This window comes from Methylobacterium sp. AC690, assembly GCF_979256535.1.
The window spans coordinates 54,892-109,831 of sequence record NZ_CEEDOX010000001.1 but is presented as its reverse complement, the minus strand read 5'-3'; the positions used below and the strand labels follow the sequence as shown (position 1 = coordinate 109,831).

The 54,940-nt window shown below is 71.4% G+C and carries 52 protein-coding genes (2 of these 52 running past the window's edge); 29 read left to right on the top strand and 23 right to left on the bottom strand.

Annotated elements, in window-relative coordinates; genetic code table 11:
- Positions 1-361 carry the 3' portion of a response regulator gene (locus AC0IY1_RS00550; protein WP_471767015.1) on the top strand. Its footprint begins 74 nt before the window's first position, so 361 of the gene's 435 nt are visible here — the last part of the coding sequence; its start codon lies off the left edge, out of view; it ends in the stop codon at positions 359-361.
- A 209-nt stretch (positions 362-570) separates the two neighbouring features.
- On the opposite strand, the gene AC0IY1_RS00545 is transcribed toward AC0IY1_RS00550, so the two are convergent.
- The gene (locus AC0IY1_RS00545; protein ID WP_471767013.1) at positions 571-1,137 is read right to left on the bottom strand and encodes a PRC-barrel domain-containing protein; all 567 of its coding nucleotides are present in this window, start codon (positions 1,135-1,137) and stop codon (positions 571-573) included.
- 191 nt (positions 1,138-1,328) lie between these two features.
- On the opposite strand from AC0IY1_RS00545, the gene AC0IY1_RS00540 reads away from it, so the two are divergent.
- On the top strand, positions 1,329-1,922 hold the full coding sequence (locus AC0IY1_RS00540; protein WP_471767011.1) for a glutathione peroxidase: 594 nt from the start codon (positions 1,329-1,331) through the stop codon (positions 1,920-1,922).
- Between the two features lie 5 nt (positions 1,923-1,927).
- Here the strand turns inward: AC0IY1_RS00540 and AC0IY1_RS00535 are convergent, their stop codons facing one another.
- Positions 1,928-2,152: a hypothetical protein gene (locus tag AC0IY1_RS00535; protein ID WP_471767009.1), complete on the bottom strand. Its 225-nt coding sequence runs from the start codon at positions 2,150-2,152 to the stop codon at positions 1,928-1,930.
- 131 nt (positions 2,153-2,283) lie between these two features.
- Between AC0IY1_RS00535 and AC0IY1_RS00530 the strand changes: the two genes are divergently transcribed.
- Positions 2,284-2,514 (top strand): hypothetical protein, encoded by a 231-nt coding sequence (locus AC0IY1_RS00530; RefSeq protein WP_244477180.1) that lies wholly within the window; start codon positions 2,284-2,286, stop codon positions 2,512-2,514.
- 86 nt (positions 2,515-2,600) lie between these two features.
- Positions 2,601-2,840: a hypothetical protein gene (locus tag AC0IY1_RS00525; protein ID WP_055947672.1), complete on the top strand. Its 240-nt coding sequence runs from the start codon at positions 2,601-2,603 to the stop codon at positions 2,838-2,840.
- Between the two features lie 24 nt (positions 2,841-2,864).
- Here AC0IY1_RS00525 and AC0IY1_RS00520 read toward each other — a convergent pair whose 3' ends face one another.
- Positions 2,865-4,202 (bottom strand): GGDEF domain-containing protein, encoded by a 1,338-nt coding sequence (locus AC0IY1_RS00520; protein ID WP_471767007.1) that lies wholly within the window; start codon positions 4,200-4,202, stop codon positions 2,865-2,867.
- A 321-nt stretch (positions 4,203-4,523) separates the two neighbouring features.
- On the opposite strand from AC0IY1_RS00520, the gene AC0IY1_RS00515 reads away from it, so the two are divergent.
- Positions 4,524-5,123, top strand: coding sequence for a nitroreductase family protein (locus AC0IY1_RS00515; protein WP_471767005.1), 600 nt, complete (start codon positions 4,524-4,526; stop codon positions 5,121-5,123).
- A gap of 10 nt (positions 5,124-5,133) precedes the next feature.
- Positions 5,134-6,750 (top strand): AMP-binding protein, encoded by a 1,617-nt coding sequence (locus AC0IY1_RS00510; protein ID WP_471767003.1) that lies wholly within the window; start codon positions 5,134-5,136, stop codon positions 6,748-6,750.
- Between the two features lie 3 nt (positions 6,751-6,753).
- Here the strand turns inward: AC0IY1_RS00510 and AC0IY1_RS00505 are convergent, their stop codons facing one another.
- Entirely contained in the window at positions 6,754-7,161 is a 408-nt protein-coding gene (locus AC0IY1_RS00505; RefSeq protein ID WP_471767001.1) for a hypothetical protein, read from the bottom strand.
- A gap of 243 nt (positions 7,162-7,404) precedes the next feature.
- Between AC0IY1_RS00505 and ahcY the strand changes: the two genes are divergently transcribed.
- The 8 genes from ahcY (at position 7,405) to addA (ending at position 21,617) form a co-directional block, all read left to right on the top strand.
- On the top strand, positions 7,405-8,835 hold the full coding sequence (ahcY, locus tag AC0IY1_RS00500) for an adenosylhomocysteinase (RefSeq protein WP_055948829.1): 1,431 nt from the start codon (positions 7,405-7,407) through the stop codon (positions 8,833-8,835).
- Positions 8,836-9,147: 312 nt separating this feature from the next.
- Positions 9,148-11,646 (top strand): sensor histidine kinase, encoded by a 2,499-nt coding sequence (locus AC0IY1_RS00495; protein ID WP_055948832.1) that lies wholly within the window; start codon positions 9,148-9,150, stop codon positions 11,644-11,646.
- A gap of 192 nt (positions 11,647-11,838) precedes the next feature.
- Positions 11,839-13,365, top strand: coding sequence for a tRNA (adenosine(37)-N6)-threonylcarbamoyltransferase complex ATPase subunit type 1 TsaE (gene tsaE, locus AC0IY1_RS00490; RefSeq protein WP_471767385.1), 1,527 nt, complete (start codon positions 11,839-11,841; stop codon positions 13,363-13,365).
- Between the two features lie 77 nt (positions 13,366-13,442).
- Complete coding sequence (locus AC0IY1_RS00485; RefSeq protein ID WP_471766999.1) at positions 13,443-14,180, top strand: nucleotidyltransferase family protein; 738 nt, start codon at positions 13,443-13,445, stop codon at positions 14,178-14,180.
- A 67-nt stretch (positions 14,181-14,247) separates the two neighbouring features.
- Positions 14,248-17,382 (top strand): double-strand break repair protein AddB, encoded by a 3,135-nt coding sequence (addB, locus tag AC0IY1_RS00480; protein ID WP_471766998.1) that lies wholly within the window; start codon positions 14,248-14,250, stop codon positions 17,380-17,382.
- A 66-nt stretch (positions 17,383-17,448) separates the two neighbouring features.
- Positions 17,449-17,862, top strand: a complete 414-nt coding sequence (locus AC0IY1_RS00475; protein WP_471766996.1) for a PIN domain-containing protein — start codon at positions 17,449-17,451, stop codon at positions 17,860-17,862.
- A gap of 18 nt (positions 17,863-17,880) precedes the next feature.
- The gene (locus AC0IY1_RS00470) at positions 17,881-18,129 is read left to right on the top strand and encodes a hypothetical protein (protein WP_055947698.1); all 249 of its coding nucleotides are present in this window, start codon (positions 17,881-17,883) and stop codon (positions 18,127-18,129) included.
- Positions 18,126-21,617 (top strand): double-strand break repair helicase AddA, encoded by a 3,492-nt coding sequence (addA, locus tag AC0IY1_RS00465; protein WP_471766994.1) that lies wholly within the window; start codon positions 18,126-18,128, stop codon positions 21,615-21,617. Before AC0IY1_RS00470 ends, addA begins: the two co-directional genes overlap by 4 nt.
- A gap of 121 nt (positions 21,618-21,738) precedes the next feature.
- Here the strand turns inward: addA and cobT are convergent, their stop codons facing one another.
- From cobT to AC0IY1_RS00450, 3 genes are all read right to left on the bottom strand, one after another.
- Positions 21,739-23,640, bottom strand: coding sequence for a cobaltochelatase subunit CobT (gene cobT, locus AC0IY1_RS00460; protein ID WP_055947703.1), 1,902 nt, complete (start codon positions 23,638-23,640; stop codon positions 21,739-21,741).
- A 37-nt stretch (positions 23,641-23,677) separates the two neighbouring features.
- Positions 23,678-24,661: a cobaltochelatase subunit CobS gene (gene cobS, locus AC0IY1_RS00455; protein ID WP_055947706.1), complete on the bottom strand. Its 984-nt coding sequence runs from the start codon at positions 24,659-24,661 to the stop codon at positions 23,678-23,680.
- A gap of 254 nt (positions 24,662-24,915) precedes the next feature.
- On the bottom strand, positions 24,916-25,542 hold the full coding sequence (locus AC0IY1_RS00450) for a J domain-containing protein (RefSeq protein WP_055947709.1): 627 nt from the start codon (positions 25,540-25,542) through the stop codon (positions 24,916-24,918).
- Positions 25,543-25,676: 134 nt separating this feature from the next.
- Between AC0IY1_RS00450 and AC0IY1_RS00445 the strand changes: the two genes are divergently transcribed.
- Together AC0IY1_RS00445 and arfB are read left to right on the top strand one after the other, a co-directional pair.
- Entirely contained in the window at positions 25,677-25,961 is a 285-nt protein-coding gene (locus tag AC0IY1_RS00445) for a BolA family protein (RefSeq protein ID WP_471766991.1), read from the top strand.
- 48 nt (positions 25,962-26,009) lie between these two features.
- Positions 26,010-26,432 (top strand): alternative ribosome rescue aminoacyl-tRNA hydrolase ArfB, encoded by a 423-nt coding sequence (arfB, locus tag AC0IY1_RS00440; RefSeq protein ID WP_055947711.1) that lies wholly within the window; start codon positions 26,010-26,012, stop codon positions 26,430-26,432.
- Positions 26,433-26,440: 8 nt separating this feature from the next.
- Here arfB and AC0IY1_RS00435 read toward each other — a convergent pair whose 3' ends face one another.
- Together AC0IY1_RS00435 and AC0IY1_RS00430 are read right to left on the bottom strand one after the other, a co-directional pair.
- Positions 26,441-27,178, bottom strand: coding sequence for a YoaK family protein (locus AC0IY1_RS00435; RefSeq protein WP_055947714.1), 738 nt, complete (start codon positions 27,176-27,178; stop codon positions 26,441-26,443).
- 193 nt (positions 27,179-27,371) lie between these two features.
- Positions 27,372-28,307: a class I SAM-dependent DNA methyltransferase gene (locus AC0IY1_RS00430; RefSeq protein WP_471766989.1), complete on the bottom strand. Its 936-nt coding sequence runs from the start codon at positions 28,305-28,307 to the stop codon at positions 27,372-27,374.
- Positions 28,308-28,348: 41 nt separating this feature from the next.
- On the opposite strand from AC0IY1_RS00430, the gene AC0IY1_RS00425 reads away from it, so the two are divergent.
- Genes AC0IY1_RS00425 through AC0IY1_RS00415 form a run of 3 tightly spaced genes read left to right on the top strand, consistent with a single transcriptional unit; the run spans position 28,349 to position 31,580 of the window.
- The gene (locus AC0IY1_RS00425) at positions 28,349-29,392 is read left to right on the top strand and encodes a ligase-associated DNA damage response exonuclease (protein WP_103708418.1); all 1,044 of its coding nucleotides are present in this window, start codon (positions 28,349-28,351) and stop codon (positions 29,390-29,392) included.
- The gene (locus AC0IY1_RS00420) at positions 29,389-31,113 is read left to right on the top strand and encodes a cisplatin damage response ATP-dependent DNA ligase (protein ID WP_471766987.1); all 1,725 of its coding nucleotides are present in this window, start codon (positions 29,389-29,391) and stop codon (positions 31,111-31,113) included. The genes AC0IY1_RS00425 and AC0IY1_RS00420 overlap by 4 nt, the downstream gene beginning before the upstream one ends.
- Positions 31,110-31,580, top strand: a complete 471-nt coding sequence (locus AC0IY1_RS00415) for a secondary thiamine-phosphate synthase enzyme YjbQ (protein WP_103708420.1) — start codon at positions 31,110-31,112, stop codon at positions 31,578-31,580. Before AC0IY1_RS00420 ends, AC0IY1_RS00415 begins: the two co-directional genes overlap by 4 nt.
- A gap of 12 nt (positions 31,581-31,592) precedes the next feature.
- Here the strand turns inward: AC0IY1_RS00415 and AC0IY1_RS00410 are convergent, their stop codons facing one another.
- Positions 31,593-32,039 (bottom strand): DMT family transporter, encoded by a 447-nt coding sequence (locus AC0IY1_RS00410; RefSeq protein ID WP_103708421.1) that lies wholly within the window; start codon positions 32,037-32,039, stop codon positions 31,593-31,595.
- 95 nt (positions 32,040-32,134) lie between these two features.
- Here AC0IY1_RS00410 and AC0IY1_RS00405 point away from each other — a divergent pair, with 95 nt between their 5' ends.
- The 3 genes from AC0IY1_RS00405 (at position 32,135) to AC0IY1_RS00395 (ending at position 34,937) form a co-directional block, all read left to right on the top strand.
- Positions 32,135-33,055, top strand: coding sequence for a LysR family transcriptional regulator (locus tag AC0IY1_RS00405; RefSeq protein WP_471766985.1), 921 nt, complete (start codon positions 32,135-32,137; stop codon positions 33,053-33,055).
- Positions 33,056-33,131: 76 nt separating this feature from the next.
- The gene (locus AC0IY1_RS00400) at positions 33,132-34,304 is read left to right on the top strand and encodes a zinc-dependent alcohol dehydrogenase (protein ID WP_471766984.1); all 1,173 of its coding nucleotides are present in this window, start codon (positions 33,132-33,134) and stop codon (positions 34,302-34,304) included.
- Positions 34,305-34,337: 33 nt separating this feature from the next.
- Positions 34,338-34,937, top strand: a complete 600-nt coding sequence (locus tag AC0IY1_RS00395; protein ID WP_471766982.1) for a cyclase dehydrase — start codon at positions 34,338-34,340, stop codon at positions 34,935-34,937.
- A 185-nt stretch (positions 34,938-35,122) separates the two neighbouring features.
- Here the strand turns inward: AC0IY1_RS00395 and AC0IY1_RS00390 are convergent, their stop codons facing one another.
- A complete protein-coding gene (locus AC0IY1_RS00390) occupies positions 35,123-36,106 on the bottom strand; it encodes a catalase family peroxidase (protein ID WP_471766980.1) in 984 nt (327 codons plus the stop codon).
- A 92-nt stretch (positions 36,107-36,198) separates the two neighbouring features.
- The gene (locus tag AC0IY1_RS00385; protein ID WP_471766978.1) at positions 36,199-37,041 is read right to left on the bottom strand and encodes an outer membrane protein; all 843 of its coding nucleotides are present in this window, start codon (positions 37,039-37,041) and stop codon (positions 36,199-36,201) included.
- A 642-nt stretch (positions 37,042-37,683) separates the two neighbouring features.
- On the opposite strand from AC0IY1_RS00385, the gene AC0IY1_RS00380 reads away from it, so the two are divergent.
- Both AC0IY1_RS00380 and AC0IY1_RS00375 read left to right on the top strand, forming a co-directional pair.
- On the top strand, positions 37,684-38,436 hold the full coding sequence (locus AC0IY1_RS00380) for a bacteriorhodopsin (RefSeq protein WP_471766977.1): 753 nt from the start codon (positions 37,684-37,686) through the stop codon (positions 38,434-38,436).
- Positions 38,437-38,441: 5 nt separating this feature from the next.
- Positions 38,442-39,422 carry a Brp/Blh family beta-carotene 15,15'-dioxygenase gene (locus AC0IY1_RS00375; protein ID WP_471766976.1) on the top strand — a complete coding sequence of 327 codons (981 nt, stop codon included), beginning with the start codon at positions 38,442-38,444 and terminating at the stop codon, positions 39,420-39,422.
- On the opposite strand, the gene queC is transcribed toward AC0IY1_RS00375, so the two are convergent.
- The 3 genes from queC to queE are packed head-to-tail and all read right to left on the bottom strand — an operon-like array spanning position 39,377 to position 41,165.
- The gene (gene queC / locus AC0IY1_RS00370) at positions 39,377-40,096 is read right to left on the bottom strand and encodes a 7-cyano-7-deazaguanine synthase QueC (RefSeq protein WP_471766974.1); all 720 of its coding nucleotides are present in this window, start codon (positions 40,094-40,096) and stop codon (positions 39,377-39,379) included. The two genes, AC0IY1_RS00375 and queC, sit on opposite strands and share 46 nt — an antisense overlap.
- 29 nt (positions 40,097-40,125) lie before the next feature.
- Complete coding sequence (gene queD / locus AC0IY1_RS00365) at positions 40,126-40,488, bottom strand: 6-carboxytetrahydropterin synthase QueD (RefSeq protein ID WP_471766972.1); 363 nt, start codon at positions 40,486-40,488, stop codon at positions 40,126-40,128.
- A 44-nt stretch (positions 40,489-40,532) separates the two neighbouring features.
- Positions 40,533-41,165 (bottom strand): 7-carboxy-7-deazaguanine synthase, encoded by a 633-nt coding sequence (gene queE / locus AC0IY1_RS00360; protein ID WP_471766970.1) that lies wholly within the window; start codon positions 41,163-41,165, stop codon positions 40,533-40,535.
- A gap of 388 nt (positions 41,166-41,553) precedes the next feature.
- Between queE and AC0IY1_RS00355 the strand changes: the two genes are divergently transcribed.
- The 3 genes from AC0IY1_RS00355 (at position 41,554) to AC0IY1_RS00345 (ending at position 45,681) form a co-directional block, all read left to right on the top strand.
- Positions 41,554-43,128: a D-alanyl-D-alanine carboxypeptidase family protein gene (locus tag AC0IY1_RS00355; RefSeq protein ID WP_471766969.1), complete on the top strand. Its 1,575-nt coding sequence runs from the start codon at positions 41,554-41,556 to the stop codon at positions 43,126-43,128.
- A gap of 324 nt (positions 43,129-43,452) precedes the next feature.
- Positions 43,453-44,598, top strand: coding sequence for a CobW family GTP-binding protein (locus AC0IY1_RS00350; protein ID WP_471766967.1), 1,146 nt, complete (start codon positions 43,453-43,455; stop codon positions 44,596-44,598).
- Positions 44,599-44,706: 108 nt separating this feature from the next.
- Positions 44,707-45,681 carry a GNAT family N-acetyltransferase gene (locus AC0IY1_RS00345; RefSeq protein ID WP_471766966.1) on the top strand — a complete coding sequence of 325 codons (975 nt, stop codon included), beginning with the start codon at positions 44,707-44,709 and terminating at the stop codon, positions 45,679-45,681.
- A 38-nt stretch (positions 45,682-45,719) separates the two neighbouring features.
- Here AC0IY1_RS00345 and AC0IY1_RS00340 read toward each other — a convergent pair whose 3' ends face one another.
- The 5 genes from AC0IY1_RS00340 to AC0IY1_RS00320 all read right to left on the bottom strand — a co-directional run bounded on the left by AC0IY1_RS00340 (position 45,720) and on the right by AC0IY1_RS00320 (position 49,793).
- Complete coding sequence (locus AC0IY1_RS00340) at positions 45,720-46,040, bottom strand: HPr family phosphocarrier protein (RefSeq protein WP_055947757.1); 321 nt, start codon at positions 46,038-46,040, stop codon at positions 45,720-45,722.
- Positions 46,041-46,157: 117 nt separating this feature from the next.
- Positions 46,158-46,559 (bottom strand): PTS sugar transporter subunit IIA, encoded by a 402-nt coding sequence (locus tag AC0IY1_RS00335; protein WP_055947765.1) that lies wholly within the window; start codon positions 46,557-46,559, stop codon positions 46,158-46,160.
- Between the two features lie 125 nt (positions 46,560-46,684).
- Entirely contained in the window at positions 46,685-47,206 is a 522-nt protein-coding gene (locus AC0IY1_RS00330) for an HPr kinase/phosphorylase (RefSeq protein ID WP_471766963.1), read from the bottom strand.
- Positions 47,207-47,261: 55 nt separating this feature from the next.
- Positions 47,262-48,986 (bottom strand): stimulus-sensing domain-containing protein, encoded by a 1,725-nt coding sequence (locus tag AC0IY1_RS00325; RefSeq protein WP_471767383.1) that lies wholly within the window; start codon positions 48,984-48,986, stop codon positions 47,262-47,264.
- Positions 48,987-49,082: 96 nt separating this feature from the next.
- Positions 49,083-49,793, bottom strand: coding sequence for a response regulator transcription factor (locus tag AC0IY1_RS00320; protein WP_055947774.1), 711 nt, complete (start codon positions 49,791-49,793; stop codon positions 49,083-49,085).
- A 341-nt stretch (positions 49,794-50,134) separates the two neighbouring features.
- Between AC0IY1_RS00320 and AC0IY1_RS00315 the strand changes: the two genes are divergently transcribed.
- Positions 50,135-50,974 (top strand): HugZ family pyridoxamine 5'-phosphate oxidase, encoded by an 840-nt coding sequence (locus AC0IY1_RS00315; protein WP_471766962.1) that lies wholly within the window; start codon positions 50,135-50,137, stop codon positions 50,972-50,974.
- Positions 50,975-51,076: 102 nt separating this feature from the next.
- Here the strand turns inward: AC0IY1_RS00315 and AC0IY1_RS00310 are convergent, their stop codons facing one another.
- The 3 genes from AC0IY1_RS00310 to AC0IY1_RS00300 all read right to left on the bottom strand — a co-directional run bounded on the left by AC0IY1_RS00310 (position 51,077) and on the right by AC0IY1_RS00300 (position 53,603).
- A complete protein-coding gene (locus AC0IY1_RS00310; RefSeq protein WP_103708435.1) occupies positions 51,077-51,316 on the bottom strand; it encodes a hypothetical protein in 240 nt (79 codons plus the stop codon).
- A gap of 137 nt (positions 51,317-51,453) precedes the next feature.
- Complete coding sequence (locus tag AC0IY1_RS00305; protein ID WP_471766961.1) at positions 51,454-52,836, bottom strand: ATP-binding protein; 1,383 nt, start codon at positions 52,834-52,836, stop codon at positions 51,454-51,456.
- Positions 52,833-53,603, bottom strand: a complete 771-nt coding sequence (locus AC0IY1_RS00300; protein ID WP_471766960.1) for a response regulator transcription factor — start codon at positions 53,601-53,603, stop codon at positions 52,833-52,835. Before AC0IY1_RS00300 ends, AC0IY1_RS00305 begins: the two co-directional genes overlap by 4 nt.
- A 324-nt stretch (positions 53,604-53,927) precedes the next feature.
- Here AC0IY1_RS00300 and lepA point away from each other — a divergent pair, with 324 nt between their 5' ends.
- Positions 53,928-54,940: the 5' portion of a translation elongation factor 4 gene (gene lepA / locus AC0IY1_RS00295; protein ID WP_055948858.1), read on the top strand. Its footprint extends 793 nt past the window's final position; only the first 1,013 of its 1,806 coding nucleotides appear in the window; it begins with the start codon at positions 53,928-53,930; the stop codon falls past the right edge of the window.

Below are 54,940 nucleotides of genomic sequence, written 5' to 3'. Positions count from 1 at the left end.
CGACGAGGTGACATCGCAGATCCGACGAGCCGGCTTCGCGGCCACCACGGTGGATTGCGGCATCGACGCGATGACGGTGCTGGCCCTCGGTCTTCCCGTCGATGTTCTCGTCACCGACGTGAGTTTGCAGGGCAAGCTCTGCTGCCAGAAGCTCGCCTTGGAAGCCCGTGCGCTGCGTCCGGACCTCCGCATCGTCTTCGCCAGCGACCTGGAATCGCTGCCGAGCGAAGACGACCCGACGCAGTGGCTCGAAGAGTTGTTCGACGCCCAGTTTCCCGACGACCGCGACGGCCTGATCGCGGTCCGGCGCATCGACAATGTCGCCAGCACGGTGCGGGACGCTCTCCGCAGCCCTGCCTGATCTCATCCGCTCTCGCCGCGCGGATCGCCTTTCAGAAATCTGCCTCTCGGGATCGAGCCGTGGCGCCGTTGGCTCCGCTTGGCGAGCCGGATACCCGAACGACGTGACGGTTTTCTGACGGTCTGGTGCGTCTCAGACCTGGACTGCCCGGAAACGAAGAAAGCCCTCGCGTGGATGCGAAGGCTCCCGTTTCATCGATCCCGACCGGATCACTGCGCCTTGGGGGCGTCCATCGGCTTCGGCTCGGTATTCGTCTTCGTATCCGTGCGCGTCGCGTTGGCATCCGTGTTCGGCTTGGTATCGGCGTTCGTCTTGGTATCGGCGTTCGGCTTGGCCTTGCCGAGATAGACGTATTCCGGCGCGGCGCGGAGCTGGTCCTTGTTGGTGTCGATCGTCGCCTTCAGGGTGGCGTCGTCGACGCGGACCAGCTTCATGGCGCTCGGGTCGATGGCGACGTACTTCGTGCCGAGACCGAGGAAGCCGCCGACGCCGACCACCCAGGACTTCACCGTATTCTTCTCGTCGAGCACCACGTCGGCGATCTCGCCGATGGTCTCGTTGGCGGCATTCTGGATGGTCAGGCCGACGAGCTTCGACGTGACCATGTCGCTCTTGTTCTGCACCACGAAGGTGGGGCGCAGGTCGTTGGCGAGGGTCGCGGGGGCGGCCTGGACCGGCGCCGACGCGGCGGCGGGCGCGTTGGCATCCGGCGACTGAGCGAGGGCGAGGGTGGCGCTGGCAGCGAGGAGAGTCGTGCCGAGCAACAGGCTGCGCATGGGCGAAGTCTTTCGAAAGGTCGAGCCGAAGGTCGAACGAGGGGGCCGTGATGGCTCACGCTCAAGTTCAAGCTTCCGCCAAAGGTTCCCGCGATACGGCATGGTGAATGGACGAACGCGGCGCGGGCCTTAGTTTCCCCAGCAGAGGGGCAGCGGAACCGGTCCGCGCGCCCGCCACGGGGTGCCGCACCATGTCGAATCTCCTGCTGCCCGACGTCCGGCTCGCGCCGCTGCCACGCCGTCACGCCCTTGCGCTGCTCGGCGGGGCCCTCGTCTGCGGTGTCCGCCCAGCCCTGGCCGATGCCACGAAGGCGAGCGCCTTCGCGTTCGAGAAGCCGGAGGGCGGCACCCTGCCGCTCGCGGCGTATGCGGGCCGGCCCATCCTGGTGGTCAATACGGCCACGGCCTGCGGCTATGCCGGGCAATTCACGGGACTGCAGGGCCTGTGGACCCGCTTCGGTGACCGCGGCCTCACCGTCATCGCGGTGCCGTCGCCCGATTTCGGCAACCAGGAACCGCTGGACGGCGTCGCCATCGCGGAGGCTGCGCGCAAGAACCATGGTGTGACCTTCCCGGTCACCGCCAAGACCCATGTGCGGGGTCCGACCGCCCACCCGTTCTATCGCTGGGCCGCCGCCGAGAAGCCCGGCAGCACGCCGGGCTGGAACTTCCACAAGTACCTGGTCGACCGCGACGGCAGCCTGATCGGCGCCTTTCCGTCCTCGGTCGAGCCCAACGATCCGCGCATCGTCACCGCGATCGCCAATGCCCTGCCGGCTGCCTGAGGCTTTCAGTGCGGAACGTCTCGCGGCGGGCGAAGGGACCCCGACGGCGGTGGTGCGCGGCGGATGCGCCGGGCCCGCTCCGGGGTCCCGCGCACCGGCGGCGAGGCGTAATTCGAGGCGAAGGGATTGGCCGGCGTGCGATCGGCGCTGCCGAACAGGCTGAACTCCGCTCGGGCGCCCTGGCTCCCGCCCAGCACTGTCAGGAGGAGAGCGAGGAGAAGGCGGCGCATGCGTGTTCCCGGGGGCGGCGGACTCTCTTGCGCCGATCCTTGCCCCGATACCGCAAACCCCCACATCCCGCGAGAGGCCGCATCGGAATCATCGAGGGCTCGGACGGTCGCGGGATGAATCGAGGAACGGGATGATGAAGCCGCACCGGTTCGAGCAGGCGGGCACCGTCTTCGAAATCGCCTTCGAGCGGGCGCCGGAGGGCTGGGTCGCCCATATCCGCCGTGCCGACAGCGAAACCACCCACGCGATCGGGTTTCCCGATGGGCCGGGCTACGATCCGACCGACGTGCGCGGGTCGCTGATCGCGGGCTGCGAGGCGGCGCTTCCCAACCTGTCCTGGGCGAACCCGACCCGGCACTGAGCGGAACCTCCCGAACCGCCCCGTGTTCGCCCTCCCGTATGCTGCGCTCGCACCGGCGTGGGCGCGCGGAACGGGAAGGAAAGCCGATGTCCGAGATCACCTATCGCATCGTCGAGCACGATGGCGGCTTCGCCTACAAGGTCGGCGACGTGTTCTCCGAGACCTATCCGAGCCACGACGAGGCCCTGCAGGCGGCCCAGGCCGCCGCGGCCGAGCAGCAGGTTCCGGGCTCGACGGAGGGCATCCGCTACCAGGACAGCAAGGGCGCCTGGCACGACGAGACCGCCCAGGGCAACGATCGTCCGACCGCGCGCGTGGTCGATTGAGAGTCGCTTCCGGCCCGGCGGCGCTCAGGCCGAGCGTCGCCGCGCCGGTGTCTCTCCGGCCGGCCAGGCGGCCAGGGCCGGCTCGGCCTCGCGGCCCGGCCCGATCTCCACGCGCCGCGCGGCCCCCTCGCATCCGGTGCGGTTGCGCCCGGCGGACTTCGCCCGGTAGAGCGCCGCATCGGCGGCCTCGACCAGCGCCGCCGCCGTCACCGCCCCGCCGGGGCTCGCCGCGACGCCGACGCTGACGGTGACGTGGTCCAGGCCGTCGCCGCGCCCGGCATGCGGCAGGGCCAGGGCGTTCAACGATTGGCGGACCCGCTCGGCCAGGACGATGGCCGCCGCGCTGTCGAGGCCCGGCAGCAGCAAGGCGAACTCCTCGCCGCCGTAGCGCGACACGAGATCGGCGCTGCCGCAGACGCGGGCGGTCAACAGGCGCGAGATCGCGCACAGGCACGCATCGCCGGCCCCGTGGCCGTAATGGTCGTTGAAGCGTTTGAAGTGGTCGACATCCACGAGCATCAGCGCGAACGGATCGCCGTTGCGCGAGGCCTGCCACAGGGCATCGAGACGCTGCGAGAAGGCCCTCCGATTGGCCAGGCCCGTCAGCGGATCGGTGGTCGAGAGGCGGGTCAGGCGTGCATTGGCGACCACGAGCTGCTGCGCCCGCAAGGATTCCCGCAACGTATAGAGGTAGTTGCGGCGGTTGGCGCTCTCGATCTTATGCGCGGCCCCGAGGCTGAAGGCGGTCCCGATCAGCATATCCAGCCGGGCCAGGCCCGCGAGGTCCGGGGCGATCTCCGGGTGGGCGGCGAGGGCGAGACCACCGGCGAGCGCCGTCGTCCCGGACACGATGCAGGCCCAGTTGAACCGGAGCGCCAGGGAGATGTTGGCGAAGATCACCGTCAGCCAGATCGCCGTGGTCGCGTGGGCGACGTTGGGTCCGTGGCCGAGCCACAGCGTGACCACCGGAATCGCCGCCGCCGCGAGGACGCCGAGGCCGCACAGGGCCTCCCGGGTGCGGGCGCTCACCCGGCTGAGGGCCACGAAGATCCCGATCGCGAGCGGCGTCATCACGGCGAACCGCAGGGCCAGGTTCAGCGTCGCGACGTCGGGCGTGGTGACGAAGGCGGCCCAGGCATAGAGGTGGAAGACCGCGAGGCCGATGAGGGTGGTGCGCCGCAGGTGGCGAACCCGCCGGCGTCCGGTCTCCGCCTCGAAACGGCTTTCGAGTTCGTTCGGGAAGACGAGGCGCCAGCGCGTCGCCTGCAGGGTCCGTTCGATGAGCGCCAGCAGACGGTCGCTGGTGCGAAACGACAGGGAACCCGGATCGTCGGACGATCCGGCAGCAGACGAAGCGATCACGCGCGGGGACATCCATGGGCAGGTGGGCGAGGGCCAGGCGAGCGACGTCGACCCCTGCGCCGAGAGTGACCGCAACTCGTGTCGGCATGCTTTCCCCGATCGTTACAATCCGAGCGATCGACGGCGCGGGACCCCTGCATCGCCGCGGGACTCCCCCCGGCATTCGTGGGGTGCGACGGTGCCGGACGGAATGGACGATTGCCTCCCGGGGCCCACCTCGTGCATGCCTCGTCCGGATCCGGGCGTGCCGCCACGGACCGCGTGCGGGCCTGCCCGTCGCCATGACTTGACCCGGATCTCTTCGCCGCCTGGAGCCCGCCCGTGACCGTCTCGAATCCGCGCCAGCCCGATCACGACATCGATCCGCTCTTCATCGAGCGCTGGTCTCCGCGCGCCTTCACGGGCGAGGCCGTGCCGGAATCCGAGCTTCTGCGCATGATCGAGGCCGCGCGCTGGGCTCCGTCGTCCTACAACTCCCAGCCCTGGCGCTTCGTCTACGCCCTGCGCGGCACGCCCGCATGGGAGACCTTCCTCGACCTGCTGGTGCCGGGAAACCGCAAGTGGGCGGAGGGGGCCGGCGCCCTCGTCATCCTGGTCTCGAGCAAGCTGATGAAGACCGGTGACGGGCTGAAGCCCTCGGCGAGCCATTCCCTCGACACCGGGGCCGCCTCGGCGAACTTCCAGCTCCAGGCGATCCGCCAGGGCTGGCACGTGCACGGCATGGGCGGGTTCGACAAGGAGCGCTCCGTCAGCGTGCTCAACGTGCCGCCGGACCATCAGGTCGAGGCGGCCTACGCCGTCGGACGCGCGGCGAACCCGGTCGATCTCTCCGAGGAGCAGCGGGCCAAGGAGGTGCCGAACGGCCGGCGTCCGATCACCGATTTCGCCTTTGCCGGTGCCTTCAAGGCCCGCGAAGCCTGAGTCGTCCGCCGTGCTGAGGCCCGCCCCCGACTATGCCGGGCTCGTCGCCGGTTTCGCCTGGGACATCCCGGAGCGGTTCAATCTCGGCGTCGATGTCTGCGACCGCTGGGCCCAGCGCGAGCCCGGCCGGGTCGCGATCCAGGAGGTCGTCGGGGCGCAGGTCTCGGAGGTCACCTTCGGGGACCTGCGGGATCGCTCCGACCGCTTCGCGGCCGGATTGCGGGCGAGGGGCGTGGTGCCCGGCGACCGCGTCGGCGTCCTGCTTCCGCAATCGGCCGCCGTGGTGATCGCCCATGCGGCCGCCTACAAGCTGGGAGCGATCGCCCTGCCGCTCGCCGGCCTGTTCGGGCCGGACGCCCTCCGCTACCGCCTCGCCGACGCCGGCGCCCGCGTCCTCGTCACCGACGCGGCCGGCCTCTCCAAGGTCGAAGCCCTCCGCGCCGATCTGCCGGCCCTCGAGCTCGTGGTCTGCGTGGACGGCGCGCGGGGCGCGGCCCTCGACTACGAGACCCTGCTCGCCGAGGCGCCGGGCGGGTTCGTCCCGGTCGACACCCGGGCCGATGATCCGGCCCTGATGATCTACACCTCCGGCACAACCGGGCCGGCCAAGGGCGCGCTGCATGCCCACCGGGTGCTCCTGGGGCACCTGCCGGGCTTCTGCATGATGCACGATTTTCCGCCGAAGGCCGGCGACCGGATGTGGACGCCCTCCGACTGGGCCTGGGCCGGCGGCCTGCTCAATGCGGCCCTGCCGAGCCTGCATTTCGGCGTGCCGGTGGTGGCCTGCCCGAGCTTCCGGTTCGAGCCGGACGCCGCGTTCCGGCTGATCGCCGAGCGGGCGGTCACCCTCGCGTTCCTGCCGCCCACGGCCCTGCGCATGCTGCGCGGCGTCGCCGATCCGCGCGGGCGCTTCGACCTGTCTCGCCTGCGCAACATCGCCTCCGCCGGCGAGTCCCTCGGTCCGGAAACCTTCGACTGGGCGCGGCGCGAGCTCGGGCTCACCATCGGCGAGGCCTATGGCCAGACCGAGTGCAACCTCGTCCTCGCCGCCTGCCGGTCGGCCGGGGTGGCGCGGGCGGGCTCCACCGGCCGCCCGGTTCCCGGGCACCGGATCGCGATCCTGCGGCCGGACGGCCGCGAGGCCGCCACCGACGAGCCCGGCGAGATCGCCGTTGCGCGGCCCGACCCGGTGATGTTCCTGCGCTACTGGAACCAGCCCGAGGCGACGGCGAGGAAGTTCTCCGGCGACTGGATGCTGACCGGCGACACCGCCCGGCGCGACGCCGACGGCTACGTCCATTTCGTTGGGCGCGAGGACGATCTCATCACCTCGGCCGCCTACCGCATCGGTCCCACCGAGATCGAGGATTGCCTCGGCGCGCACCCGGCCGTGGCCCTCGCCGCCGCGGTCGGCAAGCCGGACCCCCTGCGCACCGAGATTGTGAAGGCCTACGTCGTCCTGCGCCCGGGCTACGAAGCCTCGGAGGCGCTGGCCGCCGAGATCCAGGCCTACGTGCGCACGCGCCTCTCGGCCCACGAGTACCCGCGCGAGATCGCGTTCCGGGACAGCCTGCCCATGACCACCACGGGCAAGATCATCCGTCGGCAGCTGCGGGACGAGGTGTGAGCCTTACCGGACCGTGACGCGGTAGCGCGCACGGCCGACGTTTCCCGCCGGATCGACGATCTCGATCGAGAAGTCGTCCGGTCCGGTATAGCCGGGCGTCGCGGTGTAGAAGACGAAGGTCGCGGGTCGCTTGCGGACATTGCAGCGCGCGCGGGCGTTGAACATTGGGAAGTTCGGAAAAGCCTGTCCCTGCCCGACCTGGACGTGGCCGTCATGCGGCGGGTCGATGATGCTGATCGTCATCCGACCGAGGGACCGACAGGTCGGGTCGAGCGACGAGAACGAACCCAGCGTGAGCCGGCTGCCCGACAGGGCAACTTTCTCGAAGGTGGCCATGCGCATCGGGGCGGCCTCGGCCGGCTCGATCGGGGCGAGACCGAGGGCGATGGCGAGGACAAGGTATCGGTGCATGGCTTGCCGCTCCGCTCTTCGTGCGAACGCGCCGGAGCATGCCCGAGTCGTCCGTCGAGGAAAGCCACAACCGCCCGTCCGCGATACACGTTATGGGCGATTTGTCAGTCGGCTTGAGCGAGCCGCTCGGGGAGCCCCAGTTGGAATCGTTCGCATAAAGACATCTTTATATCTTGATTGCCTCCCGTTCGGCGCCCTGCTATAGGCCACGCCGACACGTCACGCGAGATGGAGCGAACCGCCATGGCCCAGACTTCCCCGGCCCAGACTGCCTCGGCCCAGGATTACATCGTCAAGGACATCGGCCTGGCCGATTACGGTCGCAAGGAGATCTCGATCGCCGAGACCGAGATGCCGGGCCTGATGGCGACGCGCGAGGAGTTCGGTCCGTCGCAGCCCCTGAAGGGCGCGAAGATCGCCGGCTCGCTGCACATGACGATTCAGACGGCCGTGCTGATCGAGACCCTGAAGGCGCTGGGCGCCGATATCCGCTGGGTCTCCTGCAACATCTACTCGACCCAGGACCATGCCGCCGCCGCCATCGCCGCCGCCGGCATCCCGGTCTTCGCCATCAAGGGCGAGACCCTGGGGGAGTACTGGGACTACACCGCGAAGCTGTTCGACTGGCATGACGGCGGCATGCCGAACATGATCCTCGACGACGGCGGCGACGCCACCATGTTCGTGCACCTGGGCCTGCGCGCCGAGAACGGCGACACCGCCTTCCTCGACAAGCCGGAATCCGAGGAGGAGGAGATCTTCTTCGCGCTCCTCAAGAAGAAGCTCGCCGAGAAGCCGAAGGGCTGGTTCGCGGGTCTGGCCGATTCGATCAAGGGCGTCTCCGAGGAGACCACCACCGGCGTGCACCGCCTCTACAACCTCGCCAAGGAGGGCAAGCTGCTCTTCCCGGCGATCAACGTGAACGACGCCGTCACCAAGTCGAAGTTCGACAACCTCTACGGCTGCCGCGAGTCGCTGGTCGACGGTATCCGCCGCGGCACCGACGTGATGATGGCCGGCAAGGTCGCCATGGTCGCGGGCTTCGGCGACGTGGGCAAGGGCTCGGCCTCGTCGCTCCGCCATGCCGGCTGCCGCGTTCTCGTCTCCGAGGTCGATCCCATCTGCGCGCTCCAGGCCGCGATGGAGGGCTACGAGGTCGTGACGATGGAGGACGCCGCTCCGCGCGCCGACATCTTCGTCACCGCGACGGGCAACAAGGACATCATCACCATCGAGCACATGCGGGCGATGAAGGACCGCGCCATCGTGTGCAACATCGGTCACTTCGACAACGAGATTCAGGTCGCGGGCCTGAAGAACCTCACCTGGTCGAACATCAAGCCGCAGGTGGACGAGATCACCTTCCCCGACGGCCACCGCATCATCCTCCTGTCGGAGGGACGCCTGGTGAACCTCGGCAACGCCACCGGCCACCCGTCCTTCGTGATGTCGGCCTCGTTCACCAACCAGACCCTGGCCCAGATCGAGCTCTGGACCAACCCGGGCAAGTACGAGAAGCAGGTCTACACCCTGCCCAAGGCCCTCGACGAGAAGGTCGCGCTCCTCCACCTCGAGAAGATCGGCGTCAAGCTCTCCAAGCTCCGTCCCGATCAGGCCGCCTATATCGGCGTCTCCGAGAACGGCCCGTTCAAGCCCGACCACTACCGCTACTGAACACCGCTCCGGCGCCCCTCGCGGGGCGCCGCGACCCGTCGAATCCCGTCCGCGAAGCCCGGCCCCGTGCCGGGCTTCCGCACGTTCGGGGGCGCCGCCCGCGCGCCTGCGCAGTGTGGCTTTTCTGCGCTCCTGCGCGGCCATCGCCTCTGAAGCCTCTAAAGTTAAGCTTAACCCTCTTCCGGGACGATTCCGCCTCGCGCTAGTGTGGGCTGATTCCTCAGATGGAGTGGCTCGCAGCCGGCCTCCGGCCTGTTGCGGGATGGGCGCCTTTCGGCGTCTCATCGAAGATTCGTGGAGGCGGGACGGATCATGAGGGTCGAACGAACGGCGCGCGCCCTGCTGTGCGCCGGCTCTCTGGTCGTTGCCGTGGCCGGTCTCCCGGCGCGGGCGGCCGGGACGGGGATGGATGCCGGCGCTGCCGTCTCGGGGTTCGGGCAGCACACGCACAACGCCGCCGGGCTCGCCATCCTGATCGGCTTGACGGTGTTCTCCACCATTGTCGCCCTGCTGCACATGCGCGAGCGCAGCCGCTGGACCCGGCGCGAGCGCGACCTCGTCACCGAACTGTCGGCCCTGCGCGAGTCCCACGACCGCGCCGAGATGCTCCTGAACGCCGAGCGCCAGGTCCTCATCACTTGGTCGGGCCGCGGCGCCCCGACCATCGAGGGCGATCTGGGACTCATCGATGCCCGGCGCGCGCCCGGCGACACCGATCTCGGCCTGCCCGGCTTCGAGACTTGGCTGCACGCGGTCGATGCCGATGCCCTCAACACCGCCGTCGAGGCGCTCCGCGCCCGCGGCGCCGGCTTCCGCCTGAGCCTGCGCACCCAGTCGGGCCGCTTCATCGATGCGCACGGGCAGGCCCTGTCCGGCCGCGCGATCCTGCGCCTGCGCGAGACGACGGACGAGAAGCGCGAGCTCATCGACCTGCGCCTCACGCTGTACGAGGCCAAGCGCGGCCTCTCGGCCCTCGGCAGTCTCCTCGACGCGATCCCGCAGCCGGTCTGGCGCCGCAACCGCGACGGGGCGCTCGCCTGGGTCAACCTCGCCTACGTCGCGGCGGTGGAGGCCGGCACCCGGGAGCATGCGCTCGAGGGCGGCGTCGAACTCCTCGATCGCCAGGCCCGCGACCTCATTGCCCGCGACGATTCCGGCCGCCTGGCCACCGGGGGGCGCGTGCCGCATCGCCTCTCGGCGGTCGTGGCGGGTGGGCGGCGCACCCTCGACGTCACCGAGAGCGCGATCGAGACCGGCCGGGTCGGCATCGCCGTCGACGTCTCGGAGCTCGAGAGCGTCCGTGCCGACCTGCAGCGGCAGATGGATGCCAACGTCCGCACCCTCGACCAGCTGCCCACCGCCGTGGCGATGTTCGACGCCCGCCAGCGCCTGATCTTCCACAATGCCGCCTATCGCCAGCTCTGGGACCTCGATCCGGTCTTCCTCGACGGCCGCCCCCTCGACGGCGAGATCCTCGACCGGCTGCGCGCCGCCCGGAAGCTGCCCGAGCAGGCCGACTTCAAATCCTGGAAAGCCGACGTGCTCGCCGCCTACCGCGCCGTGGAGGCCAACGAGGCCTGGTGGTATCTGCCCGACGGACGCTCGCTGCGCGTCGTCGCCGATCCCAACCCCCAGGGCGGCCTGACCTACCTGTTCGACGACGTCTCGGAGAACATGAAGCTCGAATCCCGCTACAACGCGCTGATGCGGGTGCAGGCCGAGACCCTCGACACCCTGAAGGAGCCCGTGGCGGTGTTCGGCGCCGACGGCCGGCTCACCTTCGCCAACCGCGCCTTCGCGACCCTGTGGCGCCTCGACCCCGAAACCCTGCGCGAGCGCCCCCGGGTCGATGCCGTCATCGCCGCCTGCCAGACCCTCTCGCCCGACGAGGACCCGTGGATCGACATCCGCGGCGCCATCACGGGCCTGGAAAGCCGCGCCGGCCTGACCTGCCGCCTGGAGATCGTCGACGGCACCGTCCTCGACTGCGCCGCCCAACCGTTGCCCGAGGGCGCGACGCTGCTGACCCTGATCGACGTCACCGCCAGCGTGAACGTGGAGCGCGCCCTCACCGACAAGAACGACGCCCTGGAGCGCACCTCGCAGCTGCGCGACACCTTCGTGAACCACGTCTCCTACGAATTGCGCTCGCCGCTCACCAACATCATCGGCTTCACCCAGCTCCTCGGCGACGAGACGGTGGGCGCCCTGAACGAGCGTCAGCGCGAGTATTCGGGCCACATCATGCGCTCGTCGGGGGCGCTGCTCGTGATGATCAACGACATCCTCGACCTCGCCTCCATCGACGCGGGCTCCCTCGAGCTCACCCGCGAGGTGGTCGACGTCCGCGCCACGGTCGATGCCGCCGTGCGCGGCCTCGAAGATCGCCTCGCCGATTCCGCCATCGCCCTCGATCTCGACGTGCCCGACGACGTCGGGAGCTTCGTGGCCGACGGCAAGCGCGTCCGGCAGATCCTGTTCAACCTGCTGTCGAACGCCGTCGGCTTCTCGGCGCCGGGCCAGCAGGTCCGCGTCGAGGTCCGCCGCAACGCCTCCGAACTGACCCTGGCGGTGGCCGACCAGGGGCAGGGCATGCCGCCCGACGTCGCCTCGCGGGTCTTCGACCGCTTCGAGAGCCACACCCTCGGCACCCGCCATCGCGGCGTCGGCCTCGGCCTGTCGATCGTGCGCTCCTTCGTGGAACTGCATGGCGGGCGCGTCAGCCTGGAATCGGCCCCCGGCGCCGGCACCCGCGTCACCTGCACCTTCCCGATCACCGAGCCGACCGCGCGGCGGGATGCCGCCGAGTAGGGGCTCCGGGCGGGGGCGTCCCGATGGAGCCTTCGGTCGGTCCGCGATTTGGTTAAGGATGCTCCGGTATGACAGCGGGGCTCCGCGCGATCCGGATCCGGCCGCGGCGGCGCACGGCCATGGAGGAATTGGGCGTTGAACGAGGATGGTGCCGACACGCCCCAGCGTGAGGTGAAATCGGCCTGGGAGATCATGCTCCCGGAAGAGAGCGCCACCGAGGATCTCGGCCGTTTCCTCGCGGGGCTTCTCGTGCCGGGGGACATCGTCGCCCTGTCCGGCGGCCTCGGCGGCGGCAAGACCACCCTCGCGCGCGCGCTCATCCGCGAACTCGTCGGCGATCCCGACCTCGACGTCCCAAGCCCGACCTTCACGCTGATCCAGCCCTACGAGGCCGCCGACGGGCGCGCCATCGTGCATGCCGATCTCTACCGCCTGCGCAGCCCCGACGAACTCGTGGAGCTCGGCTTCGACGAGATGGCCGAGACCGCCATCACCCTGGTGGAGTGGCCCGAGCGCCTCGGACCCCGCGACGCGCCGATGCTGATCGTCGACCTGTCCCTTCGGGCCGAATTCGGGGATGGGGCGCGCTTTGCCCGCATCGACGGCAGCGGCGGCATGGTCGCCCGGCTGAAGCGGGCGCGGGCGCTGCGCATCCTCCTCGTCCGCAGCGGCTGGGACGAGGCCACCCGCATCAACATGCAGGGCGACGCCTCCTCGCGCGCCTACGAGCGGCTGGTGAAGCCGGACGGCAAGAGCGCCGTGCTGATGATCTCGCCGCCCCGCGCCGACGGCCCGCCGGTCCGCAACGGCCGCCCCTACAGCGCCATCGTCAAGCTCGCCGAAAGCGTGCACGCCTTCGTCGGGATGGATCGCGGCCTGCGCGCCCTCGGGTTCTCGGCGCCGCGCATCTATGGCGAGGACCTCGCCGAGGGCCTGCTGATCCTGGAGGACCTCGGCTCCGAGCCGGTGGTCGACGCCAACGGGCCGCGCCCGGAGCGTTACGCCGAGGCGGTGCGCCTCCTGGCCAAGCTCCACGCCACCGAGCTGCCGGGCGTGCTGCCCGTAGCCGACGGCATCGACCACGTGCTGCCGCCCTATGATCTCGAAGCCCTGGTGTTCGAGACCGAATTGCTCCCCGACTGGTACTGCCCGGCGATCCGGGGCGCCGAGCTGCCCCACGCGGCCCGGTCCGAGTTCGTGGCCCTGTGGGCGGAGGTGCTCGACAGCATCAAGCCCGACCGCCCGACCTGGACCCTGCGGGACTACCACTCGCCGAACCTGATCTGGCTGCCCGAGCGCGAGGGACTGGAGCGCATCGGCGTCATCGACTTCCAGGATGCGGTTCTCGGCCATCCCGCCTACGACGTCGCCTCGCTGCTCCAGGACGCGCGGGTGGACGCCACGGCGGAGTTCGAGCTGCGCCTCCTCGGCCTCTACGTGCGCGAGCGCCGGGCCCGCGAGCCCGACTTCGACATGCAGGCCTTCGCCCGGGCCTACGCGGTGCTGGCGGCCCAGCGCGCCACGAAGATCCTCGGCATCTTCGCCCGCCTGGATCGGCGCGACGGCAAGCCGGCCTACCTCGCGCACCTGCCGCGCATCGAGGGCTACCTCGCGCGCAACCTCAACCACCCGGCCCTGACCCACCTGCGCCTCTGGCACGAGGCGCACCTGCCGCACCTCGTGCCGAAGGCCGCGGGCGAGGCGGCCGAGGGCGCCTGACGATCTGCGATGCTCTTGTGCGGCTGCCGGAGGGCGGCCGCGCCCGCCCGAGACCTCCCCGACGAGACGAAGCCGCCATGTCCGACACTGCCCCCATCACCCGCGCCTTCGTCCTCGCGGCGGGTCTCGGCAAGCGCATGCGCCCGATCACCGCGACGGTGCCCAAGCCCCTCGTGGAGGTGGCCGGCCGGGCGCTCCTCGACCACGCCCTCGACCGGGCGGCCGAGGGCGGCATCACCGAGGCGGTGGTCAACGTCCACTACCTGGCCGACCTGATCGAGGGGCATGTGCGCAAGCGCCGGACCGCCCCGACGATCGTGCTCTCCGACGAGCGTGACGCCCTGCTGGAGACCGGCGGCGGCGTGAAGAAGGCCCTGCCGCTGCTCGGCGACGCCCCGTTCGTGGTCTTCAACGCCGATTCGTTCTGGCTGGAGGGCCCCGAGTCGAATCTCGGCCGCCTGATCGCCGCCTGGGACCCGGCGGCGATGGACATCCTCCTCCTCGTCGCACCGACCGCGACCAGCCTCGGCTACGAGGGCAACGGCGATTTCGCGATGGATTCGTCCGGGGCCCTGGAGCGCCGGGGCGAGCGCGAGGTGGCGCCCTTCATCTATGCCGGCGTCGCCATCCTGAAGCCCGGCCTGTTCGCCGGGACCCCCGAGGGGGCCTTCTCCCTCAACCTCCTGTTCGACCGCGCCATCGCGGCCGGCCGCCTGCACGGCCTGCGCCTCGACGGGCAATGGCTCCACGTCGGCACGCCGGAGGCGATCACGGCGGCCGAGGCCCGGGTGAAGTCCACGGCTCCGACGCCCTGAGGGCCGATCGGCGATTCCGCGGGGCGTCGCATTCCCGGGCCGGGGATTTGGTGGCATGGAGGGTGCGATGCCGACCTCAAACGTCCCGACCGCCCACGTCTTCTCGATCCCGCCCGGCGCGCCCTTCCTGCCGACGCTCGCCGACGCCCTGATTTCGGGGCGCCTCGTGGGCGCCATCGGCGACGATCCCTTCGCGCTCGCCGCCGTCACCCTCTACCTACCGACCCAGCGGGCGGTGCGGGCGCTGGCCGCGATCCTCGCCGCGCGCCTCGGTCACGCCGCCCTGCTGCCCCGGATGGTCCCCCTCGGCGAGGCCGACGAGGCGGAACTGGACCTCGCCGCCAGCCCGCTCCTCGAGAACGGCCCCGATCTCCTCGCACCGGCGATGCCACCGCTGGAGCGCCGGCTCATCCTCGCCCGGCTCGTCCAGGGCTGGGCCGAGGCGGTGGACCGCACGCTCCTGCCGATCGACGACGACGTGCCCTTCCTGGTGCCGTCCTCTCCCGCCGACGCGATCGGGCTCGCCGCCGACCTCGAACGGCTGATGGACGCGCTCACCGTCGAGGGCCTGCCCTGGGCCGAGATCGGCGGCGCCGTGGAGGCCGAGTACTCGCGCTATTTCGGCCTGACCCTGGACTTCGTGAAGATCGCCGCCGAGGCCTGGCCCGGGATCCTCGCCGAGCGCGGCATGAGCGACCCGGTTTCGCGCTCGCGCCGCCTCGTCCTGGCCGAAGCGGACCGGCTGATGCGCGAGCGGCCCGCCACCCCGGTGATCGTGGCGGGCTCCACCGGCTCGGTGCCGGCGACGGCCCGGCTGATCGCCGCGGTGGCGGCGCTGCCCCGCGGCGCCGTGGTGCTGCCCGGCCTCGACTCCGAACTCGATGCCGCCGGCTGGGACGCCATCGAGACCGGCGAGGGCGTTTCGCGGGAGATCGCCCATGGCCACCCGCAGGCGGTCCTGCATCGCCTCCTCGGTCCCGCCGGTCTCGACCGCGACCGGACGCAGGTCGCGTCCCTCGGAGACCCCTCCGCCGAGTCCCGAGCCCGCTTCGGGTTGCTGTCCCAGGCCCTGCGCCCCGCCGAGACCACCGAGGCCTGGGCGGCCCTCGACCCGGCCGAGCGCGCCCGGCTGGCGGAGGAGGGCATGCAGGGCCTCGCCGTGGTCGAGGCCGGCGACGAGCGGGAAGAGGCCCTGATCATCGCCATCGCCTTGCGCGAGACCCTCGAAATGCCCGGCGCGACGGCGGCCCTGGTGACGCCGGACCGCGCCCTGGCTCTGCGCGTCGCGGCCGAACTGGCCCGCTGGGGCATCGTCGCGGAGGATTCCGGCGGCGAGGCCCTGTCGCGCAGTCGGGCCGGGCGCTTGGCGCGCCTCGCCGCCGAGGTCGCGGCCGATCTCGAGCCGGCCCGGCTGATCACGCTCCTGTCCCATCCCTATGTCCGCCTCCGCATGCCGCGCAGCGACGTGGTCCGGGCCGCCGCCGCCCTGGAGATCGGGACCCTGCGCGGCCCCGCCCCGGCACCGGGCTTTGCCGGTCTGCAACAGGCCCTGGCCGATCAGCGCACCGCCACCGGGCGACGGCCCCGGGCCAAGCGCCGCCTGACCGAGCGCGACTGGGACCTCGCCGCCGATCTTCTGAACCGTCTAGAGTTGGCCTTCGACGGCTTCGTCGACGCCGATCACCGCGGCGTCGGAAACCTCGTCGCCTACGCCGCCTGCCACCGCGCCACCTTCGACAGGCTGATCGACGCGGCCGAGGGCGAGGCCGTCGACGATGCGTCCCTGGGCGTCCTCGACACCCTGTTCGACGACCTGGAGCTGGCCGAGCCCGGCCTGCTTCCGGGCCGTTTCGGCGACTATCCCGCCTTCTTCACCGCCTTGGCCCGCGAGCGCATGGTGGCCTGCAGTGACGGGCGCCCGCATCCGCGCCTGCGGATCCTCGGTCTGCTGGAGGCGCGGCTGATGAGTGTCGACCGGGTCGTGCTCGGCGGCCTCGACGAGGGCGTCTGGCCGATGCAGACGACCACCGACGCCTTCCTCAACCGACCCATGCGCGAGCGCATCGGCCTCAACCCGCCCGAGCGCCGGATCGGCCAGAGCGCCCACGACTTCGTCCAGGCGCTGGGCCACCACGACGCCCTCATCACCCGGGCGGCCAAGCGCGAAGGCGCGCCGACGGTGCCCTCGCGCTTCCTGCAGCGCCTGCGCGCCTTCACGGGCGACGCCTGCTGGAGCCAGGCCCTCGCCGCCGGGCGTCGCTTCTCGGCCTACGCCGCCGCCCTCGACCAGGGCACGGGTCCGGCGCAAGCCCGCTTGAAGCAGCCCCGGCCCAAGCCCGATCCGGCCCTGTTCCCCAGGTCTCTGAGCGTCACCGAGGTGGAGACCCTGGTGCGCGACCCCTACGTGATCTTCGCCCGGCACGTCCTCGGCCTCGATCCCCTGGATCCGGTGGCGGCCGAGCCCGGCGCCGCCGACCGGGGCACGCTGATCCACGAGATCCTGGGCCAGTTCGCCGAGGACCATCCCGAGGCGCTGCCCGAGACGGCGGTGGAGCGGCTGTTCAGCCTGGCCCTGAACGCCTTCCAGCCGATCTCGGACACCTATCCCGAACTCTACGCGGAGTGGTGGCCGCGCTATGAGCGGCTGGCCGCGCACTTCCTCGCCTGGGAGGTGGAGCGCCGGGCGCAGCTGACGCGGGTGCACCCGGAAATCTCCGGCAAGTGGGTGATCCCGATGGGCACCGAGACCTTCACCCTGCGGGCGCGGGCCGACCGGATCGAGCGGCGCCGCGACGGCGGGGCCTGCATCGTCGACTTCAAGACCGGGCTGCCGCCGAGCAACAAGGAGGTCTTCGCCGGCTTCTCGCCCCAGCTCACCCTGGAGGCGGCGATGCTCATGGCCGGGGCCTTCGACGGCTTCCCCGCCACCACGCTGACGCCGGACCTCCTCTACGTCCACGCCTCGGGCGGCCGCAAACCCTTCGAGCCTCTCGCGGTGAAGCCGCCGCGCGGCGACGAGCGCGAGGTCGCCGCCATCGTGGACGAGCACGTGGCGCGCTTCCGCGGCCTCGTGGCCCGCTTCCTCACCGGCGAGGCCGCCTACACCTCGCGGCCCTATCCGAAATACGCCAAGTCCTACGGCGACTACGACCACCTCGCCCGGGTGCTGGAATGGTCGCTCGGCGGCGAGGGTGAGGGATGAGGCGCGACGCCGCGACCGATCAGATTGGGCCCTTGACCGATATCACCCCCGATATCATTTTGGGGCATGATCGTCGTCGATGCCAACGTCGTGCCCGGCGCGCTGCGATCACGCAACGGAGCATCCCATGCCGTGCTGCGTGGTCTGCTCACCCGCCGGTTTTCGTTCGCGCTCTCGCCAGCGATGGTTCTCGAGTACGAGGATGTCCTCAAACGACCGGGACTGCTGGGTCCCACACCCTGGATCGACGAGGCCGAGATCGACACGATCTTGGACGCTCTGTGCGCGACGGCCGTCCTGACCCTACCCTGGTTCCGATTCAGGCCGTTCCTCGATGATCCGAAGGATGATCTCTACGTCGAATGTGCCCTGGCCGCCGGAGCCGCGTTGATCCTGACCCACGATCGCCACTTCCGGAAGCCGGTCCTGTCGGCTTTCAGCCTGCAGGCGATGACCCCGCAAGCCTACCTGACCCGCTGACAGACACGAGGATGGGCCATGCCGAACTTCGCACTCCGTCTGCCCGACCACGTCATGTCCCAGGCCAAGACGGCCGCTGACGAGGACAACGTTTCCATCAACCAGCTGCTGGTCGCCTTCATCGCGGAGGGGTTGGGCCACCGCCGCGGCCTGAAGGCGCTTCACGCTCGCGCCGAGCGCGCCGACGTGGACGCGGCCCTGGCCTTGCTCGACGGGGCGCCCGACGTCCCGCCCGAGCCGAAGGACCGGATGAGGCTGGACCGATGAGCGGCGTGGCTGTCCGCGAAGCGTTCGTCGTCGACGACCTCACAAAGGCGGCGCAGCGCAAGGCCGCCGATCCCCGCGCCTCGGCCTGGGTCTCGGCCAATGCCGGCGCGGGCAAGACCAAGGTCCTCACCGACCGGGTGGTGCGGCTGCTTCTCGACGGCGCGCCGCCCGCCCGCATCCTCTGCCTGACCTTCACCAAGGCGGCGGCGGCCAACATGTCGATCCGGGTGTTCCGGGTGCTCGGCCGCTGGGTGACGCTGGACGATGCCGCCCTCTCGGCCGAACTGACGGAGCTCACGGGGGAACGCCCAGCGCGCAAGACGCTGCAGGTGGCCCGGCGCCTGTTCGCCCGTGCGGTCGAGACGCCGGGCGGCCTCAAGATCGAGACGCTGCATGCTCTCTGCGAACGCCTGCTGCACATGTTCCCCTTCGAGGCGAACGTGCCGGCCCGCTTCGTGGTGCTGGACGAGACGCAGGCGGCGGAGGCCTTCCGGATCGAGACCGGGAACGTGCTGGCCGACGCCATCGGCGGCCGGCATCCGCATCTCGGCGAGGCCCTCGCCGTCGTCGGCCCCGAGGCGACGGGGGATGCCCTGCGCAAGGCGATCCGCAGCGCCATGCGGGCGCGGGACGTGCTGGACAGCCGCTTCGGTCTCGAAGGGCCCTTCGCAGCGCTGGCCGACGCCCTCGGGGTCCGGGCGGGCGAGAGCGCGGCGGCGATCGAGGCGCGCATGCTCGACGGGGTCCTGGGCGATCTCACCGCACTCGCCGGTCGCCTGCGGACCGGCAAGGCCACCGATGACGGCATCGCCGACAAACTGCTCGTGGTGGAAGCGGCGGCTTCACCGGCCGAGGCCCTGGAGACGTACCTCGGCATCTTCTTCACCAAGGAGGGCACGCCGAAAGCCGACCGGAGCCTCGGCACCAAAGCGGTGCCGGAGGACGCCAAGCAGGCGCTGTGCGACGAGCGCGACCGCCTTGAACCGCTGCAGGACACGCTCCGCGGCGTGCGCGCCCTGGAGCGAACCCACGCCCTCTTCACCCTCGCGGGCGAGATCCACCGCCGGGTCGAAGCCCAGAAGGCCCGCCTCGGCGCCCTCGACTTCGACGACCTGATCCACAAGACCCTCGACCTCCTCGGCCGGGTCGACTCCACCTGGGTGCTGTACAAGCTCGACCGGGGCGTCGACCACGTGCTCATCGACGAGGCGCAGGACACCAACCCGCACCAATGGGAGATCCTGCGCCGCATCACCGCGGAGTTCGCCTCCGGCGAGGGGGCTCGCGAGGTCGCACGGACCCGCTTCGCCGTCGGTGACCCGAAGCAGTCGATCTACAGCTTCCAGGGCGCCGAACCGCGCGAATTCGAGACCACCCGACGTGACTGGCAACGGGCGGCCGCGGGCGCCGACCTCGCTTTCGAGGACGTGCGGCTCGAACTCTCGTTCCGCTCGGCCGGCGGTGTCCTGCGCGCGGTGGACGCCACCTTCAAGATCGCAGCCCATTACGAGGGCCTGTCCTTCGACGACACGGCCGTCGGCACCACCCACAGTACCGCGCGCAAAGCCGCGCCCGGCACCGTCGAACTCTGGCCCATCGAGGAGCCGGCGGACGAGCCCGAGCCCGACGCCTGGGCCGCTCCCGTCGACGCGCCCGAGACCAACGCGCCGGCCATCGTCACCGCCCGCCGGGTCGCCCGGGCCGCCCTGACCTGGATCACCAGCGGCGACGAGACGGGCCGGGTCTGGCGGCCGGGCGAGATCCTCATCCTGGTGCGCAAGCGCTCGGCGGCCTTCGAGGAGGTCATCCGCGCCATGAAGGCCCTCGGCGTGCCCGTCGCCGGCCAGGACCGCCTCGACATCGCCGCCCACATCGCCGTCAACGACCTCGTGGCGGTGGGCCGCGCCGGACTCCTGCCGGCCGACGACCTGACCCTGGCCGGCGCCCTGAAGACGCCCCTCGTCGGCTTCGACGACGACGACCTCGTGCGCATCGCGGCCCGTCGCGACCTGCACGAGACCCTGGAGGATGCGCTGGCCCGGCACGCCGCCGCCGGCGACCCGGCCGCGATCCGGGGCCATGCGGCCCTGACATCCTGGATCGCACTGGCGGCCTGCGAGGGACCGTTCGGGTTCTACGCCGCGCTGCTCGGCGCGCGGGGCGGCCGGCGCGCCCTGGTCTCCCGCCTCGGCGGCGAGGCCGGCGACGCCATCGACGTCTTCCTGATGACGGCGGCGCAGGCCGAGCAGGCGCCCGACGCGCCCTCCCTCGGCGGATTTCTGGCCCGCTACGACACCGTTCCGGGGCGCGGGGAGGGCGGCCACACGGTCAAGCGCGATCTCGATTCCGGCCGCGACGAGGTCCGGGTGATGACGGTGCACGGGGCGAAGGGGCTGGAGGCGCCGGTGGTCGTCGTCATCGACGGCTGCGAGGCCCTGGGCCGCAACGATCCGCCGCTCCTGCCGCTCCTGTCGGGGGTCCAGCGCTTCGGCCTGGGCGCGGCGCCGCTGCCGCCGATCTGGGCCGGGGCCAAGGCGGGCGACTGCGAGGCCGTGACGGAGGCCCGCGCCACCCTGCAATCCCGTGCCCGCGAAGAGCACAACCGTCTGCTCTACGTGGCGATGACCCGGGCCGCCGACCGCCTCGTCATCGCGCCCCATCGGGGGCACGAGGCTCCGAGCGAGGCGGCCTGGTGCGAGATGATCCGCACGGGCATGGAGGAGTCCTTCGGCTCCGGGGAGGTCCTGGAGGCTGCCTACGGCGCCGCGACGCTGTGGCGCGAGGGCGGCGCGGCGCAGCCGGCGGCCCCGGCTCCCTCGATGCCGGAAGGGCCGCCGGAGCTGCCGGCCTGGCTGGAGGCGCCCGTCCCGGCCGAGGTCGAGGCTGCCCCTCCGGTGACGCCGTCCGGCGCGCTGGGAGCCGCCGACACCCGCCGCGAGCCGGGCCAGCGCCAGGCCGACAGCGAGGCGCGCCGGCGCGGGACCCTGATCCACTCCCTGGTGGAGCACCTGCCGCGGATCGACCCGGCTCAGCGGGAGGCCGCCGCGACCGCATTCGTGCGCGCGCGTGCCCCCGGATTCGACCGGGCCAAGCAGGACGGCATCGTCGCCGCGACCCTGCACCTCTTCGCGGAAGCGGACCTGGCCCCGCTCTTCGCACCGGAGGCGCGGGCCGAGGTGACGCTGTCGGGACGGGTCGTGGTCGGTGGCGTCTCGCGTCCGGTCTTCGGTCGTGTCGACCGCCTGGCCATCACCGAGGACACGGTCTGGGTCGCGGATTTCAAGACGGGCCGGCCCCCGCGGGCGGGCGCGCCGCTGCCCCGCGCGGAAGCCGGGCAGATCGCCCTCTACGCCGCGCTCCTGGCGGAGATCTACCCGCGCCACCGCGTGGTCCCGATGCTGGTCTGGACCTCGGGCCCCGTCATCCGGCGGCTCGATGCCGACGCGGTGGCGGCCGCCCTCGACGCGCTGGCGCAGAGGGCGGCGTGAGCACTCGGGCCCGTCAGGTTCATCTTGAGCCGGACAGACCCTCGATGCCTGACTCGACGCTCGTCTCTCCGGGATAACCGGGTCTCGCTGATCCCTGACAGATGCGAGTCCCGGGTAAACGCTAGCGCCGCCCGCCGGCGGCCCGCTTCTGCGGCGCCGGCGTGCCCGAATCCTCCTCGAAGAGTTCGGCGAGCTTCTCGGTCATCGCACCGCCGAGCTCCTCCGCATCGATGATCGTCACGGCGCGGCGGTAGTAACGCGTCACGTCGTGGCCGATGCCGATGGCCAGCAGTTCCACTGGCGACCGGGTCTCGATGTCCTCGATCATCCAGCGCAGGTGGCGCTCGAGGTAGTTGCCGGGATTGACCGACAGCGTCGAATCGTCGACCGGCGCACCGTCCGAGATCACCATCAGGATCTTGCGCTGCTCGGGCCGGCCCAGCAGGCGCTTGTGCGCCCAGTCCAGCGCCTCACCGTCGATGTTCTCCTTGAGCAGGCCCTCGCGCATCATCAGCCCGAGGTTCTTGCGCGCCCGGCGCCAGGGCGCGTCGGCGCTCTTGTAGACGATGTGGCGCAGGTCGTTGAGGCGGCCCGGGGTGTTGGGCTTGCCGCCGGCGAGCCACGCCTCACGCGACTGTCCGCCCTTCCAGGCGCGCGTGGTGAAGCCCAGGATCTCGACCTTGACGCCGCAGCGCTCGAGGGTACGCGCCAGGATGTCGGCGCAGGTTGCCGCCACCGTGATCGGCCGGCCGCGCATCGAGCCGGAATTGTCCAGCAGGAGCGTGACCACCGTATCGCGAAAGTTCGTGTCCTTCTCGCGCTTGAACGAGAGCGGCTGGAACGGATCCGTGACCACGCGCACGAGGCGCGCGGGGTCGAGCTGGCCCTCTTCGAGGTCGAAGTCCCAGGCACGGTTCTGCTGGGCCAGGAGCCGACGCTGCAGCCGGTTGGCGAGGCGCCCGACCACGCCCTGGAGATGGGCGAGCTGCTTGTCGAGGTAGCTGCGCAGGCGCGCCAGCTCCTCGGCGTCGCAGAGGTCCTCGGCGTGGATGATCTCGTCGAAGCGCGGGTTGAAGACCTTGTATTCCGGGCCGCGCGGCTCGTTCGTCCGCTGCGACGGCGGACGCCAAGCCTCCGACGCCTCCTCGGATTCGGCGTTCTCGGCCTCGTCGGGCAACTCACCGGAGGGCGCATCGGCGGCCTCGGTGGCGCCTTCCTGCAACTCGTCGGTGGCCTCCTGCGAGGTCTCCATCTCGGAGCGGTCGCCCTGGGACTGCTCCTCGGCCTCGCCCTCGCTCGGGGTCTGCTCGTCGTCCTGGGCGTCGTTCTCGTCCTCGTTCTCGTCGTCCTCGGGGTCGAAGGGCGTCTCGTCCGCCATGTCGAGGGAGGTGAGGAGGTCGCGGACCGAGCGGGCGAAGGCGCGCTGGTTCTCGATCGCGCCGATCAGCCCGTCGAGATTCGTGCCGGCCTTCTCCTCGATATGCGGGCGCCAGAGGTCGACGATCTTCCGGGCCGCGTCGGGGGGCGCCGCACCGGTGAGGCGCTCGCGCACCATCAGGGCGACGGCATCCTCCATCGGGGCATCGGCCCGGTCGGTGATGTCCTCGTACTTGCCGCCGCGATGGTAGCGGTCCTCGAGCATCGCCGAGAGGTTCGCGGCGACGCCGGCCATGCGCCGCGAGCCGATGGCCTCGACGCGGGCCTGCTCGACCGCGTCGAAGACCGCCCGGGCGCCGGCATTCTCCGGCGCCAGCCGGCGATGCACGGCGACGTCGTGGCAGCCGAGCCGCAGGGCCATCGAGTCGGCGTTGCCCCGCAGGATCGCGACGTCTTCCGGCGTCAGCTTGCGCGGCGGCTCGGGCAGGCGCGCCTTCTCGCCCGTCAGCGCCGGGCGGTCGCTGGCGTAGACCACCTCGATCTCGGAGCGCTTGGCGATGGCGCGCAGGCAGCCCGCCACCGAGCGCTTGAGCGGTTCGGCGACGGGCTCGCGCCGGTCGCCGGGCTTGCGGTTGGAGATCGACATGCGGGTCGACGGTTTCCTCGAAACGGACGAAAGGGGCTCAGCTCAGGGCGACGTTCGAGGCGCTCTCGGGCAGGTCCTTGCCGAAGGCGCGCTGGTAGAACTCCGCCACCAGGGTGCGCTCCAGCTCGTCGCACTTGTTGAGGAAGGTCACCCGGAAGGCGAAGCCGATGTCCTGGAAGATGTCGGCGTTCTCGGCCCAGGTAATCACCGTGCGCGGGCTCATGACGGTGGAGAGATCGCCGTTCATGAAGGCGTTGCGGGTCAGGTCGGCCACGCGCACCATGCGGTTGACGATGTCGCGGCCGCCGTCGCGCTGGTAATGCGCCGCCTTCGACAGGACGATGTCGACCTCGCGGTCGTGGGCGAGGTAGTTCAGGGTGGTGACGATCGACCAGCGGTCCATCTGGCCCTGGTTGATCTGCTGGGTGCCGTGATAGAGGCCGGACGTGTCGCCGAGGCCCACCGTGTTGGCGGTGGCGAACAGGCGGAAGGCGGGGTGCGGGCGGATCACGCGCTTCTGGTCGAGCAGCGTCAGGCGGCCCGACAGCTCGAGCACGCGCTGGATCACGAACATCACGTCGGGGCGGCCGGCATCGTACTCGTCGAAGACCAGGGCGACGTTGTTCTGCAGCGCCCAGGGCAGGATGCCGTCCTGGAAGGCCGTGACCTGCTTGCCGTCCTGCAGCACGATCGCGTCCTTGCCGACGAGGTCGATGCGCGAGACGTGGCTGTCGAGGTTGATCCGGATGCAGGGCCAGTTGAGGCGCGCCGCGACCTGCTCGATATGGGTCGACTTGCCGGTGCCGTGATAGCCCGTGACCATCACGCGCCGGTTGCGGGCGAAGCCCGCCAGGATCGCCAGGGTGGTCTCCCGATCGAAGATGTAGTCCGGATCGAGGTCCGGCACGTGCTCCTCGCTCTGCGAGAAGGCCGGGACCCGGAGGTCGAGGTCGATGCCGAAGGCCTCTCGGACGGAGACATCCCGGTCGGGGAGCGAGGCGGGCGAGACGTCAGAAAGCATAAGGACCTCGTCGGGGCGCGGGTGCCGTGGGGGTGTCACGGAACACGCGGGCTGTGTCGGACTTCGGGGCCTGGCGGTTCGGGAAGGATGAACCGCGCGCGACCGCCATCTAAAGGTCGACGCCGGGCGGCGCCAAGGGGTGTCAGGGCTGCATATAGGGCCTCGCCCGGCGATTGCCGCCCACCCAGAGCAGGGGAGCCCCGGAAAACGTGCATCGATCGTGCCGGAACCGCGCCGATCCGGCGATCGGCGCGTCAGCAGAGGCCGGCGGCGCGTAGGGCATCGTGGGCCCGGATGATGTCGCGCAGGCGCTCCTCGAACGAGCGGTCGCCGCCATTGGCGTCGGGATGGAAGCGCTTCACCAGGGTCTTGTACTGCGCCTTGATGGCGGCCGAATCCGCGTTCTCGTCGAGGCCGAGCACATCGAGGGCCTTGAGGGTCGCCGCCGAGTGCCGGGGCCGACGCGGCTCGGGCGCCGCCTTGCGCCGGGCGGTCTCGCCGACACCCTCGGCACGTAGGATGTCCAGGGGATCGACATAGGCCCAGTCGCGCTTGGGCGCCGCCTTGCCGCGCTCGCCGGCGGTGGCCGGGTTCACGCCCATCGCCCAGGTCGGGCGATGCCCGATGATCGCGTCCTTCTGGAAGGCCTGCACGGCGGCATCGTTCATGCCGTCGAAGTAATTGTACGTGGCGTTGTAGGCGCGCACGTGGTCCATGCAGAACCGCCAGTACTGCCCCTCCGCCTTGCGCCCCTTCGGCGCGCGGTAGAGCCCGGGGTTCTTGCACCCGGGAGTCTCGCAGGTCTGGGTCGCGGCCGTCTTCGGCTCGTCGCAGGACGGCTTGATGCGGATGCTGTCGAACAGGGGCGAGTTGAGATCCATGATAGGGCGATTATGAGGGGGTGGGTCGGAGACACAAGAGCGGCGGGCCTGATGCCGCATGCGGTGTTCGGGGGTTGACGCGCGAGACCGGACGCCAGCGCCCGACCCCCAGCAACAACGAGGAGACGTCCGCGATGACCGAGACCGTGACCCTGAAGGATTGGATCACCGACACGCTCCAGGCGCAACTGACGCCGCAGGACCTGGCGGTGATCGACGAATCGCACCTGCATGCGGGCCATGCGGGGGCGCGGCCCGAAGGGGAGACGCATTTCCGACTGGACGTGGTTGCCGCTGCCTTCGAAGGCAAGAGCCGCGTCGAACGGCATCGCCTCGTCAACGCCGCCCTCGCGCCGGCCTTCCAGCGCGGCCTCCACGCCCTGGCGGTGCGGGCCCGCACGCCTGCCGAAGCCTCCTAGAAGCGTCCGAGTAGCGTCCTGGACGCGCAGCCTGCGAGAGACCCCGCCGTGGCCCTGCAATGCACGCCCCACATCGCCATCGACGAGGCGGAGCTGGAGGAAACCTTCGTGCGGGCCTCGGGCCCCGGCGGACAGAACGTCAACAAGCTCTCGACGGCCGTGCAGCTGCGCTTCGACGCCCGGCGCTCGGCCTCCCTGCCGGATGCGGTGGCCGTGCGCCTGATGCGGCTGGCCGGCCGCCGCCTCACCGTCGACGGGGTGATCGTGATCAGCGCCCAGCGCTTCCGGACCCAGGACCGCAACCGGGCCGATGCCCGCGAGCGCTTGGCCGAGCTCGTCGCCGAGGCCGCGGTGCCGCCCACCCCCCGGCGCGCCACCCGCCCGACCCTGGCCTCGAAGAAGCGCCGCCTCGACGACAAGTCGAAGCGGAGCGCCACCAAGCGGCTGCGCGGGAGCGGGGGAGCCGATTAGCTCGCCGGTCAGATCTGGGCCGCGGCGGCGCCGTCCGGCGGATGCCGCTCCACCTCGCCGCTGACGTAGCGGCTGCCCGGCTTCAGGATCGTCAGCCCCAGAGCGATGATGGCCAGGAGCGCCGAGAGCGCGGCCGGGAACAGGAACGCATCCTCACCGTAGCGCATCTGCAGGAAGCCGCCGATCACCGCGCCGGTGCTCAGGGCCGCCCAGAGGGGGGCCTGGATCCAGAACGAGGGCGCCACCGTGCCGAGCATGAGGTTGGCGAGCCCGGTCCCGAACCGCACCACGGCGCCGGTGACGTAGGTGAGCGCGAGGCTGCGCCCGCCCTCGTCCTGCAGCGTCGCGTTCTGCAGGCCCAGCGCGATGACGATCGGATAGGCGTGGAGCGGGAAGGCGAAGGAGCCGTGCGGGATGATCAGCCCGATGGTCAGGAACACGGATTGAAGCAGGAGCAGCACCGAGAGGCGCCAGCGCCCGACCCAGGCCGCGATCAGGGTGCCGGCGAAGGCACCGAAGCAGAACAGCACGATGACCGAGGCGACGCGCGACGTGCTCTCCCAGTCGAAGCGGCTGACCGAGACGCCGAAGCGTGTCGTGTTGCCGCTCATGAAAGACATGAACAGCTGCGAGAACTCGAGGAATCCGATCGAATCGGCGCAACCGGCCACGGCCGAGAGCGCCAAGGCGAAGGGGATGCGCGTCGCGGCGCTCGCCGGAAATGACTTGTTCTGCGTCTCTGCCATAGGTTTGCTATCCTCCGTCCCGTGTGGCGGCTGAACTACGGTGGCGTAAGGCCGATACGCTCGGTGCGGGGCCGGACCTCGACGTCAGGTCACGGGCGAAGTGCTCCGATGCGTCCGGGGCAACAGTCACGCTCCCGTTTGGTTCAACCGCGTCGTGCGCCAGCGCTCAAGGCCTGCAACGCAAACGTGAACGTTACCGCCGCCGGGCCACGATCACCCGGCCGGGGACGTCGGCACCGTTTTCCCGCCGCACGACGGCCGGTTGGGCGAACTCGCGGCCGAGGCCCGCCGCCGCCAGGGTCTCCTGCACCAGCGCATCGCCGTGGGCGTAGCGGGCATCCGCGCCCAGGATGAGGCCGTCGCCCGCATGGGACTGCACCGTGAAGGCGAAGCGCCCGCCCGGGCGCAGGACGCGGGCGCTGCCGGAGACCATGCCGGAAAAGTCGCCCACGTAGATCATGACGTCGGCGGCTGTGACGCAATCGGCCGAGGCGGCGGGCTCGGCCGCGAGCGCCGCCACCAGTTCGCCCTCCACCAGGCGATGGTAGCAACCACGCCGCCCGGCCTCGGCCAGCATGCCGGGTGAGAGGTCGATCCCGGTCAGGTGCGCCGGCCGGCCGGCGAGGGCGGCCCCGACGAGGCCCGTGCCGCAGCCGAGGTCGATCACCCGCCCGAGGGGCGTCGCCGGACCCGCCGCGGCATCGAGCGCCTCAGCGACGAGCGCGTGCCCGCGATAGCACAGGCCCTCCACGAGGTGGCGATCGAAGCGGGGCGCGTAGGCGTCGAACAGCGCCCGGACGTAGCCCGGCGAGATCGCGGTGATCGCATCGCCGGCGCCGATGCGCACCAGGGCGAGGCGCGCGCCCTGGGCATCCTCGGGATCGATGTCGAGGGCATTGGCGTAGGCGCGCAGGGCCGCGTGGTGATCGCTCGCCTGCCCGCCCTTCGCGTAGCGGGCTTCGCGGGCCAGCCCGAGCAGGAACCAGGCCGGAGCGAAGCGGGGGGCGATCTCCAGGGTCTGCTCCGCCATCTCGGCGGCACCGTCCGGGTTGCCCTCGTCGAGGCAGCCCTGGGCGTAGGCGTAGCGCCGGTCGGCGCGAAGGTCGCCGGAGGTGATCGTACGGGACATGTGGCTGCGCATGGGCTTCGGGCGCCCTATATGCCGCGCCGATGAGTTTCAGCGCCAGCGATCTTCTCACCCTGACCCGCGAGGGCCTGTACTGCCCCCTCGGCGGCTTCCATGTCGATCCGACCTGGCCGGTGCCGCGCGCCCTGATCACCCACGGGCATGCCGACCACGCCCGGGCCGGCCACGGGCGGGTGCTCGCCACGGGCGAGACCCTGCGCATCATGGCGGTGCGCTACGGGGCGGAGTTCTGCGAGAGCCGCCAGGAGGCGCCCCTCGGGCAGGAGATCCGCATCGGCGACGTGACCGTGCGCTTCGCGCCGGCCGGGCACGTGCTCGGCTCGGCCCAGATCGCGATCGAGGCGCAGGGCGTCCGGGTCGTCGTGTCGGGCGACTACAAGCGCGCCTACGACCCGACCTGCCTGCCCTTCGAGGTCATGCCCTGCGACGTCTTCATCACCGAGGCGACCTTCGGCCTGCCGGTGTTCCGGATGCCGGACACCCGCGACGAGGTGAAGAAGCTGCTCGATTCCGTGGCCCTGTTCCCCGAGCGCGCCCACATCGTCGGGGCCTACGCGCTGGGCAAGGCGCAGCGCGTGATGGCGCTGCTGCGGGAGGCCGGCTACGACCGGCCGATCTACCTGCACGGCGCGATGGAGAAGCTCACCGAGCTCTACAAGCAGGAGGGCATCCCGCTGGGCGAGACCCCGAAGGTCGTGGCGACCGAGCGCGCCAAGCTCCACGGGGCCATCGTGCTCTGCCCGCCCTCCTCGATCCAGGACGTCTGGTCGCGCAAGTTCCCCGACCCCGTGACCTCCTTCGCCTCGGGCTGGATGCGGGTGCGCGCCCGGGCCCGCCAGAAGGGCGTCGAGCTGCCTCTCTGCATCTCCGACCATTCGGACTGGCCCGATCTCTGCCGCACCATCCTGGAGACCGGGGCCGGGGAGGTCTGGGTCACCCACGGGCAGGAGGACGCCCTGGTCCACTGGTGCGGGACGCAGGGCATCAAGGCCAAGCCCCTGCACCTGCTGGGCTACGGGGACGACGGGGAGGCCGAGCCGGCCGCCGCACCGGAGGAGGCCGCGTGAACGACTTCGCCCACCTCCTCGACCGCCTCGCCTACGAGCCGCGCCGCAACGCCAAGCTGCGCCTGCTGCAGGATTATTTCGCCCACGCCCCCGACCCGGAGCGCGGCTACGCCCTCGCGGCGATGACCGGGGGGCTAACCTTTCGCGAGGCCAAGCCCGCGATGATCCGCGGCCTGGTCGAGGCGCGCATCGACCCGGTGCTGTTCGGGCTCTCGCACAATTATGTGGGCGATCTCGCCGAGACGACGGCCCTCATCTGGCCGGCGCCCACGTCGCGGAGCAACGAGGCGGTCGTCGGCCCCGGCCACAACAACCCGCCCCCGCACGTGCCGACCCTGGCGGAGGTGGTCGAGACGCTGGGCACCGTGAAGAAGGCGGACCTGCCCGCCCGCATCGCCGAGTGGCTCGACGCCCTGGACGAGACCGGGCGCTGGGCGCTGCTCAAGCTCATCACCGGCGCGCTCCGGGTCGGCGTCTCGGCCCGTCTCGCCAAGACCGCGATCGGGGCGCTCGGCGGCCACGAGGCCGACGCCGTCGAGGAGGTCTGGCACGGGCTGGAGCCGCCCTACGCCACCCTGTTCGCCTGGGTCGAGGGAAGGGGCGAGCGGCCCACCACCCTGAATCCGGCGCCGTTCCGGCCGCCGATGCTCTCCCATCCCATCGACGAGGACGGCGATTTCGAGAAGCTCGATCCGGCCGCCTTCTCCGGCGAGTGGAAGTGGGACGGCATCCGGGTCCAGCTCGTGGGCGGACGCGACGAGGCCGGCGCGCAGGTCGCCCGGATCTACTCGCGCACCGGCGAGGACATCTCCGGCGCCTTCCCGGATCTGGCCGAGGCCATCACCTTCTCGGGCGCCATCGACGGCGAATTGCTGATCCTGCGCGAGGCCCGGGTGCAGAGCTTCAACGTGCTGCAGCAGCGCCTCAACCGGAAGGCCGTGACCCCGAAGCTTCTGGAGGAGTTTCCCGCCCATGTCCGCGCCTACGACCTGATGCACGCCGAGGGCGAGGACCTGCGCCCGCTGCCCTTCAGCGAGCGCCGGGCCCGCCTGGAAGCCTTCGTGGCGGCCCTCGACCACGCCCGGATCGACCTCTCGCCCCTGGTGCCGTTCGCGACCTGGGCGGATCTGGCCGCGGCCCGCGCCGACCCGGCCGCCGTGGGGGCGGGCGAGGATGCCGACGCCATCGAGGGCGTCATGCTCAAGGCCCGCGACAGCGCCTACCTGCCGGGGCGCCCCAAGGGGCCGTGGTGGAAGTGGAAGCGCGAGCCGTTCCGGGTCGACACGGTGATGATGTACGCCCAGCGCGGGCACGGGAAGCGCTCGTCGTTCTACTCCGACTACACCTTCGGGGTCTGGCGCGCGCGCGAGGACGGCGCGCCCGAGCTGGTGCCCGTCGGCAAGGCCTATCACGGCTTCACCGATGCCGAGCTGCAGAAGCTCGACCGCTACGTCCGCAACAACACCACCAAGCGCTTCGGCCCGGTGCGCGAGGTCGCCTACGGGCTCGACCACGGCCTCGTCCTGGAGATCGCCTTCGAGGGGGTGCAGCGCTCGACCCGGCACAAGTCCGGGGTCGCCATGCGCTTCCCCCGGGTGGCACGCATCCGCTGGGACAAGCCGGCGGCGGAGGCCGACCGGATCGAGGCCCTGGAGACCATCCTGGCCCGCGGCGAGCGAGAGATCGCGCCGGGCGAGACCCTGACGGAGGCGCAAGGATGAGGCGTGCGGGGACGATCGGAACCTTGGAGGGCTTCGCCAGCGGCGGTGTCGAGCGGCAGGCGGGCGCGACCCTCACGGTCTCGACGCCGGGCCAGGGCTTCACCGACATCACCCGGTCGGTGGCCGAGTTCCTGGGGCGCAGCGGCATCGGCACCGGGCTCGTCACCGTGTTCTGCCGGCACACCTCGGCCTCCCTGACCATCCAGGAAAATGCCGATCCCGACGTGCAGACCGACCTCCTCACCGCCCTCGACGGGCTGGCGCCGCGCCACGCCGGCTACGTCCACGGCGCCGAGGGGCCGGACGACATGCCGGCCCATATCCGCACGATGGTGACGGATTCCGCCCTCGGCGTGCCGGTGCGGGGCGGGCGCCTCGCCCTCGGGACCTGGCAGGGGATCTACCTCGTCGAGCACCGCGACCGGCCGCACCGCCGGGAGATCGTCCTGCACGTGGTCGGGGCCTGAGGGCCGGCCGGATCAGCGCCGGATCAGCACCACGCCGCCGATCAGGAGCGCGACGCCGAGCACGCGGGTCGTGTCGAGTTCGCGCTGGGCGAGGCCGAGCCAGCCGAAATGATCGAAGGCCACCGAAGCCAGCATCTGGCCGGTGACGAGGAGGGCCAGGAAGGTCGCCGCGCCGAGCTCCGGCACCAGGATCGTGGCCAGCGCGATGAAGACCGCGCCGAAGAAGCCGCCGCTCCAGGCCCACCACGGGATGCGCGCCGTCAGGCTGGACGCCGGCAGCGGGTCGCGCAGGGCCAGGGCCAGCACCACCATGGACAGGAGGCCGACGAAGTAGCTCGCGAAGCCGGCCCAGGCGGAGGAGTTCAGGGCGATCCGGAGATTCGCGATCAGCGCCTGCTGCACCACGATGCTGGCGCCCGCCATGACGGAGAGGGCCACGGGAAGCAGGAGGTTGAACATCGGCCTGGCACCTGTTCGGGACACGGGCGCCTTGACAACCATTCCGCGGCCATGCCGTCAAATGACGGATCGGCGCGTTTCCATGCAGGCGAGGCATGATCAACCCGGGCCACCTCGATCTCTTCCGCGCGGTGATGCGCCACGGGGGCATGACCCGGGCCGCGGCGGCGCTGGGGATCGGCCAGCCCCACGTGAGCCGGGCGATGGCGCAGCTCGAGGCCGAGACCGGCCTGTCGCTGTTCGTGCGCGGCCACGGCACCGCCCGCCCCACGCCGGAGGGGGAGGCCTTCGCCCGCGAGGTGGAGCGCAGTCAGGCCGGCCTCGAGCAGCTGACCCGCGCCGCCCGGCAGATCCGCGAACTCGGCACCGGGCCCCTGCGCGTCGCCTGCCAGCCCTCCCTGGCTTCCCGCCTGCTGCCGCGGGCGATCCGGCGCCTCATGGCGGAGCATCCCGGGGGCCGCGTCGCCGTCCACGTGCCGAGCCCCGACACAATCTGGGCCTGGACCGCCTCGGGCCGGTGCGACCTCGGCCTCGCCCGGCCACGCGCCGGCCATGCGGGGGTGACGGCCGAGCGCTTCCTCACGGTCGATGCGGTCTGCGCCCTGCCGCGCCGGCATCCCCTGGCGCGCCGGCGCTCCATCGCGGTCGCGGACCTGGCCGGTGAGACCCTGATCGCCGGCGGGCCCGGCCTGTTCCAGGAGGCGGTCGAGGCCCGCTTCGCCGAGGCCGGGTGCGTGCCGCGCTTTCCCCTAATGGCCCAGTACACGGCGGCGCGCTGCGGGCTGGTGGCGGAGGGCCTGGGCCTCGCCATCGTCGATCCGGTCCCGGCGGGCGAACTCACCGGCCTTCCGATCGTGCTGCGCCCGTTCCGGCCGGCCCTGTCGATCGAGACCACGCTGATCCGGCCGGCGGGCCACCCGCCGGGACGCCTCGCGGAGCGCCTGATCGACTTCCTGCGACGGGAACGCGACGCGCTGGTCTCGGAGCCGAGCCGCCTGCCCGATGAAGGCCTGTAACCCGGGACCGAACCCACGTCCCGTCGCCGGGTTCTCAGCGTATCGGCGACACGAAACCGTACGTGGGAGAGATGCGATGAAGGCCCTCGTCTGGCACGGAACTCAGGACATCCGCTGCGAGTCCGTTCCCGATCCGCGGATCGAGGACGACCGGGACGCGATCATCAAGGTCACGGCGTGCGCGATCTGCGGCTCCGACCTCCACCTCTACGACCACTTCATGCCCGGCATGGAGAAGGGCGACGTCATGGGCCACGAGTTCATGGGCGAGGTCGTCGAGACCGGGAAGGGCGTCAACGGCAGCCTGCGCAAGGGTGAGCGGGTGGTGATCCCGTTCACGATCATCTGCGGCGCCTGCGACCAGTGCAAGCGCGGCTTCTTCTCGGTCTGCGAGCGCTCCAACCGCAACAAGCACCTGGCCGAAAAGGCCTTCGGGCACACCACCGCGGGCCTGTTCGGCTACACCCACCTCACCGGCGGCTACCAGGGCGGACAGGCCGAGTACGTGCGCGTGCCCTTCGCCGACAAGACCCACATCAAGGTGCCGGAGGGGCTCACCGACGAGCAGGTGCTGTTCCTCGGCGACATCTTCCCCACCGGCTGGCAGGCGGCGGTGCAGGCCGACATCCAGCCCACCGACACCGTGGCGATCTGGGGCGCCGGCCCGGTCGGCCAGATGACGATCCGCTCGGCCATCCTGCTCGGCGCCAAGCAGGTGATCTGCATCGACAGCGTGCCCGAGCGCCTGGACATGGCCCGGGCCGGCGGCGCCATCACCATCGACCACACGCAGGAGAGCACCGTCGAGCGGCTGAACGAACTCACGGCCGGCAAGGGTCCGGAGAAGTGCATCGACGCCGTCGGCATGGAGGCCCATTCACCGCGCGCGCTCGAACAGGTCTACGACCGCGTCAAGCAGGCGGTGATGCTGGAGAGCGACCGGGCCACGGTGCTGCGGGAGATGATCTACGTCTGCCGCCCGGCCGGCATCCTCTCGATCCCGGGCGTCTATGGCGGCCTGGTGGACAAGATCCCCATGGGCGCCCTGATGAACAAGGGGCTGACGGTCCGCACCGGGCAGACCCACGTCAACCGCTGGACCGACGACCTCGTGAAGCGCATCGCCGACGGGCAGATCGACCCCTCCTTCGTCATCACCCACCGGGGCGGCCTCGAGGACGGGCCCGAACTCTACAAGACGTTCCGCGACAAGAAGGACAACTGCATCAAGGTCGTGCTCCGGCCCTGAGTGGCGCCCGTTTTCCCGATCGAGGAGGTCCGCATGCCCGCATCCGCGTCCCGTCCGAATCCGCCCGTTCGTCCCGGCCGGACAAGGCCCGAACGCCCACCCTCCCGGCTGTCCTCGGACCACCGGCGCCGGCCCGATCCGGCCACGCGCCAGGTGGCGCAGGGCCTCGGCTGGTTCTCCCTCGCCCTCGGGGTCACCGAGCTGACCTGCGGCGACGCGATCGCGCGCTGGCTCGGCATGCCCCGCGCCGGCGCGCTGGTGCGCGCCTACGGCGTGCGTGAGATCGTCCAGGGCGTCGGCATCCTCGGCTCCCGCGATCCGACCCCCTGGATCTGGGCCCGGGTGGCCGGTGACGGCCTCGACGTCGCCACCGTCCTGCCCGGGCTCACCGGCGATCCGCGCCATCGCGCCAATACCGCCATCGCCCTCGGCGCCCTGGCGGGCGTCGGTGTGGTCGACGTGCTCTGTGCCCAGGCCCTCTCCGACGCCCCCCTGGCGCCCTCGGAGCGCGTGCGCGCGGATTACCGGAGCCGAAGCGGTTTCCCGAAGGGCATCGCGGCGACGCGCGGCGCCGCCCGCGACGTCCGGCCGCCGGACTTCACGACCCCGGAGGCGCTCAGGGCTTGGGCCTAGGGCCTAGGGCCTAGGGCCTAGGGCCTGGGCGTGGGCCTAGGGTGTGGGCCCGGCGCGGTCGCCGGGCAACCCGACGGATACCTTTCTGCGGGGAGCCTTTCTCGGGCGCCCGTCGCGACCGGCGTGACGCCCCAGGGAAACGCCCAGGAAAACGCTCAGGAAAACGTCTTCGGGTTCGCTCGGGCTCAGTTGGCGCGCCGCGACAGCGAGATCGCGTAGGCCGGCGAGCGGATGGCGAACATCGGGTCGTCGGCCGGCCCGGCGATGCCGTCGGGGAGGTCTGTGACCGGGTCGAAGGTGGCCGCGTCGCAGGTGGCTGCCGGTTCGAGGGCGTCGATCGCCACGGTGCCGAGCCGGGTCGCCTTGCGGTTCTCCTCGGGCCAGAGAACGGTGGGATCGTGGGTCGGATCGCCGGGCTCGCCGCGGATCGCCACGAGGTCGAACGTGGCCGGCCCCTGGGCCAGCCGCTCCGTCAACTCGTCGGCGTAGAAGGCGTCGGGCTTGGCCTTGGCCTCGTCGTCCGTCAGGCCGAGCTGGCCCGCTGTCGCCACGGTCTTGAGCTTGGCCACCGTGGCCGTCCCCTTGGCATCGGTGAGCGTGTAGGCGTGGACGCCCCAGTAATCGACGCCCGCGTAGCTCGCCGGCAGCGGGCGCGCGGTGAGCCAGGCCGCCTGGCGCGTCGTCTCGGGGTTGGCCGCTCCGAAGGCCTTGATCTTCTCGGCATCCGGCTTTCCGTCCGGTCCCGGCGCCCGCACCGTGGCGAACTCGAGCAGCTGCTGCGGGGTCTTCGTGCCGAAGACCGGGGCCGAGATGAACACGAACACCATGTCGCCGGTCGGGTGGGTGATCCGCATGGAGAAGCCGCGCGTGACCGGCTTGGCCTTGTCGGACACCTTCGGGTTGCTGCCGCCCATGGAGAAGCGGGCCGTCATCGGCAGGGGCTTGCCGGAGGCGCTCGTGAAATGCGGAGCCTTGGACAGGCCCTGCGCCTCGGCCGAGGGCGTGAAGCTGCCTTTGACGCAGACGCCCTTGGCCCCACTCCCGCGCACGATCGGCTGATTGCCGCCGGCCTTGAACAGGGCGTCGACGATGGCCTGCGTCTCGGGCTCGGCACGGGCGTTCGTGGCGACGGTGAGGGCGGCGGCGAGAAGCAGCAGGTTCGGTTTCATCACGGGCGCACCCCACGGGCAAACGGATCGCGGACGGGAGACAACGGAGCCGACACCCCGGGCGCGATCCCGGGGTGCCGGCCGGGTCGGGCCTAGTAGCTGCCGAACTTGTAGTTCAGGCCGGCCCGGGCGATGCTGCCCTCGGTGGAGATGCGGCTGTTGTAGCCGACACCGGGACCGCCGACGCTGGCGACGAGCAGATTGCGGCTGCCGAGGTCGTAGCGCAGGTATTCGGCCTTCAGGGTGACGGCGCTGGACTTGAAGAAGTTGAAGAACGAGTCCGTGGGCAGGGCGTACTCGATGCCGCCGCCATAGGCGTAGCCGGTCTCGATGTTGGAGCGCGACCCCGCATAGGTGACGGGCACGCCCGTGGTGAAGGCGATGCGCTGGGTGACATCGCCGTAGGCGAAGCCGCCGGTCCCGTAGATCAGGAACTTGTCGAAGGCGTAGCCGATCCGGCCGCGGACGGTGCCGAGGAACGAGAGTTCGGTGCGGTAGCTGTTGGTCAGCTGGTTCGGGTTGAAGACCGGGTTGAAGATGACCTGGGTCGTGGTGCGCTGGAGGTCGGTGTACTGCGCATCGGCCTCGAGGCCGACCACGATGCCGCTGCCCGGCGTGAACTGATAGTTGTAGCCGACCTGGCCACCGCCGGTGAAGCCTTCGGTCGCGTTCCGCACGGACGCCTGACGCAGGCCGTTGAGGACGTTGTTCTGCAGCTGAGCGCCGCCCGGGGTGTTGATGCCCGTGGTGCGGATCGTGTCGTTCTCGCTGAAGACGTAGCCAGCGTTGATACCGAAATAGGCGCCCGTCCAGGTGAAGACCGGAATGGGCGTGAAGACCGGCGGCGGGGCCTGACGGCGAGGCAGGTCGGCGGCAGCGGCGGCACTGGTGAGGAGGGCCGCGGCACTGCCGGCAAGGAGCAGCGTCTTGAGCATCGGAAAGGGCCTTCGGGTTCAGGACTTTCGGGATGGAGGGACGGTGCCCGCCCACCCTCGACATGCCGATGTCTGGCGATCACGCATAGATCTGATGGCGTTCAAAGGTCATCTTCCGAAGCAGATTGCCTGCTTTCCGGCCTAGACGTGATCCATCGGCAACAGAAACGACAGTTGATCTCGCAGTTATAAAATTTCCGTGATGACGGATTAAATGCGTAACCTCGATTTTACTGCGCCGTCGACGGTCATGTTGACTTGAGCAACGGATCGCGGCGTTCGAAAGAGCGGTCGTTGCCGTGCGACTCCGCCATGCCGAAGGCCCGCGCGTCGCCGGGGGCGCCGGGGACCGCTTTCCCGATCGTCGCGCTGGCCGACAGGGCGCCGGCGGCCTGCGGGAATCCTCGCCGGGCGCCCCGGCCGGCCTCCCGGTCTCGACCGCTCGGCGCGGTGCCGGGATCGGGGCGAGGCCGGCCCCTGGTCCGATCCCGCGCCCCGACGCGTCGGGCCCGGCTCGGCGGGCGGTCCGGTCTCACTCGACTGTGACCACGCGTCCCCGCAACGAACGGCGCCGACGCCAATTGGGCAGGAGGGCCGCCACGTTCCGGGCCGGCCTTTCATCCCCGTACCGACGAGATAGTGATGACGCCTCAATTCTGGCTTTGGCTCGGCTTCGCCGGCATGGCGGCGGGTGCCGCCGCGATCCTGTTCCTCGGGAAGCGGCGGACGCCCGCGGAGGAGGCGGATGCCATCATCCACGGGATCGTGCCGATCATCGCGGCCTGTTCCTACTTCGCCATGGCCACGGGGCAGGGGAGCATCGCCCTGCCGGCCGGTCCGGAGGCCGCGGATGCCGCGCGGCAGTTCTACTTCGCCCGCTACCTCGACTGGACCTTCACCACGCCCCTGCTCCTCGTCGGCCTCGCCCGCACGGCGATGCATTCGGGGATGCGCCGTCCGGCCGTCGTCTGGGGCCTCGTCGGCTCCGACCTGATCATGATCGTCACCGCCCTGGCCTTCGGCCTGTCGACGGTCGCCTGGGTGAAGTGGACCTGGTTCGCCATCTCCTGCGGCGCGTTCCTGGCCGTGTTCTACGGGATCTTCGTGCAGCTGCGGGAGGAGAACGCCACGGAACGGGCCGATGTTCGGTCCGCCTTCCTGCGCAACGCCGTGTTCCTCTCGGTGGTCTGGTGCGCCTATCCCGTCGTGCTCCTCGTCGGCCAGGACGGCCTCGGCATCCTGTCCCCCGCCGTGGCCCTGGCCGTGGTGGCGATCCTCGATCTGACGGCGAAGGTGGTCTACGGCGTGATGGCGACGCTGCAGACCACGCGGGCGGTCGACCGGGACCTCGCCGAAGGCAAGGTCACGGCCGCGCCCCTGCGCCGGGCGGCCTGACCCGGATGGCGGCTCGCCCGGTCCTCCCGGGTCTCGGGACGCCCGTCCGGGCGCGCCGCCGGCGCGTCGGTTCGGGGGGCGCGGGCCTGCTGCCCCTGGCGGGCGCCGGCGTGGCCCTCGCCCTCGTCGCCTCCGCGGCCCTGCCGCGCGAGGCGTCCTGGCTCGCGGCCCTGGCGGTGGTGATCGGGCTCGGCGTGCCGCACGGCGCCCTCGACGGGGCCGTGGCCGCGCCCCTGCTGCGCCCCCGCTTCGGACGCGCCTGGTTCGGGGTCTTCGCGGTGCCGTATCTCGGCCTCGCCGGCCTCGTCCTGCTCGCCTGGCACGTCGCCCCGATGGCAACCCTGGCGGGCTTCCTCGCCCTCTCGGTGCTGCATTTCGGCGAGGAGGATGCCGGCCCGGGCCGGCCGCTGGAGATCCTGGTGCGCGGCGGGCTGCCGGTGGCGCTGCCGGCCCTGCTGCGCCCCGAGGAGACCGCCGGGCTGTTCGCGGCCGTCACGCGCCTGCCGATGCCGCTGCTCCCCGGCTGGTGGGTGACGGCGTCCTGGCTCTGGCTCGCCCTCGCGGCGTACTGGGTGCTCGTGCAGGCCCGCTCCTGGTCCGTGCGCGGCGAGATCGCCGCCCTGGCGGCCGCCTTCTGGCTGCTGCCGCCGCTCACCGCCTTCACCCTGTACTTCGTCGGCCTCCACGGCCCCCGGCACATGCGCGCGCTGGTGAACGATCCGACCCGGGCGCCCGGCATCGACAGCCTGGGCAAGGCCGTCCGCGCGTCGCTGCCGGTCTTCGGCCTGACGCTCCTGCTCGGCGCGGCCCTGTGGCCGCTCTACGCCGCCGGCTCCGGCTCCGGCGCCGGCACGCTCGTGTGCCTCACCCTGCGGATGCTCTCGGCCCTGACGGTGCCGCACGTCCTCCTCGACCGGATCGCGGCCCGGTCGCCGGCGGTTCAGGCGGGCGGCGGTGTCACCGGCTCGGCGACGAACTTGGCATAGCCCTTCGCCCGCAGGTCGCAGGCGGGGCACTGGCCGCAGCCGTAGCCCCAGGGATGGCGGTCGCCGCGGGTGCCGAGGTAGCAGGTGTGGCTGTCCTCGACGATGAGGTCGACCAGCGCTGGGCCGCCGAGGTCCTCGGCCAGCCGCCAGGTCTCGGCCTTGTCGATCCACATCAGGGGCGTGTGCAGGACGAAGCGGCGGTCCATCCCGAGGTTGAGCGCCACCTGCAGCGCCTTGACGGTGTCGTCCCGGCAATCCGGGTAGCCCGAATAATCGGTCTCGCACATGCCGCCGATGAGGTGGGTCAGCGACCGGCGATAGGCCAGAGCCGCCGCGAAGGTGAGGAACAGGAGGTTGCGGCCCGGCACGAAGGTGTTGGGCAGGCCGCTGTCCTCGAACGCGATGGCGGTGTCGCGGGTCAGCGCCGTCTCGGAGACCTGGCCCAGGGCGTCGAGGGCCAGGGTATGGTCGTCGCCGAGGCGCGCCGCCCAGGCGGGCTTCAGGGCCGCGAGGCCCCGGCGCAGGGTGTCCCGGCCGTCGAGCTCGATGCGGTGGCGCTGGCCATAGTCGAAGCCGAGGGTCTCGACCCGGTCGAAGCGCTCCAGCGCCCAGGCGAGGCAGGTGGTGGAATCCTGGCCCCCCGAGAACAGGACCAGGGCGGCGCCGCCGCTCATCGCCGGGCCCCTCACGGCGGTGCCTCGCGTCACGAGGCCTCGCCCTCGTACTCGGCCCAGGACATCGGCGTCTCGTAGACCTTCACGGAGGAGAGGGCCGGCAGCGCCGCCTTGGTGCGCTCCCAGATCCAGGCCGCGATGTGCTCGGCGGTGGGGTTCTCCAGCCCCTCGATCTCGTTGAGGCAATAATGGTCGAGGCGGGCCAGCACCGGCGCGAAGGCGTGCTCGACGTCGAAGAAATCCACCACCCAGCCGGTGGCCGGGTCGACGGCGCCCGAGAGGGTGAGCTCGACCCGGTAGGAATGCCCGTGCATGCGGTGGCAGCGATGGGTCTCGGGCACGTTCGGCAGGCGGTGGGCCGCCTCGAAGGTGAAGGCTTGGGTGATCTTCATCGAGCAATCTTCATGGTGCGAGCGGGCGGGATCCTCCGGGATCCTCAGGGAATCCCGATGATCTTGTGCGTCTGGAGCGAGAGGCGCCAGCGCGCGTCGCGCCGGCAATAGGCCACCGCCGCGGCCGTGTGGGCGAGCCGGTCCGGCCCGTCCATGGGCTGGAGCCAGTGGTGGCGGAAGTCGAGATTCGCGAAGGCGTCCGGGGCGGCTTCCGCCTGCGGGAAGACGAGCTTGAGTTCGTGCCCGCTGCGCTGGACCAGGGGATTGCCGGCCTTGGGGCTGACGCAGATCCAGTCGATCCCGGCCGGGGCCGCCAGGGTGCCGTTGGTCTCCACCGCGATCTCGAAGCCGGCCGCGTGGACCACCGCGATCAGGGCCTCGTCGAGCTGGAGCAGCGGCTCGCCGCCGGTGAAGACGACGTAGCGGTGGCGCGGCCCGCCCATCCAGGTCCCCGCGATGGCGTCGGCCAAGTCCTGCGCCGTGGAAAAGCGCCCGCCGCCCTCGCCATCCAGGCCGACGAAGTCGGTGTCGCAGAACCGGCAGGCGGCGCCGGCGCGGTCCTCCTCGCGGCCGGACCAGAGATTGCAGCCGGCAAAGCGGCAGAACACCGCGGCCCGGCCCGCCTGCGCGCCCTCGCCCTGGAGGGTGTGGAACAGTTCCTTGACTGCGTACGCCATCACGTCCTCGGCAATCGCCCCGGCGAACCGTCCCGGCGAGCCCACTCCATCCTCTGAAACACGCTTCGACTCTCAGAAACACGCTTCGGCCGCCGCAGCGCCTGACGCGCACATAAGCGGTCGAACGCACGGGCACCACGGGCCGCGGACGGCCCCCACCCATGCGGAGGGCGGCGGTATACCATGATTCCGCCGGCTTCTCGCATCTGCGAGAGGGTCTGCCATCCTCCTGCCACGGAACGCGGCTTTGTGGAGACCGTGTCACGATCCGGCGAGACGCGCTTGCCGTCCCTCCCGGAGGGGTGGCATGCCAGCTTGGCCGTTGACCGGCTTCCCGCCAGGGCCGATCATCGATCGGGCCGGGGCGTTCCTTCTTGAGACAGGCCTGATGTCGAACGGATTGTTGAGGCACCTCGTCGTCGGTCTCGCGGTGGCGGCGAGCCTGCTGGGTGCGGGCGCCGCGAACGCCACCACTGCACCGATCCTCGTGGTCGATGTCGATTCCGGCAAGGTGATCTACGGGCAGGCGGCCACGGATCCGTGGTTCCCGGCCTCCATCACCAAGCTGATGACCACCTACGTCGCCCTGGACCTCGTCCGGCAGGGCAAGCTCTCCCTCGACACGCTGATCACCATCTCGCCGGCGGCCGCCGCCGAGCCGCCCTCCAAGATGGGCTTCCGCCCGGGCACCAAGCTGACCCTCGACAACGCCCTCAAGATCATCATGGTCAAGTCGGCCAACGACGTGGCCTGGGCGATCGGCGAGAATCTCGGCGGCTCCGTCGAGGGCTTCGCCCAGATGATGAACGAGACCGCCCAGCGCATCGGCATGCGCGAGAGCCGCTGGACCAACCCCAACGGCCTGCCGGACGCCCGCCAGTGGACCTCGGCCCGCGACATGGCGGTGCTCGGGCGCGCCCTGATCCGCGATTTCCCCGACAGCCGCGGCCTGTTCTCGATCAGCGCGATCCAGTTCGGCCGCTCGGTGATGGCCAACCACAACGGTCTCCTGGGCCGCTATGCCGGCGCCGACGGCATGAAGACCGGCTTCATCTGCTCGGGCGGCTTCAACGTGGTGGCCACGGCGACCCGCAACGGGCGTCGCATCCTCACCGTGGTGATGGGCCAGCCGAGCGCCCGCGAGCGCGACCTCAAGGCGTCGGACCTGTTCGACTACGGCTTCAGCCAGTCCCCGGGCTGGGGGGCGCAGACCCTCGACGCCCTGCCGGTCTCCGGCCTCTCGGAGCCGCCGGACATGCGGCCCTACATCTGCGACCGGAAGAAGCCGATGCCGGTGGACGAGGGCCAGGGCGCCATCACGGCCAGCGCCGGGGCGGCCGGCGCCAGCGCCGACAACGCCAATGCGCAGCTGATGGCCGCCGCCGCTCCGCCCTCCGCGGCGCTGGCCTTCGCCACCATGAACAGCGCCGCCCTGCGCAATCGCGCCCTGCCGCCCCGCGCTCCGCTGCAGCCGATCCTGGTCTGGATCGGCCGCGACCCGGCCGAGGGCGCCATCGCCCTCAACGAGCAGGAGGAGGCCGAGAAGGCGGAGAAGGCCGCCAAGATCGCCGAGGCCCGCAAGGTCAAGCTCGAGGCGGTCGCGGCCAAGCGCGAAGCGGCCCATCAGGCCAAGGCGGCTGCCTCCGCTTCAAAGGCGGCCGCCACCGCCTCAAAGGCTGCCGCCCCCGCCACGAAGGCGGCCGCCAAGCCCGAGCCGAAGAAGGCCCTCGCCCGCGGCAAGGCCGGCGTTCCGGCGACGGCGAACGCCTACGCCCCCGCCGAGTCGACGCCCGTGATGGAGGGCGCCCCGAAGCTGAAGGTCGGCGCCGTCAAGAAGCCCGCGGCGAAGGCGGCCCCCAAGGCGGGTGCCAAGACCGACGCGAAAGCCGAGCACAAGCCGGCCGGTGCCGCCGCGAAGGCGAAGTCGACCAAGTCGGCCAGCAAGACCCAGGCGGACGAGTAGGACGGTCTCCGGATCGTCCGCCTCTGGCGGGCGCCCCACGCGGGGCGCGCGCAGTGCCGACGGCCGTGTTTCAGCCCCGCGACATTCCGGGGCCGCAAAGCGGAGCCCGGGATCCCGACACGCGTGGGGTGCGGGACCGTCCACCGTCGGCGGCTCTGGCGTCCGGGTCCGCCTGCGGCGCCCCGGACCGACGGTGTGGGCCGACGACGCGCCGACCGACGGGTCGGCCGCAGGCCCACCGACGCCACTCCGCGCGTGCGTTCTGTAACATTATAACATCGACGCAGGATTGAGCGGAACCGCCGGGAGGGCTAGGTCAGGGGGATGACCGACCTGTCCAAGCCCGATCCCCGCGCGCCCGAGCCGATCCCGCTCACCGTCCTCACCGGATTCCTCGGAGCCGGCAAGACGACGCTGCTGAACCGGATGCTGCGCGATCCGGCGCTGGCCGACACCGTGGTCATCGTCAACGAGTTCGGCGAGATCGGCCTCGACCACCTGCTGATCGAGCGGATCGACGAGGACATGGTCCTGCTCGGGGCCGGCTGCCTGTGCTGCACCGTGCGGGGCGACCTCATCGCGACCCTGGAAGACCTGCTGCGCAAGCGCGACAACGGCCGCATCCAGCCCTTCCGCCGGGTCGTGATCGAGACCACGGGCCTCGCCGATCCCGCCCCGATCCTGCACGCGCTGATCTACCATCCCTATCTGGTCATCCGGTACCGCCTGCAGGGCGTCGTCACCGTGGTCGACGCGGTGAACGGGGCCGCGACCCTCGACGCCCATGGCGAGGCCGTGCGGCAGGTGGCGGTGGCCGACCAGATTGTCGTCACGAAGCGGGATCTGGCGGACCATGACGGCCGTGCCCTGGCGGCGCGCCTGCGGGCCCTGAACCCGACGGCGCCCCTGCGCGAGGCCGCGGTGGCGCCCGCCGACCTCCTCGGCGGCCTGTTCGGCCTCGACGGCAAGAGCGACGACGTGCGGGCCTGGCTCGGCGCCGAGGCCGCGCGCGAGGCCCATCACGATCATCCCCACGATGGGCACCCTCACCACGGCCACCACGCTCACCAAGGCCACCACCATCACGACGTGAACCGGCACGATGCCGCGATCCGGGCCTTCAGCCTGACCAGCGACGCGCCGGTGCCCCGGGCCGCCTTCGAGATGTTCCTGGATCTCCTGCGCTCGGCCCACGGCCCGAACCTGCTGCGCCTGAAGGGCCTCGTGGCGCTGGCCGACGCGCCCGACCGGCCGCTGGTGGTGCACGGGGTGCAGCACGTGATCCACGCTCCGGTGCATCTCGAGGCCTGGCCCGATGCCGACCATCGCTCGCGCCTGGTCCTGATCCTGCGCGACCTCGACCCGGCCTTCGTCACCCGCCTGTGGGACGCCTTCCTCGGAAGGCCCCGCATCGATGCGCCCGACGCGGCGGCGCTGACCCAGAATCCCCTCGCCATCCCGGGCGGCTAGGCCGCACCGTCCGGAAACGGGCGGCACCGATCTTGAAGCCTTAACGCCGACTGGCGCCTCGGGGCGCCCCCTTGTCCCAGGACGGGACGCGGCGGATCGGATCGGCACATGAGACAGCGCTTCACGGTGATCGAGGGCGGCGCGGCGACCGGCAATGCGGTGGCCCAAGATTCACTGGCGCAAGGTTCGGTGGCCCAAGGTTCACTGTCGCAAGGTTCGGTGATCGAAGCTTCGCCGGCCGAGGCGGCCCTGAACGCGCGCGCCCCCGCTTCGCCGATCGGAGTATCGGTTTCCTGGCGGGTCGACCTGCGCCGGGCGGTGGCGGTGAGCGAGGGGGAGATCGCGGCGTGGCGTGCGCTGCTGGTGCGCGCGCGCGTCGCCGATCCGATCCGGTCCGATCCCGACTACCTGCTCTCGGCGGCCCAGCATCAGGCGGGGGGACGCGACCTCGTCTTCGCCCTCGCCTGGGCGACCGGGCAGGGCCCCGACCAACTCGCCGCCGTCCTGCCGCTGGCGATGCCCCACACCCTCTGGGGCCAGGAGCGGATCGGCCTCTGGCAGCCCTACGGCACCGCGCTCGCCCCGGTGATCGCGCCGGCCTGCTTCGCGTCCGTGCGCGCCGCCGTGGCCGATCGCCTGCGGGCGCTTCGTCCCCGCTCCGTGCTGGTGCTCGAGCCCATGGCCGCGCCCGTGGCGGACAGCGCGGTCGCGCCGCTCCGGGCCGTCCCGCAGCGCGCCGGGATCCCGGCGCACAGCCTCATCGGCGTGCGGGCGAACCCGGCGCCGGTCCAGGTGGAGCGGGTCAGCGAGCCCGGTCTCGTCCGTGACGCGGTGGAGGAGTTCCTGCTCCTCGATGCCGAGGTCTCGGCCGCCCCGATCATCGGCGATCCGTCGGAGGCGGCCCTGGTGCGGGTGGTGACGCGGCTGTTCGCGCAACGCCGGCAGGTCACGGTCGCCCTGACGCGGCGGGACGATGCCATCGTCGCGGCGACGATCACGCTCGGCCACGGCGCGCAGGCCGTCCTCTGGCGACAGGTCGCGGGCGAGGCGGGGGTGCCGGAGCGTTACGGCCGCCGCGCCTGAGCGGGACGCGCCGCGCCCGATCCCCCGTGCGCCGGCGCCTACTCGTCCTCGCCGAACTTGTTGGCGAGGAGGTCGGTGATCGCCGTCATGCAGGCCTCCGCGTCGCCGCCCGAGGTGACCACCGCGATCGTGGTCCCCTGCGCGGCGCCGAGGGTGAGCAGGCCCATGATCGAGCGGCCCCCCACCGTCTCGCCGGAACGGGTCACCGTGACGGCGGCATCGAAGCGCTCGACGGTCTGGACGAACTTGGCCGAGGCCCGGGCATGCAGGCCGCGCCGGTTGATGATCGGCAGGACCTGGATCAGCCCGCCCTCGGGCACCGGCGGCAGGCTGTCCTCGGCGTCGTCGTCGTAGCTCATGGGCGTCGGCCGTCCCCTCGCTGGCGCGCCGGGCCGCATTCTGCGGCCTCGGCAGGCCCTCCTTTCATGCCGGGGGCCCGAGATTGCCTGTAAGCCGTGGCGGCAAGGGAAGAAAGCCTATTTGCCGGCCAGCACGCGGGACGCGACATTGATGTACTTGCGGCCGGCCTCCTGGGCGTGGAGGACGGCGTCGCCGAGGGGCTCGGCATCGCGCACGCTGGCGAGCTTGATCAGCATGGGCAGGTTGATGCCCGCCACGACCTCGACCTGTCCGCCGTTCATGCACGAGAGGGCGAGGTTCGAGGGCGTACCGCCGAACATGTCCGTGAGCACGACGACGCCCTTGCCGGTGTTCACGCGGCTGACCGCATTCATGATGTCGAGCCGGCGCAGCTCCATATCGTCCTCGGGACCGATGGTGATGGTCTCGATCTGCTTCTGAGGCCCGACGACGTGTTCAAGGGCAGCCTTGAACTCCGTCGCCAACAGCCCGTGGGTGACGAGCACCATTCCAATCATCGACGCGGGTTCCAACGCCTTGTGAGCGGAGCCGCCATTTTGTGCAGCGCAAGGTCGAGCGCAAGGTGAATGCGGCATTTTGTGTGCTCGAACGTCATGATCATGCCACGTGGGTGGCACCGGCGCTACGGTCTCGGGAGCGGCGTCAGACGCAAGACCGGGCAGTGCGTCCCGCTTGCCACGCCGGCGCACGCCGCCAGGGCGTCGAGGACCAGGCGCGGCGCGAGGCCGGAGCGCCGCAGGGCCGCGTCGAGGCACAGGCTCGGCAGGTCGACGTCGAGGAGCCGCGTGCGGGTCAGCGGATTCTCCGGCAGGCGCGGGGCGTCGGCGACGCAGTCGACCACCAGCCGAACCGGAACGCTGGGCAGGACGTCCGCGACCGGCAACAGGCCGAGGCCCCGCACCTCGATCCGATCGCCCAGGGTGGGGTCGGCATGGGCCAGCACGGTTCCGCCCTGGCGGGTCAGCCGGACCCGATCGTCGGCCACGAGGCTCGCCGGCTTCTGCATCAGGGCGGCCCGGTCGAGGAGGAGCAGCGCGAGGGTCGACTTGCCGGCGCCCGACGGTCCCCGGATGAGCAGGCCCGCCTCGCCGAGGGCGATGCAGGTGGCGTGCACCGAATCGGTCCGGCTCGACGGATCGTTCATGAATCGCTCACGGCTTGCTCACGGCGCGGCCCTGATGGCGCGGCCGGTCCCCGACTCAGCGGGTCACCGCCGGCAGGCGCACGATGAAGCGGGCGCCGCGCACCGTCGGCTCGCCGTCCTCGTCGGCCGGACCGGGCCGGTTCTCCGCCCGGATCGTGCCGCGATGGGCCTGGACGATCTGGCGCGAGATCGAGAGGCCGAGGCCGGAATTCTGGCCGAAGCCCTGCTCCGGGCGATCCGTGTAGAAGCGCTCGAAGATCCGCTCCAGGGCGTGCTCGGGGATGCCGGGGCCCTCGTCCTCGACGATGAGCTCGACATCGTTGCGCACCCGGCGCAGGGCCACCCGGACCTTGGCATCGGGGGGCGAGAACGAGCGGGCATTGTCGAGGAGGTTGTTGACCACCTGGCCGAGGCGGCTGTCGTGGCCGAAGATCGTGAACGGCGAGTCCAGCTCGCCCGGGAGCGTGTCCACGTCGAACTGGATCGGCGCGTCCTTCGCGCGCCGGCGCTCGTTGGCCACCGAGACCACGGTGGTCATCAGCTTGCGCATGTCGACCCGGCGCGCCTCGGCGCGGGCGAGCTCGGCATCGAGGCGCGAGGCATCGGAGATGTCGGAGATCAGGCGGTCGAGGCGCTTCACGTCGTGCTGGATGATGGCGAGCAGGCGCCCGCGCGAATCATCCGACTTCGCCAGGGGCAGGGTCTCGACGGCGCTGCGGAGCGAGGTGAGGGGGTTCTTCAGCTCGTGGCTGACATCGGCCGCGAAGCTCTCGATGGCGTCGATCCGGCGATAGAGCGCCTGGGTCATGTCGCGCAGCGCCCCCGAGAGGTGGCCGATCTCGTCGGTGCGCCCGGTGAAGTCGGGGATCTCCTCGCGGGACTTGATGCCCAGCCGCACCTTCTCGGCGGCGTCCGCGAGGCGCCGCACCGGGCCCGCGATGGCGCCCGCGAGCAGGATCGAGAGCACGAGCATCACCGCCGCGGCGATCAGGAAGACCTGCAGCAGCCCGAAGCGCTCCGAGGCGATGACGCGGTCGATGTCGCCCCCTTGCGTGGACAGCATCAGGGCGCCGCGCACGGAGTTGGCCCGCTGGATCGGCACCGCCACGGAGACGATGGTCTCGCCGACCGGGTTGCGGCGGACGATGGTGCCGCGGGCGCCGGCGAGCGCCACCTGGACCTCCTTCAGGCCGTGGCCGCTGGCCGGGCCGACATCCTCGGTCACGCCCGGGGCCGCGCCGTCGCCGCCGAGCTGCGTCCCGAACTTCGCCTGGACGGTCTCCCAGGCCTTCTCCAGCCAGGTGCGCTTGCGGGGCCGCACATCCGGGTCGCTGCGGTTCATCTCGCCCCGCGCCGAGAGGGTGCGGGTGTCGAACAGCAGGCCGCCTTCCTGGTCGTAGACCCGGGCGCGGTTGCCGGTGGGGGTGATCAGCCGGCGCAGCAGCGGGGCCACGCGCTCCGGGTTGAGCGAGAAGGTGAGGGGGGAGGAGGGCTCCTCAGCCTCGCCGGCCTGGAGCTGGAGCAGCTTGTCGGGGTCGATCCGGATCGCGTCGGTCTCGACGGAGGCCGAGGAGGCGATGGCGCCGGCGATGATCTCGCCCTGGATCAGGAGGCTCTGCACCCGGGCCTGGATCAGGCCCTGGCGGAACTGGTTCAGGTAGAGGAAGCCGAACAGGAGCGCGATGAGCCCGACGAGGTTGAGCACGACGATGCGTCGCGTCAGGCTCGACGAGGCACGCTGACCGATCCCGTTCCAGATCTGGCGCGGCCAGCCCAGCATGCCGCGCGACGGGATTTCGGCTTGGTCTGTGGTGGCCACGAGCGTCCGGTGGTGAGGGAACAGCGTTGCGGGAGGGGAAGAGACCCGGGCCGGGTCTCAGCTCTCCTTGAAGCGGTAGCCGACGCCGTAGAGCGTCTCGATCATGTCGAAGCTCGTGTCGGTCACCTTGAACTTCTTGCGCAGGCGCTTGATGTGGCTGTCGATGGTCCGGTCGTCGACGTAGACCTGGTCGTCGTAGGCCGCGTCCATCAGGGCGTTGCGGCTCTTCACGACGCCCGGGCGATGGGCCAGGGCCTGCAGGATCAGGAACTCCGTCACCGTCAGGGTGACGGGCTCGCCCTTCCAGGTGCAGGTGTGGCGCTCGGGGTCCATCATCAGGAGGCCGCGCTCCAGGGAGCGGGCGGCGGCGTCGGCCTCGCGGGCGGCGGCGCCCGGGCCGTCCTTCGGGGCGAAGCGCCGGAGCACCGCCTTCACGCGCTCCACGAGGAGGCGCTGCGAGAACGGCTTATGGATGAAGTCGTCGGCGCCCATCTTGAGGCCGAACAGCTCGTCGATCTCCTCGTCCTTCGAGGTCAGGAAGATCACGGGAAGGTCGGATTTCTGCCGCAGACGCCTGAGAAGCTCCATCCCGTCCATGCGCGGCATCTTGATGTCGAAGATCGCGAGATCCGGCGGGGAATGCTTCAGGCCGTCCAGCGCCGAGGCCCCGTCGGTGTAGGTCTGGATCCGGTACCCCTCGGTCTCGAGGGCGATCGAGACGGAGGTGAGGATGTTTCGGTCGTCGTCCACGAGGGCGATGGTCGGCATGCGCGTGTCCTGTTGCTCGGATGCGGCTCGGCGGACGTCTGATGGCGCCAGCCCCTCCGCATCCCACCCCATCCTCCGTCGCGGACGGAGAGCAGAGATCGGCAAAAACGCGGTGGCGACCGTGCCGGGGAGGCGGGCCGCGTTCGCGCGGAGAGTCAGGCTGTGTAATGGCTCTATGCTGAAAAAGCGAGCGACCTCGGTCGTTTGTTCGTTTGGCGCTTGACTGATGCCAACGGGCCGCAGTCCGGTGCCCTCGTGCGAAGCCCCGATCCCTGGCTATGATCCCCCGGCTGAACGCGGCCTGAGCGCCGGTTCGCCAGCACCGAATCGAGGGGATCTTCATGGCCGCAGGCGAAATCAGCAGTGCCGGAGGCGAGACCAGCAGGGCCGAGGGCGGAACCGGGACCGCGGGTGCGCGGCGCGGGCCGGCGGTGCCGCTGCCGGCCTCCGAGGCGCCGTTCGACGCGATCGGCCTCGCCCGCCATCTCCTGCGCAGCATCCGCTCCGGCGCCCTGGCCACCCTCGACCCGGAGGACGGCACGCCCTTCGCCTCCCTGGTGACCATCGCCACGGACGTCGACGGGACGCCCCTGATGCTGCTCTCGCGGCTCTCGGCCCATACCCGCAACCTGCTGAAGGACCCGCGGGCCTCGCTGCTGTTCAGCGCCGGCGGCAAGGGCGACCCGCTCGCCCATCCGCGCCTGACCGTGACGGGTCGGGTGACCCAGGCGCCGGACCCGCGGGCCCGTGCCCGCTTCGTCGCCCGGCATCCGAAGGCGAAGCTCTATGCCGACTTCCCCGATTTCGGCTTTTTCGCCCTCGAACCCGTGGCCGGGCATCTCAACGGCGGGTTCGCCAAGGCCGCCGTGCTGACGGCCGACGAGTTGCGCCTCGACCTCACCGGCGCCGAGGGGCTGGTGGCGGGCGAGGCCGGCGCCGTCGAGCACATGAACGCCGATCATGCCGACGCCCTCGCGCTCTACGCCCAGGCCGCCGGCGCCGAGCCCGGCCCCTGGCGGCTCACCGGCCTCGACCCGGAGGGCATGGACCTCCTCACCGGCGACCGGACCGCGCGGGTGCTCTACCCGGCGCCGGTCCGCGAGATGGGCGCCCTGCGCAAGGTGCTGGTGACAATGGCGGCCCAGGTGCGCGCCGGGGAGGCCGCGCCGGCGGACCCTTGAGTCCGGTCTTAACGGTTAGGCGTTCCGGGAGAACCGGGTCCCCCTGAGCCCCGACAGACGCCAGGCCCGGGTGCGACGCCCGCTGCCGGACCGGACGCGTCCTTACTGCTTGTCGGGGCTGTGCGTGTGGGTGTGGCCATCCTTGGCCGCCTGCACCGGCTTGCTGCGCCCGGTCACCGCGCCGCGCTCGGCGTGGTGGTTCGGGCCGCCCGAGACGCCGCCGGTGTTCGGGAAGGCCTGCGACGGGTTGTCGGAGTTTCCGTTGCCCTCGGTGGCGGAGGCTTGGCCCGCCAGGGCGGTCATCAGGGCCAGGGACAGAAGCGTGATGCTGATGCGCGACATGGTCTCGTCCTCGTGTCTCGCAGCCCCGTTGGCTGCGTCGAGACCTGATGTAGCCGCGGCGCTTGGCTGGCCGATGCCGGGTCTGTGACGAAGTGTGGCGCGCGGCGCCGGCCCCCCGTCGCCGACCGAATCCCGCCTCAGCCGGCCGGGCGCGGCAGGGTGATCCGCACCCGCAGGCCGCCGCCGGGCCGGGTCTCCAGGCCGATCTGGCCGCCCTCGGCCTCGACCACCCGGCGGGCGATGGTCAGGCCGAGCCCGGTGCCGCCGGTGTTGCGGTTGCGGGAGGTTTCCAGGCGGGTGAACGGCGCGAAGGCCCGCTCGATCGCGTCGGGCGACAAGCCGGGGCCGTCGTCGTCGACCTGCAGCTCCAGGGTCGCATCCGCGATCGCCAGGCCGATCCGGGCGCGCTCCCCGTACCGGACGGCGTTGTCGACCACGTTGTCCAGGGCGCGCCGGAGCGCCACCGGCCGGATGGCGGCGAGGGCCCGCCCGGGCCCCTCGTACACCACCGCGTGCCCGGCATCCTGCCCGGCATCGGCGATGCTCATCAGCAGGCTGGCGACGTTGGTGACCCGGCGGACCTCCGGGTCGGCGTCGCCCCGCAGGTAGGCCACGGTCGAGTCGATCATCGCCTGCATGTCGTCGAGGTCGGACGCCATCGCGCGGCGCTGCGCGTCGTCGGCAAGGGCGTTGTTGGGAAGGGCGTTGTCGGCAAGGGCGTTGTCGGCCAGCGCGTCGAGGCGCAGGCGCAGGCGCGCGATCGGCGTCCGCAGGTCGTGGGACACGGCGGCGAGGGCCTGGGTCCGCTCGGTGACGAGGTCGCGGATGCGCAGCTGCATGCCGTTGAGGGCGCGGGCGATCGCGCGGGTCTCGTCGGGGCCGACCTCGGGCACCGGCACCACCCGGCCCTGGCCGGCGGCGTCGCCGATCAGCCCGGTGATGCGGCCCAGCGTACGCAGCGGCCGGGCGATCCGGTGGGTCAGGAGCACGGCGGCGAGGCCGACCAGGATCGCCATCGCGGTCGCCAGCACGGCCCAGGGATTGCGCAGGGCCATGCCCGAGGCATGGGCGGAGTGGAAGGTCAGCTGGCTGCCGTCCGCGAGCGCCAGCGTCCCGCCGAGATCGAGCCGGTGCATCGGATCCGCGTCGCCCTCCATCGCCAGGGACAGGCCGGTCCCGAGGCTGGGGTCGAGGGCGGCCAAGCGCTGGTGCAGGGGGGCCAGGGCCGGGTCGCTCTCGGGCTGGGCCGGGGCGGGGGCCTCCGTCCAGGCCAGCTCGAAATGCGGGTTGGACAGGGCCTTGGCCTCGGCGTTCCGCTCCGCCGGCGGCCGCCGCATCACCGCCTCGCGGGCCAGGGCGAGCTGCGTCGCCACCTGGGCGGCGAAGGCCTCGGCGGCGGCGGCCGCCGCCGACTGGCGATAGAGCAGCAGGGCCCCGCCATGCACCACCAGGATTGCGACGAGGAGGACGACGAGCGTCCGGGCCTCGAGGCTGCGGGCCAGGGCGAACAGGCGTCTCACCGGCGCTCGACCTTGGCGGCCAGCATGTAGCCCGACCCCCGCACCGTCTTGATCACCGGCGGCTCGCCCTCGGGCGGGTCGAGCTTGCGCCGCAGGCGGCTGACGAGGGTGTCGACGCTGCGGTCGGACGGCGATCCGAGGCGGGCGCGGGACAGTTCGAGGATCTGCTCGCGGCCGAGGACCCGCCCGGGATGGTCGAGGAACACCAGCAGGAGGTCGTATTCCGCACCGGAGAGGTCGACGCCGGCGCCGCCCGGGTCGACCAGGGTGCGGCTGCGCAAGTCGAGGCGCCAGCCCGCGAAGGCCAGGGTCTCGCCGCCGAGGGAGACCGCCGGTGCCACGACGGAGCGCCGCAGCACCGCCCGGATGCGGGCGAGCAGCTCCGGGCGTCCGAACGGCTTGGCGAGGTAGTCGTCGGCGCCGAGTTCCAGGCCGAGCACCCGGTCCGCCTCCTCGCCGCGCGCGCTGACGATGATGACCGGCACGGTGGAGCGGGCGCGCAGGGCCCGCAGCAGGTCGAGGCCCGAGGCACCGGGCAGCATGACGTCGAGGAGGATCAGGTCGACCCCGCCCTGCGGCAGCAGCCGCCACATCTCGGCGCCGCTCCGGCAACCGGTGACCCGGTAGCCGCTGTCGCGCAGGGCCCGGGTCAGCAGGATGCGCAGGCCGTCGTCATCCTCCACCAGGAGGACGTGGCCCAAGGCGGCCTCGCCCAAGGCGGTCTGGTCCCCATCCGGCCTCGGCCCGGCGCCCTCCAGAGGAGACATGGTTCTGGCTCGGCGTCCTGACGGCGCCCGGGACCGCGAATCGGCGGGCGTCGGGACTCAGCCGGAAATCGCCGGCCGCCGCAAGCCTGCGCCAAGCCCGGCCTTCTTCGCCCGGGCCCAGCGCGCTGGTGCGGCGCGCGGCCGGCGTTCGGGCCGCGGCGCCTACCTTTGGGCCGCGGCGCTTACTTTTGGGCCGCGGCGCGTGCGCTTGGCGCAGGGGGCCGGCGCTGCTATCTGCGGGCGACCTGTTTCCCATTCCAAGAAACCGTGCGCCGGGTCCGTCCCTTGGACGGCGGGCCGCGCGCGCCGGAGATCGCATCCTCGATGACAACGACCCCCATCGACAACATCCGCAACTTCTCCATCGTCGCGCATATCGACCACGGCAAGTCGACCCTCGCCGATCGCCTGATCCAGACCACCGGCACGGTGGCCCTGCGCGACATGAGCGAGCAGATGCTCGACTCGATGGACATCGAGAAGGAGCGCGGCATCACCATCAAGGCGCAGACGGTGCGGCTCGAATACAAGGCCGAGGACGGCAAGGACTACGTCCTCAACCTGATGGACACGCCCGGCCACGTCGACTTCGCCTACGAGGTGTCCCGCAGCCTCGCCGCCTGCGAAGGCTCGCTGCTGGTGGTCGACGCCTCGCAGGGCGTCGAGGCGCAGACGCTCGCCAACGTCTACCAGGCGCTCGACGCCAACCACGAGATCGTGCCCGTCCTCAACAAGATCGACCTGCCGGCGGCGGAGCCCGAGCGCATCCGCGCCCAGATCGAGGAGGTGATCGGCATCGACGCCTCCGAGGCGGTGGCGATCTCGGCCAAGAGCGGCCTCAACATCGAGGCGGTGCTGGAGGCCATCGTCACCCGCCTGCCGCCGCCCAAGGGCGACCGCGACGCGCCGCTCAAGGCCCTGCTGGTGGACAGCTGGTACGACGTCTATCTCGGCGTCGTCGTGCTGGTGCGCATCGTCGACGGCGTGCTGAAGAAGGGCATGAACATCCGCATGATGCGGGCCGATGCCGTCCACGGCGTCGACAAGATCGGCGTGTTCCGCCCGAAGATGGCCGATATCGGCGAACTCGGCCCCGGCGAGGTCGGCTTCTTCACCGGCTCGATCAAGGAGGTGGCCGACACCCGCGTGGGCGACACGCTCACGGAGGACAAGCGTCCCTGCAAGGAGATGCTGCCGGGCTTCAAGGACGTGCAGTCGGTGGTGTTCTGCGGGCTCTTCCCCGTGGACGCGGCCGAGTTCGAGACCCTGCGCAGCGCCATGAGCAAGCTCCGGCTCAACGACGCCTCGTTCTCCTACGAGATGGAAACCTCGGCCGC

What these genes read in the sequence shown, in the direction of transcription:
- AC0IY1_RS00410 (WP_103708421.1), bottom strand. Translation starts at nt 32,039, where the DNA reads ATGTTCAACCTCCTGCTTCCCGTGGCCCTCTCCGTCATGGCGGGCGCC.
- addA (WP_471766994.1), top strand. Translation starts at nt 18,126, where the DNA reads ATGAGCGGCGTGGCTGTCCGCGAAGCGTTCGTCGTCGACGACCTCACA.
- AC0IY1_RS00430 (WP_471766989.1), bottom strand. Translation starts at nt 28,307, where the DNA reads ATGTCCCGTACGATCACCTCCGGCGACCTTCGCGCCGACCGGCGCTAC.
- AC0IY1_RS00405 (WP_471766985.1), top strand. Translation starts at nt 32,135, where the DNA reads ATGATCAACCCGGGCCACCTCGATCTCTTCCGCGCGGTGATGCGCCAC.
- AC0IY1_RS00445 (WP_471766991.1), top strand. Translation starts at nt 25,677, where the DNA reads ATGACCGAGACCGTGACCCTGAAGGATTGGATCACCGACACGCTCCAG.
- AC0IY1_RS00315 (WP_471766962.1), top strand. Translation starts at nt 50,135, where the DNA reads ATGGCCGCAGGCGAAATCAGCAGTGCCGGAGGCGAGACCAGCAGGGCC.
- AC0IY1_RS00380 (WP_471766977.1), top strand. Translation starts at nt 37,684, where the DNA reads ATGACGCCTCAATTCTGGCTTTGGCTCGGCTTCGCCGGCATGGCGGCG.
- addB (WP_471766998.1), top strand. Translation starts at nt 14,248, where the DNA reads ATGCCGACCTCAAACGTCCCGACCGCCCACGTCTTCTCGATCCCGCCC.
- AC0IY1_RS00435 (WP_055947714.1), bottom strand. Translation starts at nt 27,178, where the DNA reads ATGGCAGAGACGCAGAACAAGTCATTTCCGGCGAGCGCCGCGACGCGC.
- cobS (WP_055947706.1), bottom strand. Translation starts at nt 24,661, where the DNA reads ATGCTTTCTGACGTCTCGCCCGCCTCGCTCCCCGACCGGGATGTCTCC.
- AC0IY1_RS00375 (WP_471766976.1), top strand. Translation starts at nt 38,442, where the DNA reads ATGGCGGCTCGCCCGGTCCTCCCGGGTCTCGGGACGCCCGTCCGGGCG.
- cobT (WP_055947703.1), bottom strand. Translation starts at nt 23,640, where the DNA reads ATGTCGATCTCCAACCGCAAGCCCGGCGACCGGCGCGAGCCCGTCGCC.
- AC0IY1_RS00525 (WP_055947672.1), top strand. Translation starts at nt 2,601, where the DNA reads ATGTCCGAGATCACCTATCGCATCGTCGAGCACGATGGCGGCTTCGCC.
- AC0IY1_RS00325 (WP_471767383.1), bottom strand. Translation starts at nt 48,986, where the DNA reads ATGCTGGGCTGGCCGCGCCAGATCTGGAACGGGATCGGTCAGCGTGCC.
- AC0IY1_RS00540 (WP_471767011.1), top strand. Translation starts at nt 1,329, where the DNA reads ATGTCGAATCTCCTGCTGCCCGACGTCCGGCTCGCGCCGCTGCCACGC.
- queD (WP_471766972.1), bottom strand. Translation starts at nt 40,488, where the DNA reads ATGAAGATCACCCAAGCCTTCACCTTCGAGGCGGCCCACCGCCTGCCG.
- AC0IY1_RS00450 (WP_055947709.1), bottom strand. Translation starts at nt 25,542, where the DNA reads ATGGATCTCAACTCGCCCCTGTTCGACAGCATCCGCATCAAGCCGTCC.
- AC0IY1_RS00355 (WP_471766969.1), top strand. Translation starts at nt 41,554, where the DNA reads ATGTCGAACGGATTGTTGAGGCACCTCGTCGTCGGTCTCGCGGTGGCG.
- AC0IY1_RS00505 (WP_471767001.1), bottom strand. Translation starts at nt 7,161, where the DNA reads ATGCACCGATACCTTGTCCTCGCCATCGCCCTCGGTCTCGCCCCGATC.
- AC0IY1_RS00350 (WP_471766967.1), top strand. Translation starts at nt 43,453, where the DNA reads ATGACCGACCTGTCCAAGCCCGATCCCCGCGCGCCCGAGCCGATCCCG.
- tsaE (WP_471767385.1), top strand. Translation starts at nt 11,839, where the DNA reads ATGCTCCCGGAAGAGAGCGCCACCGAGGATCTCGGCCGTTTCCTCGCG.
- AC0IY1_RS00535 (WP_471767009.1), bottom strand. Translation starts at nt 2,152, where the DNA reads ATGCGCCGCCTTCTCCTCGCTCTCCTCCTGACAGTGCTGGGCGGGAGC.
- AC0IY1_RS00495 (WP_055948832.1), top strand. Translation starts at nt 9,148, where the DNA reads ATGAGGGTCGAACGAACGGCGCGCGCCCTGCTGTGCGCCGGCTCTCTG.
- AC0IY1_RS00425 (WP_103708418.1), top strand. Translation starts at nt 28,349, where the DNA reads ATGAGTTTCAGCGCCAGCGATCTTCTCACCCTGACCCGCGAGGGCCTG.
- AC0IY1_RS00300 (WP_471766960.1), bottom strand. Translation starts at nt 53,603, where the DNA reads ATGTCTCCTCTGGAGGGCGCCGGGCCGAGGCCGGATGGGGACCAGACC.
- AC0IY1_RS00545 (WP_471767013.1), bottom strand. Translation starts at nt 1,137, where the DNA reads ATGCGCAGCCTGTTGCTCGGCACGACTCTCCTCGCTGCCAGCGCCACC.
- AC0IY1_RS00400 (WP_471766984.1), top strand. Translation starts at nt 33,132, where the DNA reads ATGAAGGCCCTCGTCTGGCACGGAACTCAGGACATCCGCTGCGAGTCC.
- AC0IY1_RS00395 (WP_471766982.1), top strand. Translation starts at nt 34,338, where the DNA reads ATGCCCGCATCCGCGTCCCGTCCGAATCCGCCCGTTCGTCCCGGCCGG.
- AC0IY1_RS00390 (WP_471766980.1), bottom strand. Translation starts at nt 36,106, where the DNA reads ATGAAACCGAACCTGCTGCTTCTCGCCGCCGCCCTCACCGTCGCCACG.
- ahcY (WP_055948829.1), top strand. Translation starts at nt 7,405, where the DNA reads ATGGCCCAGACTTCCCCGGCCCAGACTGCCTCGGCCCAGGATTACATC.
- AC0IY1_RS00475 (WP_471766996.1), top strand. Translation starts at nt 17,449, where the DNA reads ATGATCGTCGTCGATGCCAACGTCGTGCCCGGCGCGCTGCGATCACGC.
- AC0IY1_RS00335 (WP_055947765.1), bottom strand. Translation starts at nt 46,559, where the DNA reads ATGATTGGAATGGTGCTCGTCACCCACGGGCTGTTGGCGACGGAGTTC.
- AC0IY1_RS00470 (WP_055947698.1), top strand. Translation starts at nt 17,881, where the DNA reads ATGCCGAACTTCGCACTCCGTCTGCCCGACCACGTCATGTCCCAGGCC.
- AC0IY1_RS00340 (WP_055947757.1), bottom strand. Translation starts at nt 46,040, where the DNA reads ATGAGCTACGACGACGACGCCGAGGACAGCCTGCCGCCGGTGCCCGAG.
- AC0IY1_RS00330 (WP_471766963.1), bottom strand. Translation starts at nt 47,206, where the DNA reads ATGAACGATCCGTCGAGCCGGACCGATTCGGTGCACGCCACCTGCATC.
- AC0IY1_RS00345 (WP_471766966.1), top strand. Translation starts at nt 44,707, where the DNA reads ATGAGACAGCGCTTCACGGTGATCGAGGGCGGCGCGGCGACCGGCAAT.
- AC0IY1_RS00310 (WP_103708435.1), bottom strand. Translation starts at nt 51,316, where the DNA reads ATGTCGCGCATCAGCATCACGCTTCTGTCCCTGGCCCTGATGACCGCC.
- queC (WP_471766974.1), bottom strand. Translation starts at nt 40,096, where the DNA reads ATGAGCGGCGGCGCCGCCCTGGTCCTGTTCTCGGGGGGCCAGGATTCC.
- AC0IY1_RS00385 (WP_471766978.1), bottom strand. Translation starts at nt 37,041, where the DNA reads ATGCTCAAGACGCTGCTCCTTGCCGGCAGTGCCGCGGCCCTCCTCACC.
- AC0IY1_RS00415 (WP_103708420.1), top strand. Translation starts at nt 31,110, where the DNA reads ATGAGGCGTGCGGGGACGATCGGAACCTTGGAGGGCTTCGCCAGCGGC.
- AC0IY1_RS00485 (WP_471766999.1), top strand. Translation starts at nt 13,443, where the DNA reads ATGTCCGACACTGCCCCCATCACCCGCGCCTTCGTCCTCGCGGCGGGT.
- AC0IY1_RS00320 (WP_055947774.1), bottom strand. Translation starts at nt 49,793, where the DNA reads ATGCCGACCATCGCCCTCGTGGACGACGACCGAAACATCCTCACCTCC.
- queE (WP_471766970.1), bottom strand. Translation starts at nt 41,165, where the DNA reads ATGGCGTACGCAGTCAAGGAACTGTTCCACACCCTCCAGGGCGAGGGC.
- AC0IY1_RS00530 (WP_244477180.1), top strand. Translation starts at nt 2,284, where the DNA reads ATGATGAAGCCGCACCGGTTCGAGCAGGCGGGCACCGTCTTCGAAATC.